General features: G+C 70.2%; 42 protein-coding genes and 1 pseudogene (1 of these 43 only partly in view). 24 read left to right on the top strand and 19 right to left on the bottom strand.

All coding sequences use genetic code 11. The features are described from left to right. From GA0115254_RS25035 to GA0115254_RS25015, 5 genes and pseudogenes are all read left to right on the top strand, one after another. Positions 1–1,331 (top strand): annotated as a pseudogene (locus GA0115254_RS25035) (hypothetical protein); the annotation flags it as partial. 184 nt (positions 1,332–1,515) lie between these two features. Further along, positions 1,516–2,454, top strand: a complete 939-nt coding sequence (locus GA0115254_RS25030; RefSeq protein ID WP_093897529.1) for an ABC transporter ATP-binding protein — start codon at positions 1,516–1,518, stop codon at positions 2,452–2,454. Further along, entirely contained in the window at positions 2,448–3,203 is a 756-nt protein-coding gene (locus GA0115254_RS25025) for an ABC transporter permease (protein ID WP_093897528.1), read from the top strand. Before GA0115254_RS25030 ends, GA0115254_RS25025 begins: the two co-directional genes overlap by 7 nt. Beyond that, the gene (locus tag GA0115254_RS25020) at positions 3,200–4,378 is read left to right on the top strand and encodes a sensor histidine kinase (protein WP_093897527.1); all 1,179 of its coding nucleotides are present in this window, start codon (positions 3,200–3,202) and stop codon (positions 4,376–4,378) included. The genes GA0115254_RS25025 and GA0115254_RS25020 overlap by 4 nt, the downstream gene beginning before the upstream one ends. Continuing rightward, positions 4,375–4,986 carry a response regulator transcription factor gene (locus GA0115254_RS25015; protein WP_093897526.1) on the top strand — a complete coding sequence of 204 codons (612 nt, stop codon included), beginning with the start codon at positions 4,375–4,377 and terminating at the stop codon, positions 4,984–4,986. Before GA0115254_RS25020 ends, GA0115254_RS25015 begins: the two co-directional genes overlap by 4 nt. A gap of 158 nt (positions 4,987–5,144) precedes the next feature. On the opposite strand, the gene GA0115254_RS25010 is transcribed toward GA0115254_RS25015, so the two are convergent. The 3 genes from GA0115254_RS25010 to GA0115254_RS25000 all read right to left on the bottom strand — a co-directional run bounded on the left by GA0115254_RS25010 (position 5,145) and on the right by GA0115254_RS25000 (position 8,212). Next, complete coding sequence (locus tag GA0115254_RS25010) at positions 5,145–6,635, bottom strand: FG-GAP-like repeat-containing protein (RefSeq protein WP_093897525.1); 1,491 nt, start codon at positions 6,633–6,635, stop codon at positions 5,145–5,147. Positions 6,636–6,757: 122 nt separating this feature from the next. After that, positions 6,758–7,501 (bottom strand): class F sortase, encoded by a 744-nt coding sequence (locus GA0115254_RS25005; RefSeq protein WP_093897524.1) that lies wholly within the window; start codon positions 7,499–7,501, stop codon positions 6,758–6,760. A gap of 144 nt (positions 7,502–7,645) precedes the next feature. Continuing rightward, on the bottom strand, positions 7,646–8,212 hold the full coding sequence (locus GA0115254_RS25000; protein WP_093897523.1) for a hypothetical protein: 567 nt from the start codon (positions 8,210–8,212) through the stop codon (positions 7,646–7,648). Positions 8,213–8,876: 664 nt separating this feature from the next. Between GA0115254_RS25000 and GA0115254_RS24995 the strand changes: the two genes are divergently transcribed. After that, the gene (locus tag GA0115254_RS24995) at positions 8,877–10,892 is read left to right on the top strand and encodes an elongation factor G (protein WP_093897522.1); all 2,016 of its coding nucleotides are present in this window, start codon (positions 8,877–8,879) and stop codon (positions 10,890–10,892) included. Between the two features lie 399 nt (positions 10,893–11,291). Here the strand turns inward: GA0115254_RS24995 and GA0115254_RS24990 are convergent, their stop codons facing one another. Beyond that, positions 11,292–12,149, bottom strand: a complete 858-nt coding sequence (locus GA0115254_RS24990) for a transglutaminase family protein (protein ID WP_093897521.1) — start codon at positions 12,147–12,149, stop codon at positions 11,292–11,294. 18 nt (positions 12,150–12,167) lie between these two features. Next, positions 12,168–13,169 (bottom strand): GNAT family N-acetyltransferase, encoded by a 1,002-nt coding sequence (locus GA0115254_RS24985; protein WP_093897520.1) that lies wholly within the window; start codon positions 13,167–13,169, stop codon positions 12,168–12,170. 117 nt (positions 13,170–13,286) lie between these two features. Between GA0115254_RS24985 and fdxA the strand changes: the two genes are divergently transcribed. Together fdxA and GA0115254_RS24975 are read left to right on the top strand one after the other, a co-directional pair. Further along, complete coding sequence (fdxA, locus tag GA0115254_RS24980) at positions 13,287–13,607, top strand: ferredoxin (protein WP_018956287.1); 321 nt, start codon at positions 13,287–13,289, stop codon at positions 13,605–13,607. A gap of 123 nt (positions 13,608–13,730) precedes the next feature. After that, on the top strand, positions 13,731–14,828 hold the full coding sequence (locus GA0115254_RS24975) for a bifunctional succinyldiaminopimelate transaminase/glutamate-prephenate aminotransferase (protein ID WP_093897519.1): 1,098 nt from the start codon (positions 13,731–13,733) through the stop codon (positions 14,826–14,828). 76 nt (positions 14,829–14,904) lie between these two features. On the opposite strand, the gene GA0115254_RS24970 is transcribed toward GA0115254_RS24975, so the two are convergent. Next, entirely contained in the window at positions 14,905–15,306 is a 402-nt protein-coding gene (locus GA0115254_RS24970; RefSeq protein ID WP_093897518.1) for an ATP-binding protein, read from the bottom strand. Between the two features lie 286 nt (positions 15,307–15,592). Then, positions 15,593–16,540, bottom strand: a complete 948-nt coding sequence (locus GA0115254_RS24965; RefSeq protein ID WP_256102758.1) for a hypothetical protein — start codon at positions 16,538–16,540, stop codon at positions 15,593–15,595. A gap of 61 nt (positions 16,541–16,601) precedes the next feature. Here GA0115254_RS24965 and dapE point away from each other — a divergent pair, with 61 nt between their 5' ends. Together dapE and GA0115254_RS24955 are read left to right on the top strand one after the other, a co-directional pair. Then, positions 16,602–17,681 carry a succinyl-diaminopimelate desuccinylase gene (dapE, locus tag GA0115254_RS24960; protein WP_093897517.1) on the top strand — a complete coding sequence of 360 codons (1,080 nt, stop codon included), beginning with the start codon at positions 16,602–16,604 and terminating at the stop codon, positions 17,679–17,681. Positions 17,682–17,768: 87 nt separating this feature from the next. Continuing rightward, positions 17,769–18,518 carry an LOG family protein gene (locus GA0115254_RS24955; RefSeq protein ID WP_093897516.1) on the top strand — a complete coding sequence of 250 codons (750 nt, stop codon included), beginning with the start codon at positions 17,769–17,771 and terminating at the stop codon, positions 18,516–18,518. 115 nt (positions 18,519–18,633) lie between these two features. On the opposite strand, the gene folP is transcribed toward GA0115254_RS24955, so the two are convergent. After that, a complete protein-coding gene (gene folP, locus GA0115254_RS24950; RefSeq protein WP_093897515.1) occupies positions 18,634–19,506 on the bottom strand; it encodes a dihydropteroate synthase in 873 nt (290 codons plus the stop codon). A 110-nt stretch (positions 19,507–19,616) separates the two neighbouring features. Here folP and GA0115254_RS24945 point away from each other — a divergent pair, with 110 nt between their 5' ends. Next, positions 19,617–20,045, top strand: a complete 429-nt coding sequence (locus tag GA0115254_RS24945) for a hypothetical protein (RefSeq protein WP_093897514.1) — start codon at positions 19,617–19,619, stop codon at positions 20,043–20,045. Continuing rightward, a complete protein-coding gene (locus GA0115254_RS24940; RefSeq protein WP_093897513.1) occupies positions 20,042–20,629 on the top strand; it encodes a DNA-3-methyladenine glycosylase I in 588 nt (195 codons plus the stop codon). Before GA0115254_RS24945 ends, GA0115254_RS24940 begins: the two co-directional genes overlap by 4 nt. A gap of 14 nt (positions 20,630–20,643) precedes the next feature. Here GA0115254_RS24940 and GA0115254_RS24935 read toward each other — a convergent pair whose 3' ends face one another. Next, positions 20,644–21,456, bottom strand: coding sequence for a 2-cyclohexenylcarbonyl CoA isomerase (locus tag GA0115254_RS24935; RefSeq protein ID WP_176740274.1), 813 nt, complete (start codon positions 21,454–21,456; stop codon positions 20,644–20,646). Positions 21,457–21,769: 313 nt separating this feature from the next. On the opposite strand from GA0115254_RS24935, the gene GA0115254_RS24930 reads away from it, so the two are divergent. Next, entirely contained in the window at positions 21,770–21,937 is a 168-nt protein-coding gene (locus GA0115254_RS24930; RefSeq protein WP_003966491.1) for a DUF3117 domain-containing protein, read from the top strand. A gap of 161 nt (positions 21,938–22,098) precedes the next feature. Here the strand turns inward: GA0115254_RS24930 and GA0115254_RS24925 are convergent, their stop codons facing one another. Next, the gene (locus tag GA0115254_RS24925) at positions 22,099–22,764 is read right to left on the bottom strand and encodes an O-methyltransferase (RefSeq protein ID WP_093897512.1); all 666 of its coding nucleotides are present in this window, start codon (positions 22,762–22,764) and stop codon (positions 22,099–22,101) included. 182 nt (positions 22,765–22,946) lie between these two features. Between GA0115254_RS24925 and sigE the strand changes: the two genes are divergently transcribed. The 5 genes from sigE (at position 22,947) to GA0115254_RS24900 (ending at position 27,859) form a co-directional block, all read left to right on the top strand. Then, a complete protein-coding gene (sigE, locus tag GA0115254_RS24920) occupies positions 22,947–23,708 on the top strand; it encodes an RNA polymerase sigma factor SigE (protein ID WP_176740275.1) in 762 nt (253 codons plus the stop codon). Beyond that, positions 23,705–24,718 carry a zf-HC2 domain-containing protein gene (locus GA0115254_RS24915; RefSeq protein WP_093897510.1) on the top strand — a complete coding sequence of 338 codons (1,014 nt, stop codon included), beginning with the start codon at positions 23,705–23,707 and terminating at the stop codon, positions 24,716–24,718. Before sigE ends, GA0115254_RS24915 begins: the two co-directional genes overlap by 4 nt. Positions 24,719–24,828: 110 nt before the next feature. Next, a complete protein-coding gene (locus GA0115254_RS24910) occupies positions 24,829–26,496 on the top strand; it encodes a S1C family serine protease (RefSeq protein ID WP_093897509.1) in 1,668 nt (555 codons plus the stop codon). 99 nt (positions 26,497–26,595) lie between these two features. Beyond that, entirely contained in the window at positions 26,596–27,081 is a 486-nt protein-coding gene (locus tag GA0115254_RS24905; RefSeq protein ID WP_093897536.1) for a sec-independent translocase, read from the top strand. Between the two features lie 118 nt (positions 27,082–27,199). Beyond that, a complete protein-coding gene (locus GA0115254_RS24900; protein ID WP_093897508.1) occupies positions 27,200–27,859 on the top strand; it encodes a hypothetical protein in 660 nt (219 codons plus the stop codon). A 145-nt stretch (positions 27,860–28,004) separates the two neighbouring features. On the opposite strand, the gene GA0115254_RS24895 is transcribed toward GA0115254_RS24900, so the two are convergent. From GA0115254_RS24895 to GA0115254_RS24885, 3 genes are all read right to left on the bottom strand, one after another. Beyond that, positions 28,005–29,138 carry an Mrp/NBP35 family ATP-binding protein gene (locus tag GA0115254_RS24895; RefSeq protein ID WP_093897507.1) on the bottom strand — a complete coding sequence of 378 codons (1,134 nt, stop codon included), beginning with the start codon at positions 29,136–29,138 and terminating at the stop codon, positions 28,005–28,007. Between the two features lie 95 nt (positions 29,139–29,233). Beyond that, complete coding sequence (locus GA0115254_RS24890) at positions 29,234–29,791, bottom strand: DUF1003 domain-containing protein (RefSeq protein WP_093897506.1); 558 nt, start codon at positions 29,789–29,791, stop codon at positions 29,234–29,236. Further along, positions 29,781–31,055, bottom strand: a complete 1,275-nt coding sequence (locus GA0115254_RS24885; protein WP_093897505.1) for a magnesium transporter MgtE N-terminal domain-containing protein — start codon at positions 31,053–31,055, stop codon at positions 29,781–29,783. The genes GA0115254_RS24890 and GA0115254_RS24885 overlap by 11 nt, the downstream gene beginning before the upstream one ends. Before the next feature lie 203 nt (positions 31,056–31,258). On the opposite strand from GA0115254_RS24885, the gene GA0115254_RS24880 reads away from it, so the two are divergent. Further along, entirely contained in the window at positions 31,259–32,026 is a 768-nt protein-coding gene (locus tag GA0115254_RS24880) for a hypothetical protein (protein WP_093897504.1), read from the top strand. A gap of 96 nt (positions 32,027–32,122) precedes the next feature. Here the strand turns inward: GA0115254_RS24880 and GA0115254_RS24875 are convergent, their stop codons facing one another. Both GA0115254_RS24875 and GA0115254_RS24870 read right to left on the bottom strand, forming a co-directional pair. After that, on the bottom strand, positions 32,123–32,644 hold the full coding sequence (locus GA0115254_RS24875) for a hypothetical protein (protein WP_093897503.1): 522 nt from the start codon (positions 32,642–32,644) through the stop codon (positions 32,123–32,125). Between the two features lie 12 nt (positions 32,645–32,656). Then, complete coding sequence (locus GA0115254_RS24870) at positions 32,657–33,772, bottom strand: magnesium and cobalt transport protein CorA (RefSeq protein WP_093897502.1); 1,116 nt, start codon at positions 33,770–33,772, stop codon at positions 32,657–32,659. Between the two features lie 407 nt (positions 33,773–34,179). Here GA0115254_RS24870 and GA0115254_RS24860 point away from each other — a divergent pair, with 407 nt between their 5' ends. After that, positions 34,180–34,764 carry a suppressor of fused domain protein gene (locus tag GA0115254_RS24860; protein WP_093897501.1) on the top strand — a complete coding sequence of 195 codons (585 nt, stop codon included), beginning with the start codon at positions 34,180–34,182 and terminating at the stop codon, positions 34,762–34,764. 101 nt (positions 34,765–34,865) lie between these two features. On the opposite strand, the gene GA0115254_RS24855 is transcribed toward GA0115254_RS24860, so the two are convergent. Further along, positions 34,866–36,098: an MFS transporter gene (locus GA0115254_RS24855; RefSeq protein WP_093897500.1), complete on the bottom strand. Its 1,233-nt coding sequence runs from the start codon at positions 36,096–36,098 to the stop codon at positions 34,866–34,868. Between the two features lie 158 nt (positions 36,099–36,256). Here GA0115254_RS24855 and GA0115254_RS24850 point away from each other — a divergent pair, with 158 nt between their 5' ends. The 3 genes from GA0115254_RS24850 (at position 36,257) to GA0115254_RS24840 (ending at position 38,675) form a co-directional block, all read left to right on the top strand. Further along, a complete protein-coding gene (locus GA0115254_RS24850) occupies positions 36,257–36,895 on the top strand; it encodes a DUF6758 family protein (protein WP_093897499.1) in 639 nt (212 codons plus the stop codon). Between the two features lie 128 nt (positions 36,896–37,023). After that, positions 37,024–37,890 carry a PHP domain-containing protein gene (locus GA0115254_RS24845; protein ID WP_093897498.1) on the top strand — a complete coding sequence of 289 codons (867 nt, stop codon included), beginning with the start codon at positions 37,024–37,026 and terminating at the stop codon, positions 37,888–37,890. 179 nt (positions 37,891–38,069) lie between these two features. Next, positions 38,070–38,675 carry a MarC family protein gene (locus tag GA0115254_RS24840; RefSeq protein WP_093897497.1) on the top strand — a complete coding sequence of 202 codons (606 nt, stop codon included), beginning with the start codon at positions 38,070–38,072 and terminating at the stop codon, positions 38,673–38,675. Between the two features lie 77 nt (positions 38,676–38,752). Here the strand turns inward: GA0115254_RS24840 and GA0115254_RS44680 are convergent, their stop codons facing one another. Continuing rightward, positions 38,753–38,905, bottom strand: a complete 153-nt coding sequence (locus GA0115254_RS44680) for a hypothetical protein (protein ID WP_015611185.1) — start codon at positions 38,903–38,905, stop codon at positions 38,753–38,755. A 221-nt stretch (positions 38,906–39,126) separates the two neighbouring features. On the opposite strand from GA0115254_RS44680, the gene GA0115254_RS24830 reads away from it, so the two are divergent. After that, entirely contained in the window at positions 39,127–40,014 is an 888-nt protein-coding gene (locus tag GA0115254_RS24830; protein WP_093897496.1) for an NYN domain-containing protein, read from the top strand. Positions 40,015–40,031: 17 nt separating this feature from the next. On the opposite strand, the gene GA0115254_RS24825 is transcribed toward GA0115254_RS24830, so the two are convergent. Next, positions 40,032–40,880, bottom strand: coding sequence for an alpha/beta fold hydrolase (locus tag GA0115254_RS24825; protein ID WP_093897495.1), 849 nt, complete (start codon positions 40,878–40,880; stop codon positions 40,032–40,034). 127 nt (positions 40,881–41,007) lie between these two features. Beyond that, positions 41,008–42,308 carry the 3' portion of a DEAD/DEAH box helicase gene (locus GA0115254_RS24820; RefSeq protein WP_176740273.1) on the bottom strand. It continues 547 nt past the right edge of the window, so only the last 1,301 of its 1,848 coding nucleotides appear in the window; its start codon lies beyond the right edge, outside the window; the stop codon is at positions 41,008–41,010.

The following is a 42,308-nucleotide window of genomic DNA, read 5'->3' as shown; positions in this document are numbered from 1 at the left end:
GAGCGGGCGGCCCGGGCCCCGGCGGTCCGCGAGGCCCCGGTGGTCCCGCGGGCCCGCAGGGTTCCGGCGCACCCGGTGGCGTGGTCCCGCGGATGTCCGACGACACGGCGGTGCTGACGCCCCAGTTCGCGGCCCCGGCCTCCGCCGGGCCCGGCGGCAACGTCTCCGGTGACACGCTCACCAGCGGCATCCCCGTCATTCCGCCGGAGCACCGCTCGCCGTCCCCGTTCCCGAGCGCGGGCGGCCCCGGTGGCGGGCGTCCCGATCTGACGCCCCGTATCCAGGACGACGCGATGGGCACCGGACCGGCAGGACCCGGCGGTCCCGCCGCCCCGGCGCCCGCCCCCGCCGCCCGCCCCGCCCCGGCGCCCGCACCCGCGAAGAAGGGCCGCTCCAAGCTGGTCCTCCTCTGCGCCGGCGTCGTCGGTCTGCTCGGTGTCGCGTACGGCGCCGGACTGCTGATGAACCACTCCGACGTCCCGAAGGGCACCACCGTCCTCGGCGTCGACATCGGCGGCGGCACCAAGGAGGAGGGCGTCGCGAAGCTGGACGCCGCCCTCGGCAAGCGCGCCGAGACTCCCCTCCAGCTCTCCGTGGACGGCAAGAAGGCCGAACTCGCACCGGACAAGGCCGGACTCGGCCTGGACAGCCAGGAGACCGTGCGCTCCGCCGCGGGCAGCGACTACAACCCGGTCTCCGTCATCGGCTCCCTCTTCGGAGGCGAGCGCGCCGTCGACCCGGTGATCCCGGTCGACGAGGAGAAGCTCGGTGTCGCGCTGACGGACCTGGCGGGTGTCTCCGGCTCGGCCAACGACGGCACGATCCGGTTCGAGCCGGGCAAGGCCGTCGCCGTACCCGGCAAGTCGGGCAAGGCGCTGGACGTCAACCAGTCGATGATCTCGGTGCGCGACGCGTACCGGACCCAGGTGCAGACGGGCGAGCCGGCCACCGTCGAACTGCCGGTCACCACCCGGGAGCCCACCATCAGCCAGGCCGAACTGGACCGGGCGATGAAGGACTTCGCGAAGCCCGCGATGTCCGGCCTGGTCACCATCAAGGCCGGGCCCAAGCAGATCCAGTTCGGCCCGGCGAAGTCGCTGCCGCAGATCCTCACGATGGTGCCGGTCAAGGGCCGACTGGTCGAGCACTACGACAAGAAGGCCATCGACACCCTCTGCGACGGCGTCTTCGACGGCATCATGATCACCAAGGGTGACGGCAAGAAGCACCAGCTCAGTGCGGACGATGTGGCTCAAGCCATGCAGACCGCGCTGCTCGGCAAAACCGCCGCCGAGCGGACCGCCACGATCAGCCTGAACGGAAACGGATAACCGCCCCACCGCGGCGAACCGCACCGTACAACCGCCCCCGTCCGGACCCCGGCCGGGGGCGGCGTCGTGCTCCGCGGACGTACGGCACAGCAGCTGCGTCATGCGCGCGGCATGACATCTGTCATCCCGTTTCCACGACTCGCGGCCCTGCCGGACGTACCCGCGTCTTTGCCAGGCTGGACGCATGACAACGACAGCCACCGAGGCCACCGGGGCGAAGACCGCCGTGGTCCGCTTCGACCAGGTCAGCAAGGCGTACGGAGCGGTACGCGCCGTCGACGGACTCACCCTCGACCTGCACCCCGGCGAGACCGTGGCGCTCCTCGGCCCCAACGGCGCCGGAAAGTCCTCCACCCTGGACCTGCTGCTCGGCCTGCGCACCGCCGACTCCGGTTCCGTCCAGGTCTTCGGCACGACCCCGCAGGGCGCCATCGCCGCCGGCCGCGTCGGCGCGATGCTGCAGAGCGGCGGTCTGATGGAGGACGTCACGGTCGAGGAACTGGTCCGCCTCGCCTGCGATCTGCATCCCAGGCCCCACCCGGTCGGCGAGGTGCTGTCCCGGGCCGGCATCACGCAGATCGCCGACCGCATGGTCAACAAGCTCTCCGGCGGCCAGGAGCAGCGCGTACGGTTCGCGCTCGCCACCGCCGGGGCCAACGACCTGATCGTCCTCGACGAGCCGACCACCGGCATGGACGTCACCGCCCGCCAGGCCTTCTGGGCCACGATGCGGGAACAGGCCGAGCAGGGCCGTACCGTCCTGTTCGCCACCCACTACCTCGAAGAGGCCGACGCGATCGCCGACCGCGTACTCGTCCTCCACAAGGGCCGGCTGCTCGCCGACGGCAGCGCCGCCGAGATCAAGGCGAAGGCCGGAGCCCGCCGGATCTCCTTCGAGCTGGAGGGCCCGGTCGACGAAGCGGACCTGCGCGCCCTGCCGTTCCTCTCCGCGCTCGACATCACCGGCAACCGGGTCCGCATCCAGTCGCACAACGCCGACGCGACCGTCCACGCCGTCTACGCACTCGGCCTCTACCCGCGCGAGCTCGAAGTCGCCGGACTCGGCCTGGAACAGGCCTTCGTCGCCATCACCGAGGCCGAGGAGGCCAGGACCGCATGCTGAGTTTCTTTTCATGGGCGTTGATCAGGCTCGAAGTGACCCGCACCCTGCGGAACAAGAAGTTCATGTTCTTCTCGGTCATCTACCCGTCGGTGATCTATCTGCTGATCTCCGGCACCCGGAGCACCACCGACAAGGTCCCGCACAGCGATCTCACCCTCCAGGCCTTCTTCATGGTCTCGATGGCCTCCTTCGGCGCGCTGACCGCCGTCCTCATGGGCAACAGCGAACGCATCGCCAAGGAGCGCGAGAAGGGCTGGGTCCGCCAGCTCCGGCTCACCGCACTGCCCAGCCGCGGCTACGTCCTGGCGAAGATCGCCGGCGCGGCGATGGTGACCCTGCCCTGCATCGTCGTCGTGTTCCTGGTCGCCGCCGGCGTCAAGCACGTACGGCTGGACGCCTGGCAGTGGTTCGCGCTGACCGGGGTCATCTGGGCCGGTTCGCTGGTCTTTGCCGCGCTCGGGGTCGCCATCGGCTACATCGCCGGCGGTGACGCGGTCCGCCCGATCACGATGATCATCTACTTCGGGCTCTCCGTCCTCGGCGGTCTGTGGATGCCCAGCGCCACCTTCCCGCAGTGGCTGCAGAACATTTCCGAGTGGCTCCCCACCCATGCGTACGCTTCTCTCGGTCAGGCGATCGAGATGGGCGGCTCGCCGCACGCCAAGGACGTCGCCATCCTCTGCGCCTACTTCCTGATCTTCGCGGGCGGCGCGGCCTGGCTCTACCGGAAGGACACCCTGAAGGCGTGAACGACGAGGAGACGTCCGTAGGCATCGGGTTCGCGGCGACGGGCCGCCGACAGGTGTGGATCAAGCTGTTCTGGATCGGCATCTGGCTCGCCTTCATGAGCGCCCCGGTCAAGGATCTGACCGACGGCGGCCACCCCCCGTGGGCGACCGCGCTGGGCGCCCTCGGTCTGCTGGTCTTCGTCGGGGCCTATCTGGTCCTGGTCTTCCGCCACACGTCGAAGGCCCTGGACCGGCGCGCCGTCCACACGACGATCGCCTTCCTCGGCGCCCTCGCCGTCGTCCTCTCCCTGACGCTCGGCGCCCCGTGGCTGGTCCTCTTCGTGTACGTGGCGGTCTCCGTCGGCGCCACCCTGCCGCTGCGGACCGCCCGTTGGCTGATCCCCGCGGTCGTCGCCGCACTGGTCGGCGTCGGGCTGACCGGCGACCACCCCCGCGAGCTCATCACCGCGCTGGTCTTTCCCGCGCTGCTCGGCGGGTTCGCGATGACCGGGGTACGGCAGCTGATCCGTACGACGATCCAGCTGCGCGAGGCCCGCGCGACCGTCGCCCAGCTCGCCGCCAACGAGGAGCGGCTCAGGCTCGCCCGCGATCTGCACGACCTGCTCGGCCACTCGCTCTCGCTCATCACGCTCAAGAGCGAACTGGCCGGGCGGATGCTCCCCGACCACCCGGAGCAGGCGGCCGCCCAGGTCGCGGACATCGAACAGGTCAGCCGCCAGGCCCTGGTCGACGTACGCAGTGCCGTCACCGGCTACCGCCGGCCCACCCTCCCGGGCGAACTGGCCGGAGCCCGTACCGCACTCGCCGCCGCGGGCATCGCCGCCGACGTCCCGGCCGAGGCCCCCGACGGCCTTCCCGAGGAGCCGGAGGAGGTGCTCGCCTGGGCGCTGCGCGAAGCCGTCACCAATGTCGTACGCCACAGCGGCGCCCGGCACTGCACCGTCACCCTCACCCCGCGCCAGACCCTCGACGGCAAGGTCCTCGAACTCACCGTCGCGGACGACGGCGTCGGAGCGGCGGGTACGAAACCGGGCAACGGCCTCACCGGCATCACCGAACGCCTCGCCGCGGTCGGCGGCACGCTGACCACCCGCACCGGTAACTCCGGTGCCGGTAAAGGCTTCACCCTGACCCTGAGTGTTCCGCTCGGTTCCGGCCTAGGATCCACGGAATGAGCATGATCAGACTCCTCCTCGCCGAGGACCAGTCCATGGTGCGCGAGGCCCTCGCGGCACTCCTCGGCCTGGAACCCGACATCGAGGTGGTGGCCCAGGTCGCCCGTGGCGACGAGGTGCTGGCCGCGGCCCAGGAGCACCGCATCGATGTGGCGCTCCTGGACATCGAGATGCCGGGCATGACCGGTATTGACGCGGCGGCGGCCCTGCGGCGCGAACTCCCGGCCGTGAAGGTCGTCGTCGTCACCACCTTCGGCCGCCCCGGCTATCTGCGCCGGGCCATGGAGGCGGGCGCCGACGCGTTCCTGGTGAAGGACGCCCCCGCCTCCCAACTGGCCTCGGCGGTACGGAAGGTGCTGGCGGGGGAGCGGGTCATCGACCCCACGCTCGCGGCGGCCGCACTCGCCGACGGGGCGAGCCCGCTCACCGACCGCGAACGCGATGTGCTGCGCACGGCGGCGGACGGCTCCACCAACGCGGAGATCGCGGCCGCGCTCCACCTCTCGCAGGGGACGGTCCGCAACTATCTCTCCATGGCGATCCAGAAGATGGCGGCCCGCAACCGGGCCGAGGCGGTCCGCATCGCCCGCGAGAAGGGCTGGCTGTAGGGCCGTAGCAGCAGGCCGGGGCCCGGCCACCGTTGTCGTCGTGACCGTGCCGTGCGCGACCGTCGCTCGGTTCGAGATCGGTCTCCGCCACCGGCACCATGCGCCGAGCCCAGTGACGGCGCGCCGCCTGACGGCTCTTCGTTGTCAGTTCTTCGTCGTCAGTCGGTGAGGAACTCGCTGAAGCGGGACGGGCCGGTCGGGGCGCCGAGGGTGGCCGCGCCGAACGAGACGGCGCCCTTGGCGATGATCCCGGTGGCGTCCGAGCGGAAGATCCACAGGGCGCCCCTGCTGCTGTTCTCCGTGGGGTCGCCGACCACCGGCTCCGCGCGCCCGTTGTTGTCGTAGTCGCCCAGCGCGGTGGCCTCGCCGAACTGGTCGCCCGCCTCCGCGACACCCGGGACCCCTGCCGTGTACTGGCCGAACTCCTTGGAGCCGGCGCCGCTCACACCGTTCGGGCCGCCCTTGAGGACCAGGACACGGCCGGCGTCCGCGATGCCCTTGATCTTCTCGCCCGGCAGTCCCACGGCGATGTCGGGGTAGCCGTCGCCGTCCGTGTCACCGAGGGCGATGCTGTCGCCCATCCGGTCGTGGAACTCGGCCGTACCCGACACACCCTCGGTGTCCTGGTTGATCCAGACCGGCTTGCGACCGGTGCTCTGTCCCTTGGGACCGCCGTACGAGACGAAGAGCGCACCGCCCTTCTTCACCGAGGTGTCCGCCTGCGACCACTCGTCGCCGCGCCCGATGACGATGTCCCCGTGGCCGTCCTTGTCCAGGTCGGCTATGCCCATGGAGGTGCCGCCCACGCCCGCCCCGTCCGCGTCCTTGATCTCCACCGGAGCGGAAAATCCGCTTCGGCTGCCGGTCAGCAGGTACGTGTGCTGCTGCCACGGGTCGGACGGGCCGAAGCCGAGAATCGCCAGATCGCCCACGCCGTCGCCGGTCACATCGCCGATGGCGATGTCCGAGGTGTCGAGCACGTCCGTGCCGTCGACCGTGAACGAGCTGACCCGGCTCCACCGGCCGGTGCGGCTGATCGGGCCGTGCAGCACATGACCGCCGCGCCGCACGTCGCCCACGGCGATGTCGGCGATGCCGTCACCGTCGACATCGCCCACGGCCAGATCGCCGGTGGCGTCGCCCTGGTCGCCCGGAACGGGCCGGAGCACCGTGGCGTTCTTCGAAAGGCCTGATGCGCTGCCCCAGTTGACGGCCAGGACGGTGCCCTTGTCGCCGTCGGGCGTGGTCGCCCAGAGACGGCCGACCAGATCCGCGTAACCGTCACCGTTCAGGTCGGCGCTGCGCAGATTCGTGCCGTACCGCGCGTCCGCCGGGCTGTTGATACCGGAGCGCTCCGGCCAGGTCAGGACCTGCTTGCGGGCGGAGGACAGGCCGCCGGGGCCGCCGAGGAGAACACTCACGGCGCCCGCACCCTCCGCCTTGCCGACGGTGGCCATGGGGGCGCCCACGGCGACGTCCGGATAGCCGTCACCATTGAAGTCGTCGGGCAGACGCTTGGCGCTCGGCGCGCTCGCCGCGGGGGCGGTCGGCTTCGTCGTGGCGTGGCCGACGGGCATCACGACGGCTCCGGCGACCAGAGCGATGCCGGTTGCGATCGCCAGGCGGCGACGGTGGGAGAGATCGGGCACGTTGCTCAACTCCGGTGCTCAGAAGGCAGATCGAGGCGGCAGGAACCCCGGTTCCGTGCCGCCCCGTACGACCTTCCGGCCTGGCGGATGGTTGTATCCCGGCGTCGGCCGCCGACCGGCCGTCAGCCGTTCTTGGGCGATTCGAGGTGGGCGAAGGCCACCACGTTGTCCTCGTAGTGCTTGGCCTTCCTGTTGTACGGGCCGCCGCAAGTGATCAGGCGCAGCTGCGCGGACGGGGTGTCCGAGTAGACGCGCTTGTTCGGGAACTTCGCCTTGCTGAACGTCTCGACGGAGTCGACCTTGAATGTGGCGACCGAGCCGTCGGCGCGGGTGATGTCGACCGTGGAACCCGGCTTGAGGAACTGGAGCTGCAGGAACACGGCCGGACCGGTCGTCGTGTCGACATGGCCCGCCACGATTGCGGCACCGCGCTCGCCAGGGGTGACACCGCCCTTGAACCAGCCCACCAGGTTGCTGTCGTTCGGGGGCGGCGGGTTCAGCCGACCGTCGGCGCCGATGGACAGGCCGGTGAACGGTGCCTTGACGGCGAGGGACGGAATCTGCAGCCGCGTCGGGACGGAACGCGACATCGCCGGGCCGACGGCGGGCGCCGACGGGGTGACGGCGGGCGCCGACGGGGTGACGGGCCGGGGCGCGGCATGGGAGCCGAGGACCTCGGGTACGGCTGCGGGCGCGACGGCGGCGGGTGGGGCCGGCGGCTTGTCGTCGACCGAGGTTTCGATGGAGTTGTAGATCATGAGCATGCCGACCCCGGCTGCCACGGCGGGCCACATCAAGGCGCGGCCCAGTGTGGTTCCGGGGGCAGTCCGGGTGGGGATGGAGCCGGGAGACTGCGGGGCGGCCATGGGAACGTGCCTTTCGGTTGTGCGGTGTTGGAGAGGGGAGAGGGGAGGGGTGCGGGGGTGGTGTGCAATCGAAGCCGCCGCGGCCGCCGCCCCGAGGGACGACGGCCGCGACAAACGAAACGACCGGTCAGCCGTTGGGCCCGGTCAGGCGATCGCACCGCCCGACGACTGGCGACGGCGCAGCTTGTACGCACCGACGCCGATGCCACCGATCAGCAGCGCCGAGCCGGCGGCCAGGCTGCTGCTGGTCGTAGCCATCCCGCCGCCACCGGCGTTGACGCCACCGCTGGGCTTGGCGTTGTCGCCGCCACGGCCACCTTCGTCGTTGCCGCCACGGCCGCCCTCGTCGTTGCCGCCACGGCCACCTTCGTCGTTGCCGCCACGGCCGCCCTCGTCGTCGCCGCCACGGCCACCCTCGTCGTCGCCGCCGCGACCGCCTTCGTCGTCGCCGCCGCGGCCACCCTCGTCGCCGCCGCGGCCACCCTCGTCGCCGCCGCGACCGCCTTCGTCGTCGCCGCCGCGACCGCCTTCATCGCTGCCGCGACCACCCTCGTCGCCGCCGGACTTTCCGTTCTCGTCGCTGCGCGAGGACGAGGATCCCTTGTGGTGTCCCGAATCCGCGGCCGTGGCCATGGCGTAGGCGGAGGGACCGGTAATGGCAAGGACCGCCGTGACAGCGGCCGAAGCGAACAGTGTGCGGGCAGAGCGCATCTGAACACATTCCTTCCGGCGCAACTGCGAAGAGTGACAGGCTGTCGACTCAATGTGGCGCAGTGGCGACATGATCTACCGTCAGTCCGAATGTCACTTTGCGCCAACGCAAAATGCCGCATTGCGGCCATGTCGTGGGCCCTTCGGGTGGCGAAAAGCCAATAATCACCCGTTGGACTGCACGCAGCGCCACGTGAGGTTTGGGCGGTGACGGTCCACTCGTTTGCCGACGCTTCGGTACGGTGGACCAATCTCCGCCCGGCTCGGAAATCATCCCTCGATGGGGTCGAACAGGCCTTTGGAGAACCGGAGTTGAGAGGGCCTGTTCTCGCTGTCCGGCGAGACGTGCGCGCGCGGTGCCTGGCGGAACTTCGCCCGGAGCCATACTTTGAATGTGCGTATCGGCGTACGCGACCCGCCGGTGCGCAGACGCTTATCTACTTGTCCTCGGCTGCCGGGTATGAAAGCGCAGGAGGCGGGCATGCGAGTTCCGGCAGCCATCCCCGGCTCGGTGAATGCCCGGCTGATAAATCGGTTGCCGCTCGGGGCGGCCGCCTGCTGTACTCCCCCTCCAGTACTCGATCGACCCAGGAGAAGATCATGCGCGGAACTCTCGTGTTCATTCAGACGGAAATTTCCACCGATCTTGAAGACATGGAGTTTTGTGCACACGCTGAATCTGGGAATTCTGGCGCATGTCGACGCCGGTAAGACAAGCCTGACCGAGCGGCTGCTCCACACCGCCGGTGTCATCGACGAGATCGGCAGCGTCGACGACGGGAGCACCCGGACAGATTCCCTGGCACTGGAACGGCAACGCGGCATCACGATCAAGTCCGCAGTCGTCTCGTTCACCATCGACGACATCATGGTCAATCTGATCGACACACCTGGTCACCCGGATTTCATCGCCGAAGTGGAACGGGTGCTGAACGTGCTCGACGGTGCTGTACTGGTCATCTCCGCCGTGGAGGGCGTGCAGGCGCAGACCCGTGTTCTGATGCGGACACTGCAACGCCTGCGCATTCCGACGCTCATTTTCGTGAACAAGGTCGATCGCGGCGGTGCACAGGACGAGTCCCTTCTGCGGAGCATTTCGGAGAAGCTGACCCCTGCTGTGCTCGCCATGGGATCGGTCGACGGACCGGGGGGCCGGGATGCCCGCTGCACGCCGTACACCGGTGCCGATGCGGACTTCACGGACCGGCTGACCGAGCTTCTCGCCGACCACGACGACGCGCTGCTGGCCGCATACGTCGAGCACGCGGCGCCGCTCCCGTACAGCAGGCTGCGCGAAGCGCTGTCCACGCAGACCGGGCAGGCGCTGGTGCATCCGGTGTTCTTCGGCTCGGCGATCACCGGGGCGGGTGTGGACGCCCTGATCAGCGGGGTGAGGGAGCTGCTGCCCGCGGGCGAGGGTGATGCCGACGGGCCGGTCTCGGGATCCGTTTTCAAGGTGGAGCGGGGGCCGGGTGGCGAGAAGATCGCCTACGTCCGGCTCTTCTCGGGCACGGTACGAACACGTGACCGGTTGCCGTTCGGCCGGGGCGAGGGACGTGACGAGGGGAAAGTGACCGCGATCAGTGTCTTCGACCGAGGCTCGGACGTGCGCGAAGCAGCGGTCGGCGCAGGCCGGATCGCGAAGCTCCGGGGCCTCGGCGGCATTCGGGTCGGCGATACGGTCGGCGTATCGGACACGACCGCACCGGGCCGTTGGTTCGCCCCGCCGACACTGGAATCGGTCGTGGTGCCCTGCGCTCCGGCGAGCAGGGGCGAGCTGCATTTCGCGCTCGCACAACTGGCCGAGCAGGATCCATTGATCAATCTGCGGCAGGACGACATCCGGAAAGACGTGTCCGTCTCGCTCTACGGCGAGGTGCAGAAGGAAGTCATCCAGGCGACGCTCGCCGATGAATTCGGAATCGACGTCACCTTCCGCAAGACCACGACCATTTGTCTGGAACGGCCGAACGGCAGCGGTGCGGCGTACGAGGTCGGCGATCAGGATCCGAATCCCTTTCTGGCGACCATCGGGCTTCGGATCGATCCTGCCCCGATCGGCAGCGGTATCGAGTACCGGCTGGAGGTGGAGCTGGGATCGATGCCGTTCTCCCTGATGAGAGCGGTGGAGGAGACCGTCGGGGTGACCCTGCAGCAGGGAATCCACGGCTGGCAGGTCACCGATTGCGTCGTCACCATGACGCACTCCGGCTACTGGCCCCGGCAGAGCCATTCCCATGCCGTTTTCGACAAGAGCATGTCGAGCACCGCGGGGGACTTCCGCAATCTGACCCCTCTGGTCCTGATGAGTGCGCTGAAGGAGGCCGGCACCACGGTGTACGAGCCGATGCACCGCTTCCGTCTGGAACTCCCCGCGGACGTGCTGGGTCCGCTCCTGCCGGTACTCGCACATCTGCGTGCCGTCCCCGGGACACCGGCCGTGCAAGGTGCGACATGTGCGCTGGAGGGAGAGATTCCGGCGGCGCGGGTCCATGAACTGCAGCAACAGCTCCCGGCCCTGACACGCGGCGAAGGGGTCCTGGAATCCGACTTCGACCGTTACCGGGCGGTCGTCGGTACGCCCCCGGACCGGCCACGTACCGACCGCAATCCGCTCAACCGCAAGGAGTACCTGCTGCACACGGTGCGCAGGATCGCCGGACGGGAGGATGCCCGCTGACCGGGTCCGGTCCGGCCGGGGCTCAGCCACCTCGCGCCGCTCCGGTACGGTCCCGGCCCTTACACATGTCGCTTCACCTCGTTGCAGGGCGCCCTTGGCTGCCCCCACCACCGCCCGCAGGGAGTCGGTGCACCGTTGTCCGGAGCCGAGATCGCCCACGAACAGAACCCTCCCGACAGGCTTCACGCCGACGCGGTGCTGCCGGCCGGCCCGGCGGCCGTCCTCGGGCGTTCGGCACGCGGCCTGAACGACCTGTACGTGGCACTGACACGGGCGACGTAACGGCTGGGCGGCATCGTGCACGAGGGACGGGCGTCCGAGGTACTGGCGGCGGAGACGGAACGGCGCTGAGACGGGGGCACGGAGCGGCGGCCGGCCCTCCCCCGTGCCCCCGCCCCGCTAGTTCAGCAACGCCCGCGCCGCCCGCGCCCGTCGCCGGATCGCCTCCGCAGCCTCGGGTTCGACCTCGTCGACCACATCCGCGTACTCCTCCATCTCCGCCGCCCCGCGCAGAAACTGCCCGCTCTGTACGAGCAGCTGCGCCCGTTCGTAGCGCAGCCTGGCCGGATGCGAGGGCAGCAGCAGCGACAGGTCCACCGCCCACAGCGCCACATCCGTCCGCTCCGGACGGGCCGCCGCCCACGCCCTGATGTTGTTCAGGATCCGCAGGACGATCTCCAGCGGCCGCGCGGGTACCAGCATCGACTCCTCGAGCGGCTCCCCGGTCGCCCCCGCCACCAGCAACTCCGCGTCCTGCCCGGTCATCGGCCGGCCGCCGTCGAACGGGTCGGCCAGCACCCGCTCCGAAGGATCGCCGAACCCGACGACGAAGTGACCGGGCAGCGCCACCCCGTACACCGGAGCGCCTGCCCGCCGCGCGACCTCGATCCACACCACGGACAGCAGGATCGGCAGCCCGCGACGCCGCCGCAGCACCTCGTGCAGCAGCGACGACTCCAGCCGCTGGTAGTCCGCAGACGAGCCCGCGAAGCCGCACCGTTCGCCGAGGAATTCGGCAAGGGCCGAGGCCCAGGCCCAGCCGCCCCGTACCCCGTACGGAAGCCGGCCCGCCAGCTCGTCCAGTTCGATCTGCGCCGCGTCGATCCCGTTCGCGTCCAGCGCCGGGTCGGCCACCGCGCCCAGCAGCAGGCAGAGCAGCGCGAGGTCCGGCCGTTCGGCGCGCGCCTCCTCGGCGAACTGCCGGCGCAGCTCGTCCTGGCCGGGACGCTCGGGCTGCTCGGGGTGGTGAGGATTCATCGGGCTCGTCCGCCTCCGTCACGCCGGCCGGAAGTGGTGATACCGGTGATGGACCGCGAACCCCATGCGCTCGTACAGCGCCCGCGCCGCCTCGTTGTCCGTCTCCACCTGGAGCCACGCCGCCGACGCCCCCTCGTCCAGGGCCTTGAGGGCGAGCGCGGTCATCACGGCGGTGGCGAGCCCCCGGCGCCGGTACTCGGGACCGACCTCGACAGCCATGAAGCCGGCCCACCGCCCGTCCACCACGCACCGCCCGATCGCCGCGGGCGGTGCGCCCTCGGTGTCACCGGGCACCGAGGCGAACCAGACCGAGGGACCGCCGCGCAGCACCTTCAGGACGTGCGGCCCCGGGGTGTCGGAGCGCTGATAGCGGGAGAGCCACGTCTCGTCGAGGTTCCGGCTCAGCCGCACCTGTGACACATCCGCGTCCAGATCACCGATCGGCGCCAGCGCGGCGATGCGTACCTCCGCCGTCACCTCGCGCCGCCATCCGCGCTGCTCCAGCTCCGCGCAGAGCTGTTCCTGGGTGCCCTCGGCGCCGGTCGCGGTCTGGATGTACGCGGGCAGGTCCCGTTCCCCGTACCACTGCCGGACGTGCCCGAGCGCCTCGTCGAGCGGTACGCCCGGATCGCCGAGCGGCAGCACGGAGTTGGCGCGCCGGGTGAACCCCTGTGCGGCGCGCAGCTGCCAGTCACCCAGCGGCTCACTCTCCACCGGCTGCCAGGCGCGGGCACAGACGGGCGCGAGCTCGTCGAAGGAGGCTGCCGGGCCGCGCCGCCGGGCCGGGGCGGCGGGCACGACCTTGCCCGCCACCAGCGTCGATTCCGCGATACGGACAGAGTCGCCGCTCTTCGTTGTGATCGACAGCACACCACGATCCCAGGATGTGAGAACACCGACCGTGTCGGTGAACTTCGGCCCCTGCGAGCCACGCTCGGCCGTGCGCCGGACTGATACCCGTTTGCCCACGTCAGCCGGTGTAATTCGGACTTCGAGTTGTCCGCCGATGGTGAATTCCACAGCTCTGTCCGCCCCTCCTGTTCGGTTCGTGCCCGGGAACGGAGATACTAGGGGCGGGCATCGACGACGCCGCGCTCCCGCGCGAGAGCCAACGCCCTACCGAGGAGGAACGACAGCGTGACCTACGTCATCGCGCAGCCTTGTGTCGACGTAAAGGACAAGGCCTGCATCGAAGAGTGCCCCGTCGACTGCATCTACGAGGGCCAGCGGTCCTTGTACATCCACCCGGACGAATGCGTCGACTGTGGAGCCTGTGAACCGGTGTGCCCGGTCGAGGCGATCTTCTACGAGGACGACACCCCGGAGGAGTGGAAGGACTACTACAAGGCGAACGTCGAGTTCTTCGACGACCTCGGGTCGCCCGGTGGTGCCTCCAAGCTGGGCCTGATCGAACGCGACCACGCGTTCATTGCTGCGCTGCCGCCGCAGAACCAGTAGTCAGCGGCCGGCACGTGCGTCGCCCCGGTCCCGTACGGCTCGTCACCGTGCGGGACCGAGGTGTTTCCACGCCCGAGTGCCCCGAGCGACCCTCGGAACCCCCGTACGAGAAAGCAGAGATCCGTGTCCGCAGTCTCCTCCCGTCTCCCGGTCTTCCCCTGGGACAAGCTCGCGCCCTACAAGTCGACGGCCGCCGCCCACCCGGACGGCATCGTGGACCTGTCCGTCGGTACGCCCGTCGACCCGGTGCCCGAGCTGATCCAGCGGGCGCTTGTCGCCGCCGCGGACAGCCCCGGCTATCCGACGGTGTGGGGGACCGCCGAGATGCGTGACGCGATCACCGGCTGGGTGGAGCGGCGGCTCGGCGCGGTCGGGGTGGCGCACGAGAACGTCCTGCCGGTCGTGGGGTCCAAGGAGCTGGTGGCCTGGCTGCCGACGCAGCTCGGTCTCGGCGCGGGCGACAAGGTGGCGTACCCGCGCCTCGCCTACCCGACGTACGAGGTGGGCGCCCGGCTCTGCGGCGCCGAGCCAGTCGTCTACGACGATCCGACGGAGCTGGATCCGGTCGGCCTGAAGCTGCTCTGGCTCAACTCGCCGTCCAACCCGACCGGCCGCGTCCTGTCCAAGGACGAATTGATCCGGATCGTCGCCTGGGCGCGCGAGCACGACGTGCTGGTCTTCAGCGACGAGTGCTACCTGGAGCTGGGCTGGGAGGCCGAGCCCGTCTCCGTACTGCATCCGGATGTCTGCGGCGGTACGTACGAGGGCATCGTCGCCGTCCACTCGCTCTCCAAGCGCTCCAACCTGGCCGGATACCGCGCGGCCTTCATCGCGGGCGACGCGGCCGTGCTCGGCGAGCTGCTGCTGATCCGCAAGCACGGCGGAATGATGACGCCGGCCCCCGTCCAGGCGGCGACCGTCGCGGCGCTCGGCGACGACGCGCACGTGGCCGAGCAGCGGACCCGGTACGCGGACCGGCGCGCGGCCCTGCGCGCGGCGCTGGAGGCCCACGGCTTCCGGATCGAGCACAGCGAGGCGAGCCTCTACCTGTGGGCGACGCGCGACGAGCCGTGCTGGGAGACCGTGGCGTACCTGGCGGAGCTCGGCATTCTGGTGGCGCCGGGCGATTTCTACGGGACGGCCGGTGACCGCTTCGTACGCGTCGCGTTCACGGCGACGGACGAGCGGGTGGCCGCCGCGGTCAAGCGGCTGGCCCGATAGCGGACGGTACACGGCGAGGGGCCCCGGGAGTGCGCACTCCCGAGGCCCCTCGCGTGTGATGTGCCGACGGATCGGGTCAGCCGATCGGCAGACCCTGGGTGGGCAGGCCCTGGACGGGCAGGCCGCCCCGGGACGTGGCACCGGCGGCGCCGCCGAGGACCGTGCCCGCGCTGCCCGCGGTACCGCCGGCGGCTTTCTGCACGGTGGGGGCGGCCTGGGCGCCGGCCTTGCCCGCGGCCGGAAGGGTCGTCCCGACGATCTTGCCGCCGGTCTCGCCCGCCGCCTTGGTGCCCTGCTGGGACGCGCCGTCGACCGTCTTGCCGAGTCCGGCGCCGTCGACGGTGGTCAGACCGCCGAGCTCCGGGGCCTGCGGGAGCTCCGCGGCACCTGCGGCACCGGCCGCACCGACCACGGGGGCTGCACCCGCGGCGATCAGCAGCGCGGCACGGGCGATCCGGCGGGTCAGGGGGAGGGACATGATGCTCCTTCGACGGGATGAGGAATCTGTCTGTCCGTTGACCGGACGCCATGACAACCGTCGCAAGGGCGGGGGAGGTTTCGGTGGGCCGAGGTAAAGAGTCGGCAACGCGTCACATAATCCACAACGGAGGAACCCGGGCAGACGCCGCATTCCCGGATGGCTCGATGAACCGTGACTTCCCTTTGCTCGCAAGGAATTTGAGGAACTGTGGAAGGGGGTGGGAGGCGTCGCGCCAGGGGGTGTTTGATGCCGCCCGAATAACGCCTTCGGGTGATCGTCCGTACTAGTGTGCGAGCCGCATACGGACCTCGGTGGTGCCCGATTCCGTACGCTCCGTCCGCCATCCCGACCCGGCCTTCCACACCCGGCCCGCGTACGCGACCTCGTCCAGGCGGAGCGCCTCGGACTGCGCGACCGCCCAGTGCGCGAGCTCCCAGCCGCGCCGCACCGAGCCGTCGCCCCCGGAGGCGCGGGCCGCCCGCACCGGCACCGAGACCGTGCTCGTCGCCGACGCGCCGGCCGCGGCCTTTCCGTCCCCCGGCGAAGGCTTCTCCGCGGGCAGCACATCCTTGCCGAAGGCGCGGACCAGCTCCGCCCGCACCTTCGCCGCATCGGCCGTCGCGGCCGTCGTCCGCGGCGGCGTGCAGTTCAGCGCGGCAGGTGTACGGCCGGTCAGCGCGGCCGCCAGCAATGCCGCATCCGGCTCGTGCTTCGCGTACGCCTGCGGGAAACCGCTGCGCTGGACCCGCTGCGCGGCGACCGTCAGCGGCAGCCGTGAATAGCCGGGGACCTCGGCCAGATGCCGGTAGAACTCCCCGGCGGAGTAGACCGGGTCCAGGATCTGCTTCCCGGTGCCCCAGCCCTGCGAGGGACGCTGCTGGAAGAGTCCCAGCGAGTCCCGGTCCCCGTGCTCGATGTTGCGCAGCCCGGACTCCTGCAAAGCGGTCGCCAGAGCGATCGTCACCGCGCGTTCCGGCATCCCGCGCGAGGTGCCGACCGCGGAGATCGTCGCGGCGTTCGAAGCCTGCTCCGGGCTCATCCGGTACGTACGGCCCTGGCCGGCCGAACCGTCGGCGGACTCGACGGTGCACCCTTCGGTGACGTGGCTACCGGATATGTACTGCACGGTCAGATAGCCGCCCAGTGCGGCGAGCACGACAAAAGCAGCCGCGATACGGAAGAGGCGGCTGCGGCCGGTGTGTCGGCGGGTGGGGGAGACGGTCCGAGGCACGGAGCCACCGTACTGGAGTGCCCGGCCGGGGCCGAGGGCCCAGTCCTTTAGGGTCGCTTCCATGCCCGAAAGCACGCTTGACCTCACCCTGGACGGCCCGGCGCTCACCGCCCGGCTCGTCGACTTCCCGTCGGTCAGCGGTCAGGAGGAGGAGCTTGCCGATGCGATCGAGTCGGCGCTGCGCACCCTCCCGCATCTGACCGTCGACCGGCACGGCAACAACGTCGTGGCCCGGACGAACCTGGGCCGTGCCGAGCGGGTCGTGCTCGCCGGACACATCGACACCGTGCCGATCGCCGACAATGTGCCGTCCCGGCTCGACGACGACGGTGTGCTGTGGGGCTGCGGCACCTCCGACATGAAGTCGGGCGTCGCCGTCCAGCTGAGGATCGCCGCGACCGTGCCCGAGCCCAACCGCGACCTCACCTTCGTGTTCTACGACAACGAAGAGGTCGCCGCGCACCTCAACGGGCTCGGCCACGTGGCCTACGCCCATCCCGAGTGGCTCGCCGGAGACTTCGCGGTCCTCCTGGAGGGCACCGACGGCCAGGTCGAGGGCGGCTGCCAGGGCACCCTGCGGGTCTTCCTCCGCACCGAGGGGGAGCGGGCCCACTCCGCCCGCAGCTGGATGGGGTCCAACGCCATCCACGGCGCCGCCCCGGTCCTGGCCCGCCTCGCCGCGTACGAACCGCGCCGCCCGGTCATCGACGGTCTCGAATACCACGAGGGCCTCAATGCCGTACGGATCGAGGGGGGTGTCGCCAACAACGTCATCCCCGACGCGTGCACCGTCGTCGTCAACTACCGGTACGCCCCCGACCGCACCGCCGAGGAGGCCCTGGCCCACGTCCACGAGGTCTTCGCGGACTGCGGCGTCGTCGAATTCACCGTCGACGACCACTCGGGCGCGGCCATGCCCGGTCTCTCCCACCCGGCTGCCAAGGCGTTCATGGCGGCGGTCGGCGGCACCGCGCACCCCAAGTTCGGCTGGACCGACGTCTCCCGTTTCAGCTCCCTCGGCGTCCCCGCGGTGAACTACGGCCCCGGTGACCCGCTCCTCGCGCACAAGCGCAACGAGCACGTGGCGGTCGACCGGATCACCCACTGCGAGGAGCGGCTCCGCTCCTGGCTCACCAGCTGACCCACGGCATTCCCCTGTCCGTAACCTCCATCGATCTACCCTGACCTGACACAGATGGTCATCGATCGTCGTCGGAGGGAGCAGGTCATGGGCAACCCCGAGGGAGCGCACGTCCCCGAGGAGCAGCGGCAGGGCCCGGTACTGCGCCGCAGGGACCAGGTACAGCCCGGCACCACCGATCAGCGGCTGCTGGACACCGAGGGCGACTCCGAGTGGGTGCACACCGACCCATGGCGGGTGATGCGCATCCAGTCGGAGTTCGTCGAAGGATTCGGAGCCCTTGCCGAGCTGCCGAGCGCCATCAGCGTCTTCGGCTCGGCACGCTCCCCGGCCGGCGGGCCGGACTACGAGGCGGGCGTCAGGATCGGCAAAGCCCTGGTCGAGGCCGGCTTCGCGGTGATCACCGGAGGCGGCCCGGGAGCGATGGAAGCGGCGAACAAGGGGGCGCGGGAGGCGAAGGGCGTCTCGGTCGGCCTCGGCATCGAGCTGCCCTTCGAGTCCGGCCTCAACCCGCACGTCGATATCGGCGTGAACTTCCGCTACTTCTTTGTCAGAAAAACGATGTTCGTGAAGTATGCCCAGGGATTCGTCGTTCTGCCCGGCGGCCTCGGCACCCTGGACGAGCTCTTCGAGGCCCTCACCCTCGTCCAGACGGGCAAGGTCACCCGCTTCCCGATCGTGCTGTTCGGCACCGCGTACTGGAGCGGGCTCGTGGACTGGCTGCGGGACACGGTCGTGGCGCAGGGCAAGGCGTCCGAGCACGACCTGCTGCTGTTCCATGTCACGGACGACGTGGACGAGGCGGTCGACCTCGTGACGAAGGAGGTCGGCCGGTAGTTCGAGCCCCTCCGGCGATCCAGGAGCGGGGTCCCGGGAAGAGCCCCGGTTTCGAGAAGGGGCGGGCAGGGGGCGGGGGCAAGGCGCCCCGCCCTCCCCGCCGCCTCACGCCCGGCTACGCCAGCCCCCTCCGTGCCACCGCCGGCTCCCGGTGCCCCGCGATGGACGCCACCATGTCCAGCACCTGCCGCGTCTCCGCCACCTCGTGCACCCGGTACACCTGCGCCCCCAGCCACGCGGACACGGCCGTCGTCGCCAGCGTCCCGATCACCCGTTCCTTCACCGGCCGGTCGAGCGTCTCCCCGACGAAGTCCTTGTTGGACAGCGACACGAGGACCGGCCAGCCGGTCTCCGCCATCTCGCCGAGCCGACGCGTCGCCTCCAGCGAATGCCGGGTGTTCTTCCCGAAGTCATGACCGGGGTCGATCATGATCCCGTCCGGCCGCACCCCGAGTCCGACCGCCCGCTCGGCCAGCCCCAGCGTCACCCGCAGGATGTCCGCCATCACGTCGTCGTACGCGATCCGGTGCGGCCGGGTCCGCGGCTCGGCGCCGCCCGCGTGCGTACACACCAGACCGGCGCCGTACCGCGCGGCGACCTCTGCGAGCTTCGGGTCGACACCGCCCCACGCGTCGTTCAGCACATCCGCTCCGGCCTCGCAGACCGCCTCGCCGACATCGTGGCGCCAGGTGTCGACGCTGATCACCACATCCGGGTGGCGGCGCCGCACCTCCGCGACGAACCCCACCGTGCGACGGGCCTCTTCCTCGGCGGTCACCTCTTCGCCGGGGCCCGCCTTCACACCCCCGATGTCGACGATCGCCGCGCCGTCCGCGATCGCCTGCTCGACCCGGGCCAGCGCCGGCTCGTCCCGGAACGTCGCGCCCTGGTCGTAGAAGGAGTCCGGGGTGCGGTTCACGATCGCCATGATCACCGGCTCGTGCGCACCGAATTCACGCCGTCCCAGCCTGAGCGCACCGCTTCGCATCCCGTGTTTCTCCTCTGGTAGATCGCCCGGTGGGTCGCCTGCGACCCTAACTGTCACCGCCGCATGGCACGATCGGACCCGGACAGGTTTTCGCTCCCGGGGAGATACGCGTGTTCTGGTTCTTGCTGCTGGCGATGGTGGTGGTCGTGGCCGCGGTCACCCTCGCGGTGGTCGGCGGAGGGAAGATCGCCGTCCTGCAGGACGTGGCGCCCGAGCAGCTGACCGACCCGCTGCCCGCGACGCGTCCGGTCGGCCGCGCGGATGTCGAGGCGCTGCGGCTGCCGGTGGCCGTACGCGGCTACCGCATGACGGATGTCGACGAGGCGCTCGGCCGCCTCGGCGCCGAGCTCGCCGAGCGGGACGCGCGGATCGCGGAACTGCAGTCGGCGCTGGCCGGCGCGCAGGCGACCGCGGTCGGCGGCCCCGATCTCCTCAAGCGGCCGCAGGACCGTCCGAGAGCGCCGTGGGAGGCGCCCCGACAGGAACACCAGCAGGACCCGCAGCAAACAGAGCACCCCGGAGAGGAGCCCCAGCGATGAGCGGCGGCGCGGAAGCGGCCCCGGACGGCGGTCTGCGCTGCCCGTGGGGGCTCTCCACCGAGGACTACCTCACGTACCACGACACCGAATGGGGCCGCCCCGTCCACGGCGACGACGCCCTGTTCGAACGGCTCTGCCTGGAGGCCTTCCAGTCGGGCCTTTCCTGGCTGACGATCCTGCGCCGCCGGGAGGGCTTCCGTTCCGCCTTCGCCGGGTTCAAGATCCCCGCGGTGGCGGATTTCACCGACGCCGACAAGGAGCGCCTCCTCGCCGACGCCGGCATCATCCGCAACCGGGCGAAGATCGACGCGACCCTCGCCAACGCCAAGGTCCTGGCCGACTGGCGCGCCGGCGAGCTGGACGAACTGATCTGGTCCCACGCCCCCGACCCGGCCGGCCGCCCGGCCCCGCGCACCGTCGGCGACGTTCCCGCAGTCACCCCGGAGTCCACGGCGCTGGCCAAGGACCTCAAGAAGCGCGGTCTGCGCTTCGTCGGACCCACGACGGCCTACGCCCTGATGCAGGCCTGCGGCCTGGTCGACGACCACCTGGCCGACTGCGTGGCGCGCGGCACCGGGGCGTAGACCCGCGCCGGCGGCTACCGGCCGAGGTACTTCGGCTTCTCCTTGTCGAGGAACGCCTGCACCGCGATCGAGTGGTCCTCGGACGCGCCCGCCTTCGTCTGGAGCTCGTCCTCCTTCTCCAGCGCCTCGCTCAGTGTGTGACCGGTGCCGTAGGCCAGCGACTCCTTCAGCGCCGCGTACGCCACCGTGGGACCGGACGCCAGGGCGCGGGCCACGGCAGCGGCCTCCGCGGCCAGGTCGGCGGCGGGTACCAGCTTGTTCACGATGCCCAGCTCATGGGCGTCCTGCGCGGAGATCGAGCGCGGGAAGAGCAGCAGGTCGGCGGCGCGGCTCTGCCCGATCAGGCGGGGCAGCGTCCAGGAGACGCCCGAGTCGGCGGTGAGGGCGACCCCTGCGAACGAGGTGTTGAACGACGCGCTGTCGGCGACCACCCGGTAGTCGCAGGCGAGCGCGAACCCGAAACCGGCACCGGCGGCGACACCGTTGACCCCGGCGACGACCGGCTTGGGCATCTCGGTGATGGCCCGCACGATCGGGTTGTAGTGCTCCTGCACGGTGCTCAGCGCGTTGCCGCTGCCGGACTCACGGGCCTCGTCGAGCTTGCCGACGTGCTCCTTCAGATCCTGGCCGACGCAGAAGGCGCGCCCGGTCGCGGTGAGCAGAACGGCCCGTACGGCGGTGTCGGCCGCCGCGGACTTCAGCGCGTCACGGAGCGCCACCTTGGCCGCGGTGTTCATGGCGTTCATCGCGTCGGGGCGGTTGATCGTGATGGTCGCGAGTCCGTCGCTCACTTCGTAGAGCACGCTGTCCGCCATCTGGTCGGCCATTTCGCTGTCCCCTCTGCACCTTGGGCAATGCATGTCCAGGCAAGCATGGCCGACTCGGGCAGGAGCGAACATGTGACCTGCGTCTAACAATTGCGCCCCGAAGGAGGGGTGAAGGGGACGGAGTATCGCAGCTGGATCGCCGAATTGGGTGGTTTTGAGAGAGCGCGTTGCGCAAGCGATGCCGACCGATGTTGGTCATTGGGGTCTGTGATGCGGGATAATGGCCTGGAAGCAATGTGTTCGATGCCGGTGACACAGCGCCTGTCATGGGGCCGCCGGTTGTGATGAGCTGGTTTCAGGAAGGGGAACGAGCATGGCGGCCATGAAGCCGCGGACGGGCGACGGCCCGCTCGAGGTGACAAAGGAGGGGCGGGGCATCGTCATGCGCGTTCCGCTCGAAGGCGGCGGTCGGCTTGTTGTGGAGCTGACTCCGGACGAGGCCGATGCACTCGGCGATGCCCTCAAGAAGGTCGTCGGCTGAGCAGAGGCGCCCACACTTCATCACTGCCCCGGCACGGTGTCCGTGCCGGGGCAGTGATGCGTTCACACTCGACAGAATCAAGCCCGTCCGGCGATTGAGGGCACCTGGCTGCCCCATGCACGGGGGACACGGGGGGCAGGAATTCTGCCCCCGACGGCCCCTCAGCCCCGCCGCACCGCGCACAGCAACCCGTCGCCCACCGGCAGCAACGTCGCCATCAGCTCCTGGCTCTCCCGCACCGCACGCAGCAGCTCCCGCAGCCGCAGTACCTCCGCGGGCTGCGCCGCCGAGTCGACGGTACGGCCGTCTGCAAAGACACCCTCGAAGCAGACCAGGCCACCAGGTCGCAGCAGGCGCAACGATTCAGCGAGACAGTCCAGGCTCTCCAGCCGGTCGCCGTCGCAGAACACCAGGTCGTATCCACCGTCCGCGAGCCGCGGCAGTACGTCCAGGGCGCGGCCGGGAATGAAGCGGGCCCGATTGGCGGCGAACCCCGCGGCCCGGAACACCTCACGGGCGAACTGCTGGCGCTCGGGCTCCGGGTCGACCGTGGTCAGCACCCCGTCGGGCCGCATGCCGTGCAGCAGATAGAGTCCGGACACGCCGGTCCCGGTGCCGATCTCGGCCACCGCTTTGGCGTCCGTCGTAGCAGCGAGCAAGCGCAGCGCGGCGCCGGTACCTGGCGACACCGAGCGGAGCCCTGCCTCCCGAGCCCGGTCCCGGGCCCAGCGCAATGCTTCGTCCTCGGCGACAAAGGCGTCGGCGAACGCCCAGCTCGTCTGCCGGTTGGCGGTAATGACCCTCTCCTGTCCCCGTAGTTGGCGCAACGGTGACTGTATCCGCTGCACCCGGGAACCCGCAGATGGGACCGGGCGTTATGCAGGGGCAGGGGAAAGCCCGTGGTACCGGCCCGCAGATCGGGTCCGGGAGACACGGGCCGGCGGTTCCCGGGGTGATCCTCGGCCCCAGCAGGAAAAAGGCTTATCCGGAGCTAACGGGCGAGGTCGCTATGGTAGGGGCTCCACTGGACACCACCAGAGCCGATAGGGGAGGTGCGGCTGCGCCTGTGGATCGGGGAGGAGTGCTGCGGCGCTTTCTCAGGTCGGCGGGTGAGCCGAAATCCGTGACCAACATCGCTGACCGTTCTTCCAACGAATCCGCACCGACTGCGACCTTCGCCTCAGATGCGGACTCCCAGGCGTGGACGCCGCCCTCATGGGAAGAGATCGTCAGCACGCACAGCGGCCGTGTCTATCGCCTTGCCTACCGGCTGACGGGCAACCAGCACGATGCGGAGGACCTCACACAGGAGGTCTTCGTGCGCGTGTTCCGGTCGCTGTCGACCTATACGCCGGGCACCTTCGAGGGCTGGCTGCACCGCATCACGACCAACCTGTTCCTGGACATGGTCCGTCGTAAGCAGCGGATCCGCTTCGACTCCCTCGGCGACGACGCCGCCGAGCGGCTGCCGAGCCGTGAACCGTCCCCGCAGCAGGTCTTCAACGACACCCACTTCGACGCGGATGTGCAGCAGGCGCTGGACACCCTTGCGCCCGAATTCCGTGCCGCTGTCGTGCTCTGTGACATCGAGGGCCTCTCGTACGAGGAGATTGCCGCGACGCTGGGCGTGAAGCTCGGTACCGTGCGCAGCCGTATCCACCGCGGTCGCTCGCATCTGCGCAAGGCGCTGCAGCACCGTTCGCCCGAGGCCCGTGCCGAGCAGCGCTCGCTGGCGGGCGCGATCCTGGCAGGGGAGGGCGGAACGGCGTGAGTGGCACAGTTCCGACCCCCGCGGAACAACACCTGGGGGACCGGCTCGCTGCGCTTGTCGACGGTGAGCTGAAACACGACGCCCGAGAGCGGGTGCTCGCCCACCTCGCGACCTGCGCCAAGTGCAAGGCCGAGGCTGCCGCCCAGCGGCGCCTGAAGAGTGTCTTCGCGCAGTCCGCCCCGCCGTCGCCGTCCGAGGGATTCCTCGCCCGGCTGCAGGGCCTTCCCGGGGGACCGGGGGGTGACGACGACAACCCGGGGAAACCATTCGGCGGCTCCGGGCGCTTCGCCGACGGGCTCTTTCCCGTGATTCAGCCGTCCGGCAGCCGCACGGATTCGCCGGGGAATTCGCCACTGGGGAGTTTTGGCTTCCTCCCGGCCCCGCACGGATCGACCACCGTACTGCCGGGTGGCTCCTCCCGTTCGGGCTTCAGGATCCATGAGGTCGGCCGTGAGGGAGACCGCTCGCCGTGGCGCGGCCGGAGGTTCGCCTTCGCGGCGGCCAGCGCCGTATCGCTGGCGGCCATCGCCCTGGGCGGCGCCCTGCCGACAGGGGCGGGTCCCAGCTCCCCGGCCCGGGCCGCGGGCGCCGGAAACACCGCGAACCCGCTCGACACCGCATCCCGCAGCGAGAGCGGCAGCTCGGTGAGCCGGCGCAGCGGTGGCAGCCAGGGCACCCTTTCGATTTCGGAGGCGGGCGACCGCTCGGCCGCAGCCGCTGCCCCACCACCCCCCGTGCCGGAGGCCACACCGGCGGTGCCCTCCACCGCTCCCGCGCTGCTCTCCACGGGAAGTCTCGCGGGGAACACCTTCGCCGTTCAGGTTCTGACCAATGTGTCCGCTCCACCGCTGATACGTCCGACCGGCACCACCCCACTCTTCGCCCAGGTGCTCGGACGGCCGGCCCCGCAGCCCTCGGAGCCTTCCGTGCCGCCGTCCTGGACACCGCCGTCGGCCTCGGCTCTCCCCACCCCCGCCGATCGCGGTCTGCCGCTTTCCTCCCGGCGCTGACCGGGGTCTGCGCAGGCATTCGCAAACCTGGTTGAATTCCGGGAGGAATTCCGGGACGGACGCCCCTGCCGGGGCGTGCAGAGGCCAGACGCGGCAGTTGCGGGGAGAGCATGGAAGACGGGAAGTCCACCGGGCCGAAGGCGAAGTGGTGGAGCCGGCCCACGGCGGGAGGCACCACCCGCACCGCGCCGGACGGGCCGACCCCCGTCGAGGACACGGTGCCCACGGCCGATGTGACCGGCGCGACGGGCGTCACGGAAGCGCACACAGCCGACGTGCCCCCTCAGCCGTCGGCACCCGAGCCGGTGTCATCCCCGCCCGCCCCCGAGCCCGTGGCGTCCGTAGCGGCCACGCAGCCCGTGGCGCCCCTGCACGAGCCCGATCAGTACAGCACCCCGCCGTACGGTGGCCCCGGCCCCTGGGCGCCCGCACCACCCGTACAGCGACCGGTCCCGACCCCGGCGCACGGCACCCCCGTACCCCCGCAGTACGCGGGTACGAACGGCGCCGGCATCCCCACCTCACCCGCCCCCGGCTTCACACCCCCGCCCCCGCCTCAGCAGCCGCAGCCGCAGTCGACGCAGTGGCTCCAGTACGACCCCTGGGGTGCGCCCCGGCAGCCGCTGACCAACCCGGGCCCGCCGCTCGGGGCCGACGGCGGCCACAAGAAGAACCGCCGCGGCTCCCTCCTCGTCGGTGCGGTGCTGCTCGCACTGGTGGCGGGCGGCATCGGCGGCGGCATCGGGGCCTACGTCGAGCGCAACGGCGGCCTCACCCAGGTCGAGCTTCCGCAGACCGGGCGCAACAACGGCGGCCGCGCCCCCGACAGCGTCGCGGGCATCGCCGCCAGCGCCCTGCCCAGCGTGGTCACTCTCCATGTCAGCGGTACCACCGAATCCGGCACCGGCACCGGCTTCGTTCTCGACAAATCCGGCCACATCCTCACGAACAACCACGTCGTCGCCCCGGCCGGGCCCTCCGGCGAGATCACTGTGACGTTCAGCGGCGGCGAGACCGCGCGCGCCGAAGTCGTCGGCAAGGACAGCGGCTACGACCTGGCCGTGGTCAAGGTCACCGGCGTCTCCGGCCTCAAGCCGCTGCCGCTGGGCAACTCCGACAATGTGCAGGTCGGCGACCCCGTGGTAGCCATCGGCGCACCCTTCGACCTGTCCAACACCGTGACCTCCGGCATCATCAGCGCCAAGGACCGGCCGATCACCGCGGGCGGCGAGAAGGGCGACGGCAGCGACATCAGTTACGTCGACGCGCTGCAGACCGATGCCCCGATCAACCCGGGCAACTCCGGCGGCCCGCTCGTCGACACCGACGCCCATGTCATAGGCATCAACAGCGCCATTCGTGCCGCCGACAGCGGTTCGAGCACCGAGGGCGGGCAGGCAGGGTCCATCGGTCTCGGCTTCGCCATCCCGATCAACCAGGGCAAGCGGGTCGCCGAGGAACTGATCAACACGGGGAAGGCCACCCACCCGGTGATCGGCGTCACCTTGGACATGAAGTACACGGGGGACGGGGCCAAGGTCGGTGCGAAGGGTGCCGCCGGCAAGCCCGCGGTGACGCCCGACGGGCCCGGCGACAAGGCCGGGATCAAGCCGGGGGACGTCATCACCGAGGTCGACGGCAGGCGGGTGCACAGCGGCGAGGAGCTGATCGTGAAGATCCGCGCCCACCGGCCCGGCGACCGTCTGGACCTCGGTCTGACCCGTGGTGGTAAAGACCTGTCCATCTCTTTGACTCTTGGTTCGGCAACCGGCACGTGACACCGGCGGGACGCTACCGCGCGGACAGTATCGACCGGTACCGTGGGCCGGGTCCGGACCACAACCGACCTGGTCGCGGAGAACACGAGGAGCGACAAGGTGTTCAATGACATAGGCCCACTCGAGCTGGTGACGCTCGTGATTTTGGGCGTGCTGATCTTCGGCCCGGACAAGCTGCCCAAGGTCATCCAGGACGCCTCGCGCTTCATCCGTAAGATCCGTGAGTTCTCGGAGAGCGCCAAGGAGGACATCCGTACGGAGCTCGGCCCGGAGTTCAAGGACTTCGAGTTCGAGGATCTCAACCCCAAGACGTTCGTCCGCAAGCAGCTCATGGACGGCAATGACGATCTGGGGCTGAAGGAGATCCGCGAGAGCTTCGACCTGCGCAAGGATCTGGCCGAGGTCACCGACGCGGTGAACGGCCGGGAGGACGCGGCCGTGGAGTCCGCGGACTCCCGGAGCGGCGTGTCGAGCGGCTCGGCGATCACCGCGGCCAACGGCTCCGCCGGTACTCCGGACCTGCTCAAGAAGCGTGAACAGCCCGCGAAGGACGACCGCCCGCCGTTCGACGCAGACGCCACCTGACAGCAGTCAATCCCGGCTCGTCCGGACGGTATGGCTATTCTCCATCTGTCCGGTTGTGAGGACGCCCGTGGGGGGCGGGCCGCTCCGGACGCAAGGGATCGAGGAGGCGGCCGGGCAGATGGAGACGACCAGTCGGGTGGGCGCGGAAGGTGCGCCGAACACAGCCACCGCAGAGGGGGTATCGGCGGCCCGGCGTACTGTCGACGGTTTTCTGGCAGCTCCGTTTCCCTGGTACGGACTTGACGAGGCCTTCACCGGACCGCGTTGGCGGATGCAGGTGGGCACCGCGGCGGACGGCACTGTGCAGCACGGTTCCATCGGACACGGTGACGAGCCGTCGGTACGGGCCGACTCGGGTATGGAGAAGCAACGATTCGCTGTCGTCGTGACGGTGGCCAGCAGCCCGGTGCGGCGTAGCGCTGACGGTACGGGGGTTCTGGACGCGACCACGGTCTCCTCCGCGGCCTGGCTGGCCGGGTCCGGCCTGCTCGCCTGTACGTGGCCCCCGCAGATGGATCACACACTGCGTGACGACTGGCTGGACCAGCAGACGGAGACTGCGTTCGAACTCGCCGACGATCTGGACGGTCCCGCATGGTCGGCGCTGTCGCTGCCGGTGGACGGTGTCCCGGTGCCGTTCCACTACCGCGAGTCCGAGTTCGGCTGGGTGCTGGCGGGGTCGGCGCCCGGCGGGGTGCACATCGGGGCGTACGGGCGGGGGATGAGCGCGTACGGGCTGGCGTTCTCGGTGGTCGGCGACATCGCGACGTACACGTAGGCGCGGACGGTGGCCGGTCATGGCCGGTTGCCGCTTCGCCCTCGAACGCCGGCCGGGCTCGAAGGTGCCCTCGAACGCCGGCCGGGCCCGGTTGTGCCGGACAGGCCTGGAAATCAGGCCCGTCCGGAGATGCCCTCGTCCCCGCTCAGAACTTGTTGCGCGGGGTGATTCCCAGCGACATGCCCGACAGGCCGCGCTGACGGCCTCCCAGCTTGTCCGCGATGGTGCGGAGTGCCTTGCCGGCCGGGGAGTCGGGGTCGGACAGGACGACCGGCTTGCCCTCGTCGCCCCCCTCGCGCAGCCGTACGTCGATCGGGATGGAGCCGAGCACCGGCACCTCAGCGCCGACCGTCTTCGTCAGGCCCTCGGCGACCTTCCGGCCACCGCCCGTACCGAACACGTCGACCATCTCGTCGCAGTGCGGGCACGGAAGCCCCGACATGTTCTCGACGACACCGACGATCTTCTGGTGGGTCTGCACGGCGATCGAACCGGCCCGTTCGGCCACCTCGGCCGCGGCCTGCTGCGGGGTCGTGACGACCAGGATCTCGGCGTTCGGCACGAGCTGTGCCACCGAGATCGCGATGTCACCCGTGCCCGGCGGCAGGTCGAGCAGCAGGACGTCCAGGTCGCCCCAGTACACATCGGCGAGGAACTGCTGCAGTGCCCGGTGAAGCATCGGTCCGCGCCACACCACCGGGGTGTTGCCCGGGGTGAACATGCCGATGGAGATGACCTTCACGCCATGCGCCGACGGCGGCATGATCATGTTCTCGACCTGGGTCGGCCTGCCGTCCGCGCCGAGCATCCGCGGCACGCTGTGCCCGTAGATGTCCGCGTCCACGACACCGACCTTGAGGCCGTCGGCCGCCATCGCGGCCGCCAGGTTCACCGTGACCGACGACTTGCCGACGCCGCCCTTGCCGGATGCCACCGCGTAGACCCGGGTCAGTGAGCCGGGCTTGGCGAACGGCACCTCGCGCTCCGCCGTACCGCCGCGCAGTGAGGACGTGAGTTCCTTGCGCTGTTCGTCGCTCATCACATCGAGCGTGACGTCGACGCGCGTGACACCTTCGACCTTCGCCACCGCGTCGGTCACGTTCTTGGTGATGGTCTCGCGCATCGGGCAGCCGGACACCGTGAGATACACCGTGACAGCGACCGCACCGTCAGCATCGATCTCGACCGACTTCACCATGCCGAGTTCGGTGATCGGACGGTGGATCTCCGGGTCGTTCACTGTCGCCAGTGCCTCAAGCACCGCGTCTTCCGTAGCCATACCTCGATAGTACGGGTGCGCGCAGCGCTCCTTGAGGGTGGTGGTGGGCGACGGGAGGGCGTTACGGCGCCTGCTGCTACGCGCGAGTAGCCCCGTCAGCGGTCTTCGTCACTCTCGGACGGGAATAGGGCATGCCGGTCGTCCAGGCCCCTCAGGAGGTCTTCCAGTTCGGAGCGGATCCAGTCGCGGGTGGCGACCTCGCCGAGCCCCATCCGCAGTGCCGCGATCTCGCGGGTGAGGTACTCGGTGTCCGCGATGGAGCGCTCGTTCTGCTTGCGGTCCTGCTCGTAGGTGACCCGGTCGCGGTCGGCCTGCCGGTTCTGTGCGAGCAGGATCAGCGGGGCCGCGTACGAGGCCTGGAGCGACAGGATCAGCGTCAGGAAGATGAACGGGTACCCGTCGAACCGCCACTCCACGGGCGCGAAGGCGTTCCACACCACCCAGATGATGATGACCAGTGTCATCCAGGCGATGAAGCGCCAGGTGCCCAGGAACCGGGCGATCCGTTCGGAGAGCCGGCCGAACGACTCGGGGTCGTATTCGGGCAGCAGCCGCCGCCGCGGGGCCTTCGGCTGGTCCAGCCGGGAACGGGGCGGGCGCGCGATGCCCGAGGCACCTGTCGGTGCCCCCTTCGTGCGGTCCTCACCGGCCACGGACGACCCCCTCCGCACCGTGGAAGTCGGTCTCCCGCCAGTCCTCGGGCAGCAGGTGGTCGAGTACGTCGTCGACGGTCACAGCGCCGAGCAGGGATCCGCTCTCGTCCACGACCGGCACCGAGACCAGGTTGTACGCGGCCAGATAGCTCGTCACGGCCGACAAAGGGGTGTCCGGGGTGAGGGGGACGAGATCGCTGTCGACGATCGAGCTGACCAGGGCGTACGGCGGATCCCGCAACAGCCGCTGGAAGTGCACGGTGCCCAGGTACCTGCCGGTCGGAGTCTCGTCCGGCGAGCGGCACACGTACACCTGGGCGGCGAGTGCGGGAGACAGATCCGCCTGCCGGACCCGCGCGAGCGCGTCGGCGACCGTCGCGTCCGGCCGCAGAATGACCGGCTCGGTGGTCATCAGGCCGCCCGCCGTCCGTTCCGCGTACGACATGAGGCGCCGCACATCCGCCGCATCGTCAGGACGCATCAGGGCCAGCAGCCGCTCCTTGTCCTCCTCGGGCAGTTCGGACAGCAGGTCGGCCGCGTCGTCCGGGTCCATGGCCTCCAGGACATCGGCGGCGCGATCCTCCTGGAGCTTGCCGATGATCTCCACCTGGTCGTCCCCGGGCAGCTCCTCCAGGACGTCGGCGAGCCGGTCGTCGTCGAGCGCGGCCGCTACCTCGGCCCGTCGCTTCGGCGACAGATGGTGCAGCGCGTTGGCCACGTCGGTCGGACGCAGCTGCTCGAACGTGGCGACCAGGGACTCGGCGCCCTGCCCGTCCTCCTCCAGCGAGAAGCCACTGACCGCCGACCATTCGACCGTCAGGGTCTCGCCCTTGCGCCGCAGCGCCCCGCCCTTGCCCTTGCGCACGAAGTACTTGTCGATCTCCCAGTCGCGTCGGGCGGGGAGCTGCGACACGGAGACATCGAGGATGGTGACCTCCTCGCCGGTCTCCACGAGGCGGACCCGCCGGTCGAGGAACTCGCCGAGCACCAGGCGTTCGGTGGGCCGCTGTTCGAAGCGCCGCATGTTGACGACACCGGTGGTGATGACCTGACCGGACTCGATCCCCGTCACCCGGGTCATGGGGAGGAAGATCCGGCGGCGGCTGAGCACCTCGACGACCAGGCCGAGCAACCGGGGCGGCCGGCCGCCGACCCGCAGCATCGCGACCAGGTCGCGGAGGCGGCCCACCTGGTCGCCGTGGGGATCGAAGACCGGGACGCCGGCGAGGTGCGAGACGAAGACCCGGGGGGCGCCTGCCGCCATGGTGCGCCTCCTTCTTCCGTGTACGACTTCTCTGTCCGGTCCATTTGGCAGCTAATTAACCGTTATGACGGGATCAGGCTAGCCCGTACCGCTCCGGGCCGCCCCGGTGGATCCGTCCGTACGGCTCTCTGCCGGAAGGTGTGATCGGCACGGGTACGCTGCCGTCTGCCACCCCCGCCACGCAGATGAGAGGCAGTGCGCCTGTGACCTCTTCCGTTCCGCCCGTCCGGGTCCGACGCCGCCGGACCGCCCTCGCTGTTGTGCTCTGCGCGGGGCTGACCGCGGCTCTCACGGCGTGCGGGGGCGAGGATCCGGACAAGGGGACCAACGGCGTCGGCAAGCTGGCCGCCACGGAGATCGAAAAGAAGGCGCAGACCGCAGCGGACTCCGCCGATGCGGTGCGCCTGGCCGGGACGCTGGTCAGCAAGGGCGGCACCTACAAGCTCAATATGCAGCTCAAGGAGAAGGGCGGCATCGGCTCCGTCGTCTCGAAGAACAGCACCTTCGAGCTGCTGCGGATCGGTGACGAGCTCTATCTGAAGGCGGACTCGGGGTTCTGGAGCCATGACGAGAAGTCCGGCGCGGACAGCGACGCGGGCGGGGCGGCTGCGGACAAGCTCCAGGACAAGTATGTGAAGGTGCCCGAGGACGACCCCACGTACAAGCAGCTGCGCGGTTTCACGGACAAGGAGACCCTGCTCGACGGGTTGCTCACCCTGCACGGCACCCTCAACAAGGGCGACCGGGCGAAGGTCGGACCGACCCGGACCGTTCAGATCACGGGAGGCAAGGGCGAGGGCGGAATGCTCGATGTCTCGCTGGAGGGCACGCCGTATCCGCTGCGTTTCGCGCGCGGCGGTGGCGGGGGGATCGTGACGCTGTCGGACTGGGGCAAGGACTTCGCGCTGGAGGCCCCGGCGAAGGGCGACACGGTCGACTACGGGCAGCAGCTGCCCAAGACGTCCTCCTGAGAGCAGGGCGCACGGCTCGCGGTCCAGGAGGTGGCCCTGTCCGGCGGATCAGAGGCTCTGCCCGGTGGATCAGCGGCGGGACAGACCCTGGCGCGGTCAGCCTTTGTGCGCCCGCTTCAGCAGCCGCGGCAGTCCGGCCGGCACCGGCCGGCGCGTGGTCGCGGACGTCGGCAGGGGCGCGGCGGCCAGCGAGCCGTCCGGCAGTTCCGTACGGAATTCGCCGGGCGTCAGCCGCAGCACCCGGCATTCGCGCGCCCACCGCTCCGTCATCTGTTCGGCGTCCGGTGCGTTCAGCCGCTTGCCCTTGAGCTCGGCGACGGCGGCCTCCCACTCCTCGGAGTGTGGCGCGAGCTCCGCCACGGCGGCCGTCCACGCGACCAGCCGTCCGCCCTTGTCCTTGCTGCGCACGGTCACCTCGGCGGCGGACCCGTCGCCGAGACCGGCCGGGAGCGGCTGCTCGCCGGGGCCGTCGCCGACCAGATGCACCGCGCCCTCGTGCCACACGTGCCACAGCGCCCGCGCGGGCCCGGTGCCTCGCACCCAGATGAGGCCCGACTTCTTGGTGGCCTCCTCGACGAGAGCCCGGCCCAGCGGCACGTCAGCGGCAGCAGCAGTCATACCCGAACTCTATTAGAGCCAGCCGTTGCGCTTGAGTGTGCGGTGGATGGAGAAGCAGACCACCCCGATGACGCCCAGCACCATCGGGTAGCCGTACCTCCAGCCCAGCTCGGGCATGTGCTTGAAGTTCATGCCGTAGACGCCGCAGATCATCGTCGGTACGGCGACGATGGCCGCCCAGGACGTGATCTTGCGCATGTCCTCGTTCTGCGCGACGGTCGCCTGCGCCAGGTTGGCCTGGAGGATCGAGTTCAGCAGCTCGTCGAAGCCGATGACCTCCTCGTGCACCCGCGCCAGGTGGTCGGCGACGTCACGGAAGTACTTCTGGATGTCGGGGTCGATCAGCCGCATCGGCCGCTCGCTGAGCAGCTGCATCGGCCGCAGCAGCGGCGACACAGCCCGCTTGAACTCCAGGACCTCACGCTTGAGCTGGTAGATCCGGCCCGCGTCCGAACCGCGCGGGCTGCCCTTCGCGGGGGTGGAGAAGACCTCGATCTCCACCTCGTCGATGTCGTCCTGGACGGCGCCCGCCACCGCGATGTAGCCGTCGACGACATGGTCGGCGATGGAGTGCAGGACCGCGGAGGGCCCCTTGGCGAGCAGCTCGGGGTCGTCCTGCAGCCGGTGCCGCAGTGCGCGCAGCGAGCCGTGGCCGCCGTGCCGGACGGTGATGACGAAGTCCCGGCCGGTGAAGCACATCACCTCGCCGGTCTCGACCACCTCGCTGGTAGCGGTGAGCTCGGTGTGCTCGACGTAGTGGATGGTCTTGAAGACGGTGAAGAGGGTGTCGTCGTACCGCTCCAGCTTCGGCCGCTGGTGGGCGTGGACGGCGTCCTCGACCGCGAGCGGGTGGAGGCCGAACTCGTGGGCGATACCGGCGAATTCCTCCTCGGTCGGCTCGTGCAGGCCGATCCAGGCGAAGCCGCCCTCCTCGCGCACCTGGAGCATCGCCTCGTGCGGCGTGCGGCAGGTGCCGGTCTCCACGCGCCGTCCGTCGCGGTAGACCGCGCAGTCGACGACCGCGCTGGAGGCGGACGGGTCACGGGTGGTGTCGTAACTGTTGTGCAGGGCGTTGCTCTTGCGCAGGGACGGGCGCACGGCAGCGCGCAGGTCGCGGATCATCGACATGGCTGGCTCCTTCACGGAGGGCCGTCGTCGGGCACGTGGAACAGCCCGGAATGGGGACGTGCGCTCACGTCCGCAAAGCGGGCGGCACCGCAGCGGCGCGATGACGGCGTTCGCTACAGACAGGCAAAAAAGGAGTGCTCTTCCGTCGTGCGCAAAGCCGTGGGCCTCGACCGGGAGGCTTCAGATCACCTGGAAAGGCGGAGTGCGGAAGAGCGGTTGGTACTGCACGATCGACTTCGATCCATTGCAGCCCCACCTCCTCCAGCCGGTCCCCCTTGAGGGATGACGTGTCGTCGGGGCTGAGAGCGACGCTTCTGCGTGCTGCCCCGACCAGCGGCCAAGACTATCAGCCGACTGACGGCCAATCCCTTACTTTGCCCGTTCCATACGCGACCTATGCTCGCTGGATGGGAGAAATTCTTGCTCTGGTCGAGGCCCGGCTGCTGACGGCCCTCGGTGAACCGGACGCGCGCGCGGCAGTGACGTTTCTCGGTACGGACCGGATCGAGGTGCTGCGCTTCGCCGACGGCGATGTGGTGCGCTACGCCACACTCGGTATGTCCGCACAGCCGATGGCCGACCCGACCGCGGCCCTCGCGGACCCGGTGAAGGGCCCGCGCGCCGAGCTGATCCTCTCCGTACGTGCCGGACTCGCCGACACCGACAAGCTGCTGCGTCCGCTGGCCGTGCTGGCCGCCACCCCGCAGGTCGAGGGGCTGATCGTGGCGCCCGGCGCCTCGCTGGACCTCGGCGAACCGCTGTGGCCCGGGGCGCCGTTCAGCTCCGTGCTGGTCGCCGAGTCGGGCGGTCTGGTCGAGGACCTCGAACTGGACGAGCCCATGGAGCCGGTACGGTTCCTGCCTCTGCTGCCGATGACGCACAACGAGGCCGCGTGGAAGCGGGTCCGCGGCGCGCAGGAGCTCCAGGAGCGGTGGCTCTCGCACGGCACGGATCTGCGTGATCCGCTGCGTGGCTCCGTGGCGCTGGACTGAACCGCAGGACCTGCCGGCCGGGTCGTGCCGGGCAGGGGGAAGCCCCGCCGCGCAGCCAGGAGGGGGAGCCGCGGGCGGGGCAGAACCGGGTTTCACCGTGGTCAGTTGGCGAAGACCGTGACGCCGTCCTCGGTAGCGTGCTTGGGCTCCAGCTCCTCTGCCTCGTGGGTCAGCGCCGTACGCCGGATCCAGACGACGACCGCACCGACGACGGCTGCGATCGCGGCGACCACGAACGGGATGTGGATGTCGCTCCACTCCTCGATCTTCGGTGCGAGATACGGGGCGGCGGCCGCGGCGAACCAGCGGACGAAGTTGTATCCCGCGCTCGCCACCGGGCGCGGCGCGTCCGACACACCGAGCGCCAACTCCGTGTAGACGGTGTTGTTCATGCCGATGAAGGCGCCGGAGGCGATCGTGCAGACGATGGCGGCGGTGTGGTTGCCGTATCCCAGGATCACGAGGTCGACGGCGAGCAGCACCAGCGAGGCGCCGAGCACCTTCAGCGACCCGAAGCGCTTCTGCAGCCGCGGGGCGACGAGTACCGAGAAGACCGCGAGCAGCAGACCCCAGGCGAAGAAGACCGCGCCCGACTTGTACGGGGTCATGTTCAGCACGAACGGTGTGAACGCCAGGATCGTGAAGAACGCGTAGTTGTAGAAGAACGCCGAGGTCGCGACGGAGGCCAGGCCGCCGTGGCCGAGCGCCTTGATCGGGTCGAGCAGCGAGGTCTTTCCGGCAGGCTTGGGCTGCTCCTTCAGGAACGCCGTGATGCAGATGAAGCCGATCGCCATCAGCGCTGCCGTGCCGAAGAACGGGTAGCGCCAGCTGGCGTCACCGAGCAGGGCGCCGAGCAGCGGTCCGCAGGCCATGCCGAGACCGAGCGCCGACTCGTAGAGCAGGATCGCCGCCGAGCTGCCGCCGGCCGCCGCACCGACGATCACGGCGAGTGCGGTCGATACGAAGAGCGCGTTGCCCAGCCCCCAGCCGGCCCGGAAGCCGACGAGTTCGGCGACGGACGACGAGGTGCCGGAGAGCGCGGCGAAGACGACGACGAGCGCGAGGCCGGTCAGCAGCGTCTTGCGGCCGCCGATCCGGCTGGACACGAAGCCGGTGACGAGCATCGCCACGGCGGTGATCAGGAAGTACGAGGTGAAGAGCAGCGACACCTGGCTCGGCGTCGCCTCCAGGCCCTTGGCGATGGACGGGAGAATCGGGTCCACCAGGCCGATTCCCATGAATGCGACAACAGACGCGCCCGCCGTGGCCCAGACGGCCTTCGGCTGGCGCAGGATGCTGCCCGCTCCCTGATCGAACGGATCCTCTCCCTGCATGGGGCTTCTCGCTCTCCACTAGATCGTTGCGATATACACATAATAAGTTAGAGGGGCTAATGAATGCAAGTTACATCTAATTGTTGCTGGTGAGAACCACGCTGCGGACGGGTGATCATCCTTGACGCGGCGACGGTCCTGGAGGACCGTTGGTCGCTATGAGGGGCGAACCCAGTTGTCCGAAGTGTGGAGGCCGGGTCAGGGCGCCCGGTCTCTTCGCCGACACCTGGCAGTGCGCGGTGCACGGCAGTGTGCAACCGCTGCAGCCGGTCGTCCCGCCCAGTGTCGAGGCGCTGAGTGTGGTGGTGCAGCGCGCTCAAGTCCCGGTGTGGATGCCCTGGCCGCTGCCGGTGGGCTGGCTGTTCACCGGTGTGGCGAGCGCGGGTGACGACCGCAGTGGCGGTCGCGCCACCGTCGTCGCCTGTTCCGGTCCCGGTCCCGTCGGCGGTATCGGCGAGCTGCTGCTCGTCACCGAGGAACTCGGCGTCGGACTCGGGGCGCGCTACGCCGGGATCGACGGCCTCGACCCCGGTCCCTATCTGCACGTCGACGGCCCGCCGGACGTGAAGATGCTCGCCGCCGGCCGCCCCACCCCGCTCTGGAACGTCAAGGGAGCACCTGAGGACCGGGCGGTGTTCGCGGGCGAGGCGCGCGGGCTCTGGCTCTGGGCGATCGTCTGGCCCGAGCAGTCGGGGCTCCTGATGTACGACGAGCTGGTGCTCGCCGATCTGCGCGAGGCCGGGGGCGAGATGGACCTCGTACCGTGCGGGGCGCTCACACCGCGCCTGCTCAACTAGAGCCTGTCCGGCGGACCGGCTCCGGCACCTCGGGTGACCGCAGGGCTTTCGGGACCGGCCGGGCACCGTTCGAATGCCGGTTATCCTTGGATGTCCCCCTGTCCGGCCCGAGCACTGGAGTACGCGTCGTGCGCATCGACCTGCACACCCACTCCAGCGCGTCGGACGGTACGGACACCCCCGCCGAGCTGGTGCTGGGTGCAGCCGCTGCGGGCCTCGATGTCATCGCCCTCACCGACCACGACACCGTGCGCGGCCACGCCGAGGCGATCGCCGCTCTTCCGGAGGGGCTCGCTCTCGTCACCGGCGCCGAGCTCTCCTGCCGGGTCGACGGCGTGAGCCTGCACATGCTGGCGTACCTCTTCGACCCCGACGAGCCCGAGCTGGCACGCGAACGCGAGCTGGTACGGGACGACCGGGTGCCGCGCGCCCGGACCATGGTGGGCAAGCTCCAGGCGCTCGGCGTTCCGATCGAGTGGGAGCAGGTCGCGAGGATCGCCGGGGACGGATCGGTCGGCAGGCCGCACATCGCCACCGCGCTCGTCGAGCTGGGCGTCGTCGACACGGTCTCCGACGCCTTCACGCCCGAATGGCTCGCGAACGGCGGACGCGCGTACGCGCAGAAGCACGAACTCGACCCCTTCGACGCGATCCGGCTGGTCAAGGCCGCCGGTGGCGTCACCGTCTTCGCCCACCCGCTCGCCGTCAAGCGCGGCGAGGTGGTGCCCGAGTCGTCGATTGCGCGGCTCGCCGCCGCAGGCCTCGACGGCATCGAGGTCGACCATATGGACCACGACGAGCCGACCAGGGCCAGGCTGCGCGGGCTCGCCCGGGAGCTGGGGCTGCTGACGACCGGGTCCAGCGACTACCACGGCAGCCGCAAGACCGTCGGACTCGGCGAGTACACCACCGACCCCGAGATCTACGGCGAGATCACCCGGCGCGCCACGGGAGCCTTCCCGGTGCCGGGCGCCGGCGGACCCCACCCCGCGTAACGACGCACGAGTCGTCGCCGGGGCGGGAGCCCCTCGCCGCCCTGCCGGGCGGCCCGACGCGTACCGCCACTCCTCCCCCTACCGCGTTCCACTTCTGCGCACCCGGCCGCCAGGCCGCCTCATGGCTTCGGGGTGCGCTCCTCCAGATCGTTTCTCGCTCTCTTCTCGCAAGGCTCACTGTGTTCGACGTCGCTGTCTTCGGATCCCTTTTTCTCACGCTTTTTGTGATTATGGATCCCCCCGGGATCACCCCGATCTTTCTTGCCCTCACCGCCGGCCGCCCCGCAAAGATGCAGCGCAGGATGGCGCTCCAGGCGGTGGCCGTCGCCTTCGGTGTGATCGCCGTCTTCGGTGTGCTCGGCCAGCAGATTCTCGACTATCTGCATGTCTCCGTACCCGCCCTGATGATCGCGGGCGGGCTGCTCCTGCTGCTGATCGCGCTCGATCTGCTGACCGGCAAGACCGACGAGCCGACGCAGACCAAGGACGTCAATGTGGCGCTCGTACCGCTGGGCATGCCGCTGCTCGCCGGGCCCGGTGCGATCGTGTCGGTGATCCTCGCGGTGCAGCACGCCGACAGTGTGGGAAGTCAGATCTCGGTCTGGTCGGCGATCATCGCCATGCACATCGTGCTCTGGCTGACCATGCGCTACTCGCTGCTCATCATCCGGGTCATCAAGGACGGCGGTGTCGTGCTGGTGACCAGGCTCGCCGGAATGATGCTCTCCGCCATCGCCGTACAGCAGATCATCAACGGGGTCACCCAGGTCATCCAGAACTCCTGACGGCGCTCGCGGACACCACAGCGCCCCCGTACGGACCTTCCGTACGGGGGCGCTTCGTCTTTGAGCGTCGTCATGCGTTACGAAGCCGAGCTTTCGGCCGGGCGGATATAGATGCGCTGGCCCATGGCTGCGGCCTGCTGCACGATCCGGTTGACGGAGGCGGCGTCCACGACGGTGCTGTCCACGGCGGTACCGTCGACATCGTCGAGTCGCATGATCTCGAAGCGCATAAGGCTTCCCTTCGTCTGATCCTCCTGCTGGAGAACTACTGGGAGGACGGGTGACCCGTCCGCAAGGATGAGAGCGCCCGACACCTATGTCTTGCGCTCCACGAGGTGTACAACGGCTTGCCTCCTGCAAACATTCCCTACGCTAAGGAAATTTTTTGGATGTCTAAGTACCAGCAGGTCGCCGAGCGCGATCCGGCGACAAGGCCCACGACGAGGCCCGAATGAACGAGGCAGAGATCCGCGAGCGACTGGACCGCACCAACGAACTGCTCCAGCGTGTGCTCGCCGAGGTGTCGAAGACCCCCTCGACCCATGCGATCTTCGTGGACGCGGGCTATGTGTACGCCGCGGCCGGGCTGCTCGTCACCGGCACCGAGGACCGCCGCTCCTTCGACCTCGACGCGGAAGGGCTGATCGAGGCCTTCATCGACAAGGCCCGCACGATCTTCGCGGACAGCAGGCTGCTGCGCGTGTACTGGTACGACGGAGCCAGGCGACGCATCCACACCGTCGAGCAGCAGTCCATCGCCGAACTCCCCGACGTCAAGGTCAGACTCGGCAACCTCAACGCCAACAACCAGCAGAAGGGCGTCGACTCACTCATCCGCACCGACCTCGAATCGCTCGCCCGGCACCGCGCCATCAGCGACGCGGCACTGGTCGGCGGCGACGAGGACCTGGTGTCGGCGGTCGAGGCGGCGCAGGGGTACGGAGCCCGGGTGCACTTGTGGGGCATCGAGGCGGGGGAGGGGCGCAACCAGGCCGAACCGCTGCTCTGGGAGGTCGACAGCCAGCGCACCTTCGACCTGGACTTCTGTCGCCCGTACGTCACCAGACGCCCCGTCACCACCTATGAGGACGACACCCCCGCGCCCTCGCGCGAAGACGTCCGCTTCGTCGGTGCGCAGATCGCCGCTGCGTGGCTGGCCGCCCGGGGCCGCGAGTCCCTCGCGGATCTGCTGCCCGGACATCCGTACCTGCCGGGCTCCGTCGACCAGGACCTGCTGGTCGAGGCCGAACGGCTGCTGCAGCACTCGCTGCGTGGCCACGCACATCTGCGGCGGGCGCTGCGCGACGGTTTCTGGCAGCACCTGCAGGCGCAGTACTGAGTCCTGACGCCCGTCGCCTACAGGCTGTCCCAGAAGGAGACGAGCGCGGCCGCCGTCTGCTCCGGACGGTCCGTATTGGGGGAGTGCTCGGCGCCCGCGATCCGGGTGCGACGCGCGCCCAGCCGCTGGGCCATCTCGTCGAGCAGCGGCACCGGCCAGGTGTCGTCGCGCTCGCCGGAGAGAACATGGAGGGGCAGAGACGCGGCGGCGAGTTCGGCCACCCGGTCCGGCTCGGTCGCCAGCTGGCGGCCGGTGGCGAGCAGCTGGGCGGGCTGGTGGCGCAGCCAGCGCCGGCGCAGAGCCTCGCCGTCCGTCGCCGCGTCCTCGGGCGGGTCGAGGGCGCGCATCGCCTCCCACACCTCGGCCATGCTCAGCGTCGCGAGCGCGTCGCCGAGCATCTTCACCTTGAGCTGCTGGGCCTCGGTGACCTGTGCCGGTCCGGACGACATGAGGGTCAGCGAACGGAACGGTGAGGCGTCGAGCAGCACGGCGGCGCGGGCGATCTGCCCGCCGAGCGAGTGCCCGACCAGGTGCACGGGGCCCTCGCCGCCGACGCCGGGAGCGGTGGCCTGCGCGAGTACATCGCGGGCCAACTCGCCCTGTGCGTAGTCCTCTTGACGGGTCGTCCCCTCGGTCTCGTACTGCCCGCGACCGTCCACGGCGACGGTCCGGTACCCGGCGGCACAGAGCGGTTCGAGGAGTGCGATGAAGTCCTCCTTGCTGCCGGTGTATCCGGGCAGCAGGAGGGCGGTACCGCGAGGCGCGGTGCGTGGCGAGGCGTCCAGCACGGCGAAGTCCCCGCGCGCGGTGCGGAGATGGCGGGCATGGGCGCAGGGGGGCGGGGCGAAGGTGGGCGGCCGACTCATGGGACGAGATTATGTCCTCGAACGCCGGACGGGCTTGAGGATGCCCTCAAGCCCGTCCGGCGAAATCGAGCCCCTCAGGCGTTCGAGGAGCGGGGTCCGGGGCGGAGCTCCGGATCAATCAGAGCGCTCAGCCCTCGGTCTTGGCGGCAGCCGCACGCGGCGCGCGCCGCCTCCGCGGCTTCGCCTCGCCCTCGGCGGCCGGGGCCTGGGCCACAGCCTCCGTCTTCGGCTTGGCCGCCGCACGGGTGCGGCGACGCGGCTTGGTCTCCGGGTTGGGCTCGGAGATCGGCGCGATCTGGAAGTCGACCTCGTCCTCGGCCGGCTTGATGACACGGGCGCGGCGACGCGGCTTGGTCGCCGTCCTCGCCTCGGGCACCGGCTCGGCGATGGGCGCGATCTGGAAGTCGACCTCGTCCGCGACCGGCTTCACGACGGCGGCCCGGGTACGGCGGCGGCGCGGCTTGGTCTCGGTCGCGGGGTCGGCCTCGGCCTCGGTCTTCGTGGCGACGGCGACGGCCGGGGCCTCCACCGTGCCCACGGCGGCCTCGGCTGCGACGTCCGGGGCACCGACGCGGGTACGGCGACGGCGACGCGGCGCACGCGGCTCGGAGGGGGCGTCGTCCACCTCGGTGGACGGGACCGGCACCGTGGCGGTGGTGACGGCGGCCTCCTCGACCGCGGAGCCGCCCCGCGTACGACGACGCTGACGCGGCGTACGGGGCGCACGCTCCTCACGGGCGGCGGGCGCCGAGGACGCGGCGGAGGACTTGCGACCGCGGCCGCCCGTCTCGCCCAGGTCCTCGATCTCCTCGGCCCGCAGGCCCGCACGGGTCCGCTCGGCACGCGGCAGTACACCCTTGGTGCCGGCCGGGATGTCGAGCTCCTCGAAGAGGTGCGGCGAGGTGGAGTACGTCTCGACCGGGTCGTTGAACTTCAGGTCCAGCGCCTTGTTGATCAGCTGCCAGCGTGGGATGTCGTCCCAGTCGACCAGCGTGATCGCGATGCCCTTGGCGCCCGCACGGCCGGTCCGGCCGATGCGGTGGAGGTACGTCTTCTCGTCCTCCGGCGACTGATAGTTGATGACGTGGGTCACACCCTCGACATCGATACCGCGGGCCGCCACGTCCGTGCAGACGAGCACGTCCACCTTGCCGTTGCGGAACGCGCGCAGTGCCTGCTCGCGCGCACCCTGGCCGAGGTCGCCATGGACCGCGCCGGACGCGAAACCGCGCTTCTCCAGCTGCTCGGCGATGTCGGCGGCCGTGCGCTTCGTACGGCAGAAGATCATCGCGAGTCCGCGGCCGTTGGCCTGCAGGATGCGGGAGACCATCTCCGGCTTGTCCATCGAGTGGGCCCGGAAGACATGCTGCGAGATGTTCGCGACGGTCGCGCCCTCACCGTCGGGCGAGGTGGCGCGGATGTGCGTCG

Origin of the sequence: Streptomyces sp. Ncost-T10-10d, assembly GCF_900091955.1 — a bacterium.
GTDB lineage: Bacteria > Actinomycetota > Actinomycetes > Streptomycetales > Streptomycetaceae > Streptomyces.
The sequence above is the reverse complement of the archived record's forward strand: the minus strand, read 5'-3'. Positions and strand labels throughout refer to the sequence as shown.

Excerpts from the sequence above, each read along its gene's own strand:
- GA0115254_RS25030 (WP_093897529.1), top strand. The coding sequence starts at position 1,516 with ATGACAACGACAGCCACCGAGGCCACCGGGGCGAAGACCGCCGTGGTC.
- dapE (WP_093897517.1), top strand. The coding sequence starts at position 16,602 with ATGCCCGAAAGCACGCTTGACCTCACCCTGGACGGCCCGGCGCTCACC.
- GA0115254_RS24940 (WP_093897513.1), top strand. The coding sequence starts at position 20,042 with ATGAGCGGCGGCGCGGAAGCGGCCCCGGACGGCGGTCTGCGCTGCCCG.
- GA0115254_RS44680 (WP_015611185.1), bottom strand. The coding sequence starts at position 38,905 with ATGCGCTTCGAGATCATGCGACTCGACGATGTCGACGGTACCGCCGTG.
- GA0115254_RS24895 (WP_093897507.1), bottom strand. The coding sequence starts at position 29,138 with ATGGCTACGGAAGACGCGGTGCTTGAGGCACTGGCGACAGTGAACGAC.
- GA0115254_RS24970 (WP_093897518.1), bottom strand. The coding sequence starts at position 15,306 with ATGTCCCTCCCCCTGACCCGCCGGATCGCCCGTGCCGCGCTGCTGATC.
- GA0115254_RS24860 (WP_093897501.1), top strand. The coding sequence starts at position 34,180 with ATGGGAGAAATTCTTGCTCTGGTCGAGGCCCGGCTGCTGACGGCCCTC.
- GA0115254_RS24900 (WP_093897508.1), top strand. The coding sequence starts at position 27,200 with ATGGAGACGACCAGTCGGGTGGGCGCGGAAGGTGCGCCGAACACAGCC.
- folP (WP_093897515.1), bottom strand. The coding sequence starts at position 19,506 with ATGCGAAGCGGTGCGCTCAGGCTGGGACGGCGTGAATTCGGTGCGCAC.
- GA0115254_RS24830 (WP_093897496.1), top strand. The coding sequence starts at position 39,127 with ATGAACGAGGCAGAGATCCGCGAGCGACTGGACCGCACCAACGAACTG.
- GA0115254_RS24870 (WP_093897502.1), bottom strand. The coding sequence starts at position 33,772 with ATGTCGATGATCCGCGACCTGCGCGCTGCCGTGCGCCCGTCCCTGCGC.
- GA0115254_RS25005 (WP_093897524.1), bottom strand. The coding sequence starts at position 7,501 with ATGGCCGCCCCGCAGTCTCCCGGCTCCATCCCCACCCGGACTGCCCCC.
- GA0115254_RS24825 (WP_093897495.1), bottom strand. The coding sequence starts at position 40,880 with ATGAGTCGGCCGCCCACCTTCGCCCCGCCCCCCTGCGCCCATGCCCGC.
- GA0115254_RS24885 (WP_093897505.1), bottom strand. The coding sequence starts at position 31,055 with ATGGCGGCAGGCGCCCCCCGGGTCTTCGTCTCGCACCTCGCCGGCGTC.
- GA0115254_RS24855 (WP_093897500.1), bottom strand. The coding sequence starts at position 36,098 with ATGCAGGGAGAGGATCCGTTCGATCAGGGAGCGGGCAGCATCCTGCGC.
- GA0115254_RS24875 (WP_093897503.1), bottom strand. The coding sequence starts at position 32,644 with ATGACTGCTGCTGCCGCTGACGTGCCGCTGGGCCGGGCTCTCGTCGAG.
- GA0115254_RS24955 (WP_093897516.1), top strand. The coding sequence starts at position 17,769 with ATGGGCAACCCCGAGGGAGCGCACGTCCCCGAGGAGCAGCGGCAGGGC.
- GA0115254_RS25015 (WP_093897526.1), top strand. The coding sequence starts at position 4,375 with ATGAGCATGATCAGACTCCTCCTCGCCGAGGACCAGTCCATGGTGCGC.
- sigE (WP_176740275.1), top strand. The coding sequence starts at position 22,947 with ATGGTAGGGGCTCCACTGGACACCACCAGAGCCGATAGGGGAGGTGCG.
- GA0115254_RS24910 (WP_093897509.1), top strand. The coding sequence starts at position 24,829 with ATGGAAGACGGGAAGTCCACCGGGCCGAAGGCGAAGTGGTGGAGCCGG.
- GA0115254_RS25025 (WP_093897528.1), top strand. The coding sequence starts at position 2,448 with ATGCTGAGTTTCTTTTCATGGGCGTTGATCAGGCTCGAAGTGACCCGC.
- GA0115254_RS24990 (WP_093897521.1), bottom strand. The coding sequence starts at position 12,149 with ATGAATCCTCACCACCCCGAGCAGCCCGAGCGTCCCGGCCAGGACGAG.
- GA0115254_RS24930 (WP_003966491.1), top strand. The coding sequence starts at position 21,770 with ATGGCGGCCATGAAGCCGCGGACGGGCGACGGCCCGCTCGAGGTGACA.
- GA0115254_RS24850 (WP_093897499.1), top strand. The coding sequence starts at position 36,257 with ATGAGGGGCGAACCCAGTTGTCCGAAGTGTGGAGGCCGGGTCAGGGCG.
- GA0115254_RS25000 (WP_093897523.1), bottom strand. The coding sequence starts at position 8,212 with ATGCGCTCTGCCCGCACACTGTTCGCTTCGGCCGCTGTCACGGCGGTC.
- GA0115254_RS24935 (WP_176740274.1), bottom strand. The coding sequence starts at position 21,456 with ATGGCCGACCAGATGGCGGACAGCGTGCTCTACGAAGTGAGCGACGGA.